We start from the raw sequence: 55,925 nt of genomic DNA, 5'->3' as shown, positions 1-55,925 counted from the left end.
GTCGTCAGCTCCTCGCGAATGGCCTCCAGGGCCACCTTCGCCTTGAACTCAGCCGAATAGCGTTTGCGTGTCGTCATACTGCTCGTCCTTCGTCAGGTGTTCGAGCTTAACGACTGGTCCGAAATTCTGGGACCACCTCTTCCTGCGCGTCTGCTTCGAGTGAAATCCAGAGAGACCGGGAAATCGGTTTTCGACAGTGCGCCCGGCACCTAATCTGGTTACGGCTAGCCATACGCCGTCTTCACCTGGGGCGACGACGCAGAATAAGAACGAAGAACAGACCGCCGACCACGCCGGTTACAATGCCGATGGGAAGATCGTCAGGCGCGATCAGCGTCCGGGAGGCTATATCGGCGAGCACAAGGAACGTGGCGCCCAGAAGCGCGCTCGCGGGCAGCACCAGCCGGTTGTCGCCGCCCAGAACCATCCGCACCAGATGCGGGGCCATCAGACCGACGAACCCGATCATACCCGACACGGAGACCAGCACGCCGGTGACAAACGCGCCCACGGTCATGTGCAGCAGCCGCGCCCGTCCCACGGCAACGCCCAGGGTTATCGCCGTCTCGTCGCCCATGGCGAGCGCGTTGAGTTCGCGCCGGCGCAGCATGAACCACCCGCCGCCGATGACCAGCGCCAGCGCCGGCGCCGGCAGTGTGCTCCAGTCCGCCGAGCCAAAACCGCCCAGGGCCCAGAACACCACATTGGCTGCTGCGCGCTGGTCTGCGAACAGGATCAGCAGGTTGGCGCAAGCGGTTCCCACAAACGACACGGCCACGCCCGCGAGGATAAGCCTGTCTGCGGTCGTGGAGCCGGTGACCCGCGAGATCGACAGAACGATCAGCGTCGCAGCCAGGGCGCCTCCAAAAGCAAACAAAGGCGTGGTCGCCGGTCCGAAAACGTCGCCTACGTGAAGGATCGCCAGGTTAGCGCCGAAAATGGCGCCCGCGGCGACACCCAGCAAATAGGGGTCCGCAAGCGGGTTGCGCGTAGCCGATTGCATCGCAGCGCCCACCATGCCGAGGCCGGCGCCCACAAGGGCCGCCAGAACGATGCGCGGCAGGCGCAGGTCCCACACAATGACTTCAAAGCCGGGTTTCCAGTAGGCCGCCATGTCCGACGGCGCGATGCGGCTCATGACGATGTCTGCGACCTCACGGAACGGGATGTGCGCCGCGCCAACTGCGAGCGATCCGGCCATGGCAGTGACAAGCACAAGGATCACAGTCAGCGTGGCGAGGATCACCTGCCAATCGTGCCGACGCGTCGATTGTTGCGCGTTCTCAGTCCCGGCCATGGAGAAACTCCGCAATTTTCTCGACCGCTTCCACGTTGCGTGGGCCAGGAGTGAGTTCGTTATAACCAAGCGCCAGCAGGCGGCCTTCACGCACCGCCCGAAGATCGCGCAGGCCAGGGCGTGAGGTCAGGTATTTCATCTTCCGCTGCACATCACCGTTGCCGAAATCCATCATGATGATGGCGTCCGGGTCCTGCTCGATGACCCGCTCCCAGCTGATGCGCGTCCAGTTTCCCGACGTGTCGTCCGCCATATTGCGCCCGCCAGCGGCTTCGATCAGCGCCGTGGGCATGGAATGGGCGCCGGCAGTGCCGGCCACGCGACCGGCGCTATCAAACAGAAAGACATTGAGCCGCTTTTTCCCGGCAACTTTCGCAGCCACAGCGTCAACCCGCTGGCGGTAGCCGGCGACCAGCGCTTCGGCGCGGCTCTCGACCCTGAAAATGCGTCCGAGATTCAGCAGGTCGCGGTAAAGATAATCGAGCGTCGGCTTTACGCGCCAGCCAATACGGATGCAGCTCTCGGTCAGCTCGTAGACGGGAATATTGAAGCGGGTGAGACGCTCCGGCGTGACCTCGCCGCCCACGCGCATGCCGTAGCTCCAGCCGGCGAAGTAGAAATCAGCGCCCTCGCTGAGCAGGGTTTCCCGATTGGGATACCCGCGCTGGATCTGGCGCAGGTCGGCGGCTTTGGGGAACAGATCCTGTGCTGAGGCGCGCACCCGGTCACGATGACCGATGTAGCCGAGCATGCGGTCGGTAAGGTCGAGCGCCAGCATCATCTCTGTGAGATTTGAATCATACGAGACGGCCCGTTCTGGCGGTTTGTCGACCGTCAGAATGCGATCACAACTGCGCACCTGGACCGGTTCCGCCAGGCTGAGGCTGGCTGTTCCCAGCAGCACAGCGAGCGCGCCGCCAGGCGCCGCCAGTCGACGGCCTGGTCCGCGCCTCATGGTCCGTCCTCCGGGAGGCGATACTCGAAGCGAAGCGACGATGCCCAGGGCGCAGCCTTCGCCTCCACGTCGAAGCTGCTGCGGATCAGTCCAGGCTGCAGCGTCTCCCGCACCGGGCCGAACGCCATCTGCCTGCCGTCGCGGAGGACCAAGACGTGGTCAGCCACATCCGCAGCCATGTCGAGGTCATGCAGAGTGGTCACAATGGTCATCTCAAGACCGCGCAGCAGCGCGATGGCCTCAAGCCGGTGGCGGATGTCGAGGTGATTGGTCGGCTCGTCGAGCACCAGCACGCCGGGCTGCTGGGCCAGCGCCCGGGCGATGAGCGCCCGCTGCTTTTCGCCGCCTGACAGGGTGGAGAAGGTGCGTCGGGCAAGATGCGCCACGTCCATGCGCGCCATGGCCACATCGACCGCCTTCGCCCCCGCCGCGCGACCGAGCAGGCCGAAGACGTGCGGGGTGCGGCCTGCGTCCACCATCTCGCGCACGGTGAAGGCGAAATCGCCGGGGCTTTCCTGCAGCACCGCCGCCACCATCCGGGCGACGCGACGGGCAGGCAGGGACCACACATCCGCGCCGTCGATCCGCACCGACCCGGCGATGGGCCGGTGCAGGCGATAGATGCACCGCAGCAGGGTCGATTTGCCGGCGCCATTGGGGCCGACGATGGCCAGCCGCGCTCCTGGCGCCAGCATGAGGCTGACGCCTGAAATGATTGGCCGGCGCCCCGGCGGGCCCCAGGCCAGATCGTCTATCTGCAGGCTAAGCGGCTGCGTCATGGTCAGAACGTCATGTGCAGCGAGAGTTCGGCCGTGCGCGGGGCGCCGTAGTACCATTGCAGATCGCCGCCAGCATAAGCGTATGTCTTGTCGAACAGGTTCTTCACCCGGAAATCGAGCGTGGCGAACTCTGTCGGCTTCCACTGCAGGCTGGCGTTGACCAGCGCATAGTCTGGCCGCGAATAAGCGTTACTCGCCGACGTGTAGGTCTTGCCGACGTACTGGACGCCGACCATGGCCTTCCACTGCTCGGCAAAACGCCAAGTCACCCATAGATTGGCCGTCGCCTCAGGCACAGATGCGGGCACGTTGCCCTTGCGGCTCACCGCGGCGCCGGCCACAGCTTCCATGAAGTCGTCGTAGCGGGCGTTAAGCAGCGCGCCATTGGCGTCGATGCGCCAGCCCTCACCGATTTCGAGGCCAATGGAGGCCTCTACGCCGCGTGACGATTGCTGGCCCACCTGCTGGGTCTGGCTGGGGTTGTTCGGATCACGTGACAGCAGGTCGTTCTTGACGATGTAGTAGCCGGCGAGCGTCCACTCAAGCCGCCCGTCCCACAGGCTCTGCTTGACGCCAATCTCGGCCTGCCTGCCGGTGGACAGCTTGTAGTTGGCAGAGGCCGGCGGCAGTGACAGGATTGACGTGACCGGATCAGCCGCCTCCGAATACTGGGCGTAGAAGGCAAGGTTCTTTATGGGTTCAAAGATGGCGCCGACGCGCCAGCCAACGGAATCCAGCGTGGCGCTTGCCTGGGCGCCGGTGCGCAGGTTGCGATAATCCACCTCGGGATTGTCATAGCGCAGGCCAGCCACGATCGAGAAGTGCTCGTTGATCTTTAGGCGGTTGTCCATGAACAGCGAATACTGGTTGGTGGTCGCCCGGTATTCACGATTGTAGACGCTGTTGGTACCCCACCAGCCGGGGTTGAAGTTGAACGGCGTCAGTGACAGATTGGGCGTGGGGCCGCTGTAGCCGTTGTTGTTCAGGCGGCTGAAGCGGAAATTGTTGGCGTCGACGCCGATAACCGTCTCATTGGCCATGCCGAAAATGTCGCTGCGGATGGTGGCGTCGACGCGTCCGCCAAACTGCTGCTGCTCCTGCTTGATGGCGATCCAGTTGCCGGTGGGGCGATCAATCAGGCCGGTGGTCGCATTCCAGCGGTAGCTTTCGGCATTGCGCCAGTAGCGGTCGCTACCGACGTAATAGCCCACGGCGCGCACGGTCACGGCGTCGCTGGCCTTCCGTTCGGCCCGCAGTTGGGTGATGCTGTCATTGAACCAGATATCGCTATTGCGAACGTTGTAGTTCTGGCCAATCCAGGCTTTTTCCATCACGCCTGCTGCCCGCAGCGGCGTGCCGAAGTAGCGGCTGGGCTCGCTGTAGCCGCTGTCGTGCGACAGGGTCACGGTCAGGTCATCCGTGGGACGCCAGGCCAGCGCGCCAGAGAACGCGAGGTTGCGATACTCGCCACGGTCCATCCAGCCGTCGCCGCGCGAACCCGCCACGTCGATACTATAGGCCAGGTTCTCGTTGATTGGCCCGGCTGAGCCAGCCGCCAGGCCGAGCATGCCGTCGGTCCCGCCCTGTATGCGCGCCTCATTGCGGCGCCGGTCGAACAGCGGCTTCTTCGGAATGACGTTGATGGCGCCGCCAATGGCGCCCTCGCCATAGAGCACCGAGGCGGGGCCGCGCAGCACGTTGATCTGCTCCACCGTCCAGGTGTCAAAGGGGTAGGTGATGGTGCCCTGGCCCGGATACAGCTTCACGCCGTCATAGAGCATGGTCACTGACGTAACCCCCGAGAAGCCGCGCGACGCATAGGACACGAAGCCGTTGCCAGGCGTCCCCGTATAGCTGAAACCAGCCGCGTTCTGGGTCACCGCTTCCGCCACGGTGTTCTGGCCGCGCTGACGGATTTCCTGGCCCGAAATGATATCGACGCTGGCAGGCGTCTCCAGCGGCGTCAGGCCGAGGCGGCTGCCGGCGGTGCTGCGCACGGTGAGATTGGGACCAGCGGCAGGCGCGCTATCGCCCTGCACCGAAATTGTCGGTAATTCGACTGGATTGTCTGCGGTCTGGGCGGTCACGTCATGGCTGGCGAGAACAGCCCCCAGAACAGTTGCAAGCGCTGCAGCGCTGCAAGCCCCAGCGTGCGCGCATGGTCTCCATCGACTGCGGCGACGAGGCAAGGAGAGGATAACAGGAAACATGGCGCGCGGCTCCAACACAACGATTTGCGTGTCACCGCGAACTCGCAACGTGTTCAGCCGCGGCGTGAAGCCCCGGTGATTCGCCTGCCATTGGTGCACCCCGCCCAATGCGTTCGCGTGCGACAACACGTGTGACGGCAGGTCTCCTGGCTCGCGGGTCATTGCTTCTCACCGCCTTCCCGGAGCCGCATGGCCAGTGGCGTAAGGGTGAGAAACTCGTCGCTTACAGTTGCGGGGGCAGCCGCCGAATAGGACCATATCGATCCGCACGGCGTTCCCTATTGTGCCCTAATGGGCACCGTCGGCTGCTGCCTTAGCGGTGAAAGCGGGATGACGCAAGTCCAGCTCATCACAAAGTCGCCGCACTGTTCGCAACTTGACTCCGGGCTTTGCCTGTCTCCGACACAGGTGAAATCGGCCCGCCCTCGCCATCACGGCCAACGAACACAGGACATTGCTGCTTTTTAAAAGGGCCTGTCGCAAACCGTGGCGGTGGCGGCAGAAATCCTTGCGCCGCCCCTGTTTTCAGGCTTCGTTAACTTTTTAAGTCCGAAGCAGGCCGCAAGGAGATCATTCTGCCGGCGGACTGTCCAGTCGCCGGCGAAGCCGAAGCCCTTGCGCAGCCACAGCAGCGCCTCGAAGCGGGCTTGTCGCAAACCGTGGCGGTAGTCGCAGAAATCCCTGCGCCGCCCCTGTTTTCATGCTTCGTTAACCTTTTGGAGTCCGAAGCAGAGCGGAATGAGATCATTCTGGCGACGGACAGTCCAGTCGTCGGCGAAGCCGAAGCCCTTGCACAATCACAGCAGCGCCTCAAAACCGGCGATCGTGCGCCGCGCCGTCGTGAAACTGCGCAGGCACCCCACCCTCGGCATCATCTGTTTGATCCGGAAGTGGTCGCTTTCGATCACCTGCTGCAGGTGCTTTGAGACGCGATGGGTGACACCAGGGGTAAGGATGTGGCCTGACCCCATAGGGTGGTCCGGTTTCAATCTTAGTTCATGATCGGCCTTGGGGCTATTGCCTGGGCAGATGACGGTGCTGCTCCGCTTGCTGTCGCAGGCCAGATGAACCGGCCGCGTTCCAGCCGCTTCGCATAGAGCGACATGCCGATCCCGTCGTGCCACAGGATCTTGCACAGTGCGCCGCCGCGGCCCCGGAAGACATACAGGTCGCCGCAATGGGGATCGCGCCGGAAATGCTCCTGCACCAGCAGCGCAAGGCCATTCATGCCCTTCCTCATGTCGGTGTGGCCAGAGCAGATCCACACCCGGGCGCCGGCGGGGATCATCGCAGCGCCTGCAGCACGGCGCTGACCAGCGCAGGCGGGGCTGAAAGGGGGATATCAATCCGCGCTGTGACAAGGGTGACGCTGATCACCGGGGCGCCTTCAGGCCCCGGGCTGCATTCATCGCCCGCCACAGCTTCCAGGCTTGAGCCCGCCGCCACCGGCGCAGACCCCTCATCCTCTGTCAGGACAACCGGCACGAACCTCCCCGCTGCCTGCCGGGCCTCGCGGCGCCACTTGTAGATCAGGCTGGTGGCCACACCGAACCGTCGCGCGACCTCCGCAATCACCGCGCTGGGCATGGTTGACGCCAGCACAATCTCTTCGCGCTCCGCCGCACTCCAGCGACGGCGACGTTCGGATCCGGAAATAACCGCCACTTGCATGAACCTGCGCTCTTGACTGCGTCCTTATGAGCACAGCTTCAGCACAAGGCACTGTCACGACAAGGCGGCCTTCGCCGGAGGCTCACGCTGGTTCCGGAACAGAAGTCGGCACAGGATCCCGTCGAATGGTATGCGCTGAAGCCCACCGGATCGGATCCGCTTGCCGTGCGAGCCAGCAGGAAGCTCCGGAGCGCGGGGCTGCTGGCCAACCTCGGGACGGCGATCCTGCGCATGCGCATGGATGCCGTGCCACTGTGGCGTGGTGACCACGCGCCCGTTTGCCAGCTGGTGGATGACTTCGCCCGGTACCTGTACCTGCCCCGGCTCGCGGGCCCGGAGGTCCTGATCCAGGCTATCCGCGATGGCGTGGCCTACATGACCTGGCAGACCGACACCTTCGCCTATGCCGAGGGCTTCGACGAGGCCAACAACCGGTACCGTGGGCTGCAGGCCGGCCGTGAGGTAACGCTCGACAGCGACAGTCCGGGCTTGCTCGTGAAGCCGGATATCGCGAACCGCCAGCTCGACGCCGAGTCCGTCAAGCAGGAAAGGGACAGCAACCCGCCCCGGCCGGACGAGCCAGTGCCGAGCAGCGACAAGGACGGTCCCACCCCTCCCCTACGGCTCCGCCGCCAGCGGCCCGCCGGTTCCACGGCTCGGTGGAGCTTGATCTGACCCGGGTGGGACGGGATGCTGGCCGCATCGCGGAGGAAGTGATCTCCCACCTGGCTGGCCTGCCCGGCGCACAAGTGACTGTCAGGCTGGAGATCGACGCGCAGATGCCAACCGGCGCCACAGAGCATGTGATCCGTACCGTGGCGGAGAACTGCCGCTCGCTGAAGTTCTATCCGAACAGCAGCTTTGAAAACGATTAATGTGCACCAGAAAGCCCGCTATCGCGAGATGTTTTCTTACAAACCTAAATAGCTGAACAGGTTCTGAAACGCTGCCGAAGGTACAGGACGCCACGCCATCAGCTCCCCAACCCCCAACGATGGTTATGTCGCCGATGCGGCCGCCGTGCTCCTCGACGAACATCTCCGACTGCACGAACATGCCGCCCGAGCTGCAGCAGGGGTCGTAGACGCGGTCTAGGGGGCCAGCATTTCCACCAGCACGCGCGGCAGCAGGCACGATTCATGGCGCAACCGCCGCTCCTGCCGAAAGGCAAGTTCGATCTGACCCTGCCGCCTTCGCCGGTTCAGGTCGCGATCCGCCAGGCGTGTGGTCTGACGTTCTGAACGCATGTGGCTTTGGGGTCACCGCTCGTCGCCCCGGAGCCTGGAGAGTGCTCTGCTTGGCGCCTTCCTTTCTCCAGCTCGGTGCCCCGTCCGTGCCGGGCGCAGTAATACGTGGAGTTGAAGCCGGCAAAAATCAGCGATTACCTCCTGCGCGAATCGGAACGCGGCGATTGCGTCGTCCCTGTTCGCGGCCGGCCGCGCCCAGCTGTCCGGCGCACGCTGCGGAGCAAGGTAGGTCCATTCAATCAGGGCTTCCACGCCACCGTATCCCAGCCAGTTTTCCTCTTTGTTGTGGTCAAGGCTGAAAGGCCAGTTCGGTACGGATGGCAGAGACCAGGCGATTGAAATAGCGTTTAAGCGCTATGCCAAAGATCCACCGGCGTGACGTTGACTTTCCCGTGAGCCTGTTGCGAAAATTCCTCGTCGTCTGCGGGGGGGGGGGGGGGGGAGGGGATTGCGGATGATTTCACGTACCTGCCTACTTGTTATTGTTGTGACGACGCTGGCCACTGCGCCAGCAATGGCCCGAGGCTGCAAGTCAATGAGCAGTTGCAAAGAGGCCGTGCAGGAGTGGTGCGCCGGATATCATCAGGCGGACCGTGATGGCGATGGCATCCCCTGTGAGAACGTTTGCAAATCCCGGAAGCAAGTCGAGGCGATCCAGAAGCAGATTGGCTGCGAGCGCTAGCGGAGCTTCTCCAGCGCCCGCCATTCCCATGGCGGCAGAAAGTCGTATCGCCACATACCAACGCCAGATGCGCGCGCGGCGTTTTCAGCGGCGACGTATTCTGTGCTGTAGCGCCGATAGGCGAGGGCATGACCGGCCTTTACCATCGTCTCGCCTATGTCCTGCTCCCCAACGCGGCAACGCGCCACTATGCGCTGATAGCGGTCTGTGCCGGTCTGTGTGCATGTGACTGTCCGCCGCCCGATCAGATCGGCCAGAAAGAACGCCGCCTGACGCCCACACGGCACGTCGCGCTTGCTGTCATCCTCGCAGACCTGGCTGCTTTCCGGCGCATCAATGCCATGCAGTCGGACCCGCCGGCCATGTATCTCTAACGTGTCCCCGTCAATGATCGTCGCCTGACCAGCCAGGTCTTGGGCGCTAACCGGAGCAACCGCAAGAGCCGCAACCATAGCAATCACTGCCCTGCTGATCATTTCCACTCCCACGCCTTCACGTAGGCATGTGAAGCGGTGGCGAGCCGCAGGTCAAGCGCCTCATGCATGGCCAGCAGATACTTCAGTGTGACCTGCTCCAGTCTAGCCAAGAGCACAGCGGCAGCTCAGCCCTTGCCGGACATCGACGATCCGCTTCAATGGGGTCCCCCGCGCATGCGGGGATAGGTAAGCGGCCCGCCGCACGCGATCTTGCCGTCATCGCCGGACATGAACTGGCCGAGCCCACCAGCCACAGAATCCAGCGTCACCTCGCCGAGGCGCATCTGGCGCCCGGAAAGACCCTCGGCGTCTTGGCTTCGAGGCCATGGGTCATGGCGGTCGGAGACAGTTGGCTGGCCCTAAAGGCCAACGTGCTGGTATTCAGCCAGACCAAGCGGAAAGAGTTATCCGGCGGCCTCCATCGACGTCGCGCTGATCCAGAACAGCTGCCGCGAGCTCTTCGCCGAGACCACAGAGTCGGTCCAGAAGCCTCAACTCGCCCGTCGTGAATTACAGCTCGAAGCCGCGATTGCCTGGCTCAACACGTCGGCGCTGCTGGATAAAACATGGTCTTCCCGGATCCAGCCATGATGCTCGCTGCCATCGGCAAGCTCGTCCACCATACACCATTTTCGATGCTGAATACCGAAAACTACGAAGACGCACCACGGTCGAGGCATAGCGAACCTGCGCGCCCTGCAGCATTCGCGACAACATACGCCACGCCGATATTGTCGCGGAGCGTCATGGTAGCGACCTGGCCCATCTATTTTGACAGGACCGGAATCTGTTTGCTGGCGAAACGTCTGGAAGACGAAACGTCTGCTGGACACTCTTTTACCCATCGCGTAGTCGGGCTGACCGCGGCGCAGCCGCCGGCGCTGGCCGAAGGACTGGACTGGCGGCGCGTTCAGGAGGGCCCGCCAGCCGCGGCTCACTGGACGACAGTCGCGACGCTGAGACCGTGAAGTTCGATGACGCCAACCCGTGTCTCTATGTCGCCGGGGTCATCACCCACATCGTCGCTGGCCATCCGCAAGCCAGGTCGGCCACCTGCTGTCCTGGCCTGCTCTACGGTCCAAATCAGGACCGTGGCCTGAGAACAGCGCTTACACTGGATCAGCCGACGCCGCCAACTCGGGCAGCCAACCTGGTCAACGCCTCTGGATGAGGGCGTTCAGCCACTTCTCCCCGCTCCTGCCTGGTCGCACGTCGCCGGTTATCCAAATATCGAGCATGCGTCCCGGCGCCTGCTCCACAACCGCACGGAGCCGCGCCTCATCCATGTAATTGAAGTACCGCTCCTCGACACGCCGCTCCGCGTCCCCATGCTTGAATGAACAATACAGACAGCCGCCAGCGTTCAGCGCTTGCAGCAACCTGCGGATCACCCCACCCAGTTCCGCCCTCCTGACGTGCAGCAGTGAGGCGCAAGCCCAGATCCCATCGTAGGTTCGCGGTGACCTGAACTCCTCAAACTCCATATGATATACGGGTACCCGGGCATGGCGGCGAGTGGCCTCCACCATTGCGAGGGACGCATCGAACGCCTCGACCTCATAGCCTGCCGCCCTGAACCACGCGGCGTCCCTGCCTGAACCCGAACCCGCATCCAGAATGGAGCCCCCGACGGGTATGTGCTCCAGAAAGCGGGCGTATAGCGCCGACATGTCGGCGCTGACTGTTTGCGCAATGAACGCATCCGCGTTCTCGTCGTAGTAGCCTGAGGATGTCAAAATACCCGCTCCGCCCGCATCCGGGGCTCCCACATGTGAATGAGCACCGCCACGGCCTCGCTGTGACGCGCCTGCAGAAACGCCCTCCGCTCCGGCTCCGAGACTCCGGTTTGGGCGATCAGCGTCTCACGAAGCGGATGATGACTTGATATCAGGAACTCGTTCCGGGTGTGCAACCGTTCCAGCAACACCAGGGACGGCGCGCGCGCGAACTTGCCTTCGCGCCCCCGATTGCACTCGCGGCAACTCAGAACAAGATTCCACACGCCGTTCACGCCAAACCCCGGGATGGTGCGGGCGACCACATGCGGCAGGAAATGGTCCACGTCCGCGCAACGCTCATCCGCCGGATCGATTGAGATAGCGCTGAAGCAATAGAAACATCTACCCTTCTGGTAACCGTTGAGAGCGCTCCGCGAAGATGTCACAGCTGTCCTGCGGTTTGCGCGCAATGCGGTGAACATCTGGAGTTCGGCGTCATGCTCAACGCTGACCAACTGGCGGGATACGCCAAGGTCCCACGCCGTCTCAACAAGCCGCCAGCGCCCCTCCACCTCCTGCTCCAGATCCCTGGCGTCGTGATCCGACTGAAGATGGTACATGTCGTCCGTGAGCCTGATCCCGCCGGACTCTTTGCGCTCATCAATGAAAAAACGCAGATCGACCGGCCGCTGGTTCACGACGTGGAAGGCGTCGATGACATTGTTGAAGCCAAGGCGCGTGGTGATGAGCACCAGATCGTCCTTTGACAGCATCCCCTGGTTGAATTCGCTGCAAGCCTTCAGAAAGCGGCTGCGGGGCGCGGTCGACTGCCTGGGCGCGTTCGCAAGATGCCGGCACAGATGGCGCGCAAATGGCTCGGCAAGTTCCTCGAGTTTCACCAGGTCGCTGCCCCGCTCCCGCAATTCCAGAAGACTCTGCGCCAGCGCGAACTTGTACGACGCCACGTTGCGACCGAAAAGGATGATGGAACGCCAGTAATTTTGCCTCGTCGGCTGATATTCAAGAAATGCGCCCACGAATCCCCCCAACAGTGAACACAATCCACGATGCCAAGTACACCATAATGGCATACTTGGAAATATATAACTAGGTCAATTACATTTTAGTTCATGCCGTGCCGACCAATAATCTCCCTTCATGATACAATAGAAACCAGACTCATGTACAGGCTGGCGTGACAGTTACATTTCGCTCGCCAGTTGCGGCAGCGTTCATCAGATCCTGCCTCAGGTTGGGAGCCCATATAATGATTTAAATTTGTTTCATGATTCGCCTTCCAGCCTGGTTTTGGGAGGCGCCTGGGATGAAAGGAGCGCCGTTCTGGCTCCCGGATGCGGCACGGGACGCGACTGAACCGTATCTTTCGCATGGGCGGGAGGCAAAGCCATGGATCGATGGTCGCCGCGTGATCTCCGGCATCCTGCCGCCTCCAGGACCGGTTGTCGCTGGCAGGATGCGCCCGCGGAATACGGTCCGCCCGCCCCGGTCTGCAACCGCTGTCACAGGCGGCGCGAGGGCGCATCTCGCGGCAGCTGTTCGGGCGGATGGCCGCCGCTGCCCCATCCCGCCCGAGCCTTGTAACCGGTGTTGCGCCCCCGGAGGCCGGCTCCGCGGCCTTCCGGGGAAATGGCGGAGCCCGCCGCCAGGAGCGAAAACTGCCGCCCGCTGCGATGTGCATTCGAGACGAACGAGCGCGAGGCCCGCGCCGTCATCGCCGCCTGGATGGCCGACCGCAACACCGACAGGCCACACACGGCCTCGGGCTGCCAGACGCCGGCAAAGTCAAAGCGGTCCCGGTCTCTCCGCCTCTCCAAGGCCAGCCCAATGGCTCAGATCGCGTCACACGGGACAATACCGGCCGAGGCGCTACGTTTGGCTGGGTGAAGCTTCCAGAGCCGGGCGTCGCCCAGACCTGCGCGGGGCGTCCCGGCCCTGCAATGAGGCGTCCTGTCGATCGTGAACTGCCGTCAGCGCAGTCCCCTGATGTCCTGGACCAGGCCGCCGGGCGGGTTGGCGGATTGCACGCTATCGTCCGACCCGCCGCGCCCGCCATACTTCCGGGGCTTCAGCCTTGCGGCGATCCACTTGCGGGCGTCGATCTGCAACCGGGAGCGCTGTACGTGTTCGCCATTCAGCCTGTAGCCGGCTGCGAAACCATCCGTGTCGTGGATTTCCAACCAGTCGCCGGTCGCGTCGTCGGCGATGTCGAGGATCTCTTCTGCAAGCGCATCCGCCGCCTCCGCCTTGGCCTTCACGTACTGCTGCGAAAAATCAGGCCGTTCCCGCAGCCACTTGTAGACCGTGCTCATGGAGGGCATCGCCTCGTCACGGCACATGGTTCGCATGGACTTGCCAGTAGCCAGTTCGGCGCAGATCTGGTCCGCGAGCAATTGCGTAAAAATGGTTGGTCGCCCCGGTCTGGCCGCACCGTTATATTTTGCCGTCATTACCCAAACCTCAGCGATATGATGATGGTGCGCGAATTACATGCACGTCATCTGGATAATTACATCATAGCGAGAAGTGCGCCAGCTGGCCAGGGGGCAGCCGATCGGGACCCCAGCCTTCGGGATTGGGATGTGACCTGGAGAGCCCGGTCGCGCAGCTTGCCAGCTGAGGTGGGGCGTGCCCCTGGAAGCACGCTGACGTTGCAGCCGGGGCTCAATACCCCCGTCAACCTGTTCCCTCGGGGGCGCGCTCCCAGTCCGGAACCATCATCACCAACTGGAAGCGTATTCAATCTGGGGCAGATTCAGGCCGCAGGATGACACGGTGATCTTGAAGATCGCGCTATGTACTGGCAGCACGGGGCCTGCGCGTATGACGGATCAAGGGCTGGCGGCAAGCGCGCCGCCAGCCCTTGCATTCTGGAACGTCGCTACAGTCGCGACAGCTGCTACATCCTGTTGCTACCCCCGCACAACGATCCAGGCAGCGGCAGTACGGTGACCTTCAACTTCCACCTTGGTTGAGACCTTGCGCAACCAGCCATGTTTCTCGAGTACGCCGATCGCCGCGTTCATGGTCTTGCTGTCCCGCAAGCCATTCGGCCCCCTTTGCACCAGCAGCCGGAGGCTGACATGTTCATAAGGATGAGCAAGTAGCCACTGGCGCAACCGTTCGGCACGATCCAGTTCCGGATCAGCCTGCCCTTGGCCGAAGAGGCGGAGAGCCTCGGCGGCGTAGTACTCGGCGAGCACCATTGCCCTGGCGAACGTTTCAGCCGGGATCTCCGCGGCTTCGATATCCTCGACCAGCGCCAGCACGGCGGCGATGCGCAGTGCGTGCTCCGCCAGCTTGCTACCAAAACCTTTGACCGGCTCGAGTGGCTGGCGTGGACCAAGCCGTCGTTCGACGCTATTGGCGTAATCATTCCACGCGGGCAGCGCGCCAGCCGCAAGCGGGATCGTTCGGGGCTCAAGGTCATTGCGCGCCTTGAGCGCCAGAGGCAACCTCCGCCGCAACAAGGTCAGGATACGGGCGTCATACTGCTCCAGGGTCAGATATGCTTCCGGCGAAGGTTGCCGTTGCATTCGGGTTCCGGCGGTCGAAGCGGGAGCACTGACAAGCAGCCGGCTGAGAAATCCCTGATCACGCATGACTGGATCGCCCAACAGCAAGCTGGCGGCCGCCGGCTGCACCAGGAGGTGCAGAGAAACGCGCTTGCCATAAATGGTGCTGGACCCGTCCAGAACCCGCACTCGCTTGACCGGGGTCCCATCCCACAGTCCGGAAAATCCGGCTGCCGTGCGCAGGCGGTTGTCCGCAGACATGCCGTGCCCGCCGATAAACGCCCCGCCTTCGTCAGAGAATACGCCCATTGTGGGCTGCCCCCCAGCCAGCAGCTTGGCGAGACCTTCGAACGTCGGCTCGCCGCACATCAGCATCGGCATAAGCGGCGGCTGGGGCTCATCCCCAATCTGCTCCAGCCTTTTGCTGACCTCCTCGTCGTTCGTTCGGCTATTCATCAGACGTTTGCGCTGAATATCCCAAGCCGCCTTGGATTTCAGGTATTCCTTCATCTCCTCCGCATGGGCGTGATGCAGCTCTTTCTCCCGGATCCTGACGGCGCGGAGAGCATGGTGATCAACCGACGACTTGCGCTCGCCGCTTTCGCCGATCGTGATCATGAAGAGGCTGGAAGGCTTGGTCTGACGGGTGGCAGGGATCTCGATATCGGCGTGCCCCTGAACGGCCAGGCTGGCGGTAGCCAAAACACCTTGCGCCGCCATGGCGGGTGGGCACTGGACGATTTCGACGATGGCCATCGCGGGAGGCGCAAGAACCTGCCCAAGCGCGTCCATCGGGAATTCCGTCGGATCTTCCACAGGACTGAAGAGCAGCTGAGGCGGCTCGCTCTGATCCCGGATGGCGTCTCCGGCGCTGCGGCAGCTGGCGGACGTGGCTTCGGCAGCGCGTTTGAAACCCGTTCCAAAACCGCTTGCGAACGTGGCCTCGAATGCGTCCATGCCATCGCCCTGGATCAGGCCATTCACATGGCAAGCCCCAATGAACGCCGCGTGGGCCTCCTGGCGCTGGATCAGGCCCTTACCGGCAAGCTTCCCCATGGCGAGCGCTTTCGCATTGAGAGTGTCGTTACGTTTTCCGGTTGGCGTAGCGGAGAGCTCCGCGACTGCCTCTTTGAGGCTCTGCCGGGGCCAGCCGGGTTCGCCGGCGGCTGCGTTGCCGCCAGCCATGCTCCGCCGCTCCTCGTGCCTGTACTGCTCGATCGCACGCAAGATTGACGAAGGCACCTCCGGCAGGCTCCCGCTCCGGACCACGTCAGCGAGCGAAGGAGCCCCAGGCGCCGGGAGCCAGCCACGTCCGTCAGGCAGCATGCTGCCGGGCGCGATGATAAATCCGCCATCGCCCCGCACGTCCACGCCGGGCGCAACCACGCTGGCAGAGTTGCGGAGCGGGGCAGCGTCAGACGCCCGGCAGTAGATATGGATCCCATCATTCAGGGTTCTGGTAACGGGGTGCCCCGCTGCCCACGGTTCGCTGCCCACAAGGGTCAATAGCGCGTGGACGCCGTCTGGGGCGTCAGGGCGGTCACGGCGATCGCCATCCAGCACCGTGATTTTACTCATGCCGCAATGGATGCCGATGAGTGCGTCAGGCCAGCGACGCCACCATTCACGGAGCTTAGCTGCATCGCGGGTGGCGAGGGCCGCCCATCTCACCAGCGGCTTCTTGTTGGGCCCGCACGGAAAGACAAAGAGCCCGGCAGCAGCCAGTTCAATCGCTGCGTGCATGTTGGTTGGCGCAGCATTGGAGATGTTGACGCTCATCTCAGCGCTCCATCTTCTGGAGGAGCGCTTCTGCAGCATCGACAGGAATCAGACGACGCTTGCCGATCTTGACGCTCGGGAGGGCGCCGTTCGCCATCATTCGATACACCGTAGAGCGCGAGAGACCGTAGGCTTCGCAAAACTCGGGGATCGACAGCGCGCGGCGTACCGGGGCGTGCCAGGAGGCATTAGAAATACCCATACAGGAGATCTCCTTCCATGTGAGACTGGAGATCTCCTGTATGGTTGGCTTTTTACAGCTGGAAATACGCCATCTCTGCGCACTTAAAGAGCGCAATGCAGCATTTTCTGCGCTCTTTAAGTGCGCGGAATCTTCTTGATACGGCGCGCGATCACGTCGACGCTTACGGGCTCATAACCTTCCGCCGAGAGTCGTCGGTTTACGGCCTCCCGTATTGCCGTGGCCTCCTTATAGGAGCGCTTACAGGCCGTGCTCTCCATCTCGGCATGGATTGCTGCCATCAATGCCTGTTCTCGTCCCGAGTGCCGCGCGGCTTTGGAAGCGCGCATCTTTTCGGCCCGGATTTCCATAAGTTTTGCCCGGAAATCAGGATCGAACGCCTGTAGTGTGCTGACAAACTCTGCTGTTGGCCGTTTTGTTGTGGGTTGCAGCAAGACATCAATTATGGATTTACCCTCCCCCGGCCGAGGAGGCGGTAGAGCGGGCGCCTTAAATGTTCCTATGCTGTGAGCAGAATAGATGGCACCTGCAAATGCTAGCATAGCACGCTCTATGTCGCCTGGATTTTTAGTATACTTGAGAAAGATATCAACGCTTTCACGCAGAATGCTAATTTTATCATCATGCATTTTACGATCGGCCTGAGTCAGATCGGTGAGATCCGGCCAACTCTCGATATCTTTCAACACGTTATTGAGCAACGCCCGTGCGTCAGACATTCTGGTTCCCCCCTTGGCATATCCGTAGCCTGAAGCTCCGGATTTTTCAGTTTGTAGCGATTGTCGCGGATGTCGCGATCATTGCAAGAGGCGTTCTTGAGGTTGCCAATGTTCGCACCAAATTTAGGGGCGCTCACACCATTTCGCCCACACCTCCATAAGTTCCCGCCGCTTCTCGAGGGCAGACCCACGCCGGTAGGCGCGTTCAACAGCGTTGCCGGTCTGGTGCGCAAGCGCCGCCTCGCAAACTTCCCGCGGAAATGGCGTGCAATCGCCGGCCCAGTCGCGGAAACTGCTCCGGAAGCCGTGCACGGTGAACCGCCCGCCAACGAGCCGGCGCATCACGGCTGTCAGAGACATGTCGCTCAGGGGACGTCCCCTGTTCTGGCCTGGGAAAACAAAGGCGTCCCCGGTGTCCCCAGGCGGCTGAAGCTGGCGGACCAGCTGCAGGATCCCGAGGGCGCGCCCCGTCAGCGGAACCTGATGCTGCACGCCTGCCTTCATGCGGGAGGCAGGAATGGTCCACAGCCGGGCTTCCAGGTCGATCTCGCGCCATGTCGCGCCACGCGCCTCACCCGACCTGGCGGCCGTCAGGATCAGGAACTCCAGCGCCAGCGCGCCCATTCCTCTCACCAGTCGCAAACGCTGGACAAACGCCGGCACATCAGCATACGGCATGGCCGCGAAATGTCTTGCAGCCGCAATCTTTGGCGGCCTGGGCAGCAGATGCCTGAGGCCAGAGAGCAGCGCGGGGTTTTCACCCGACCTGTGCCGGTCAGCGGTAGCGGCGGCCAGAATCGTTTCGATACGCCCCCGCAGCCTGCTCATCGTCTCATGCTTCTCCAGCCAGTATGGCTGGAGGATTGCCACAATGTCCTCGCGGGTGATGTCCGCCAGTGGCCTGTCACGTATCGCCTTGCAGTAACCTCCGTCGATCCACGCGCCTCCGTCATCCTTGCGGATGCTCAGTGTGCTGCGCCACTGATCGATATGCCTGGCGTTGCGCCACGAAGGGCTGTGCCGGTCGACATAGGCAGCGGCGTATTCGCCAAAGCTGGGGCCCGATGGAGGTGCGGCCCTGGTTTTCTCCTGACCGGCCCTGATTGGGTTGATCCCTTGCTCAACCAAAGCCCGGGCCTGACGCCGCTTCTCCCTTGCCTCGGCCAGCGAAACGTCAGCTGCTGAACCCAGGCCAAGCTCTTTTTGCTTGCCCTCGAACCGGAACATGAAAACCCATCGCCGTCTGGATCCATCCGGGCTGATGGAAAGATAGAGCCCGCCGCCATCACTGTGACGGCCCGGCGTTTTCAGCGTCGCGACGGTGCGTGCGGTGAGTTTGTTTAGGGCCCGCGCCATGCCTGTCCTCCGGTCCTAGTTTCGGCCCCAGCGCCGAACATGCTTTCTGGCGGGACAATGGTAGACAGGCCGGGACGCAGAGGGAATGCAACCCCTTGCGCTGCAAGGGTTCCGGAGACGTTCAGGAACAGTCGGAAACGGGGCGGGAAGGTATTATGGCGGAGGGAGCGGGATTCGAACCCGCGATACCGTTGCCGGTATACACACTTTCCAGGCGTGCGCCTTCGACCACTCGGCCACCCCTCCGCGCCAGGCCATGCCTGACACTGAAACCGGCGTCGCCGCCCTCCAGGCCAACCAGCGCCTGCGCTGGAACGCCATCCGGGACAGAGCCGGCTTCTGGCCGCGATGTATAATCAATGCGCCGGAGAGCGCAAGAGGTCCGGAGCGTCGCAGCCGCCGCTGTCCACGCCCGGTTCGCCCCCGTGCTCCGCAATCACGTGGTCCTGTCGCCGCCCCGCAGGCGGCGGCGCCCTGCTCCCGTCCGCGGCTGCCCCCGCGCACGCCTCTGGAGACCGCCGCCGGTCCGCAGGCGAGCGCGCGGGCCGCGAGGAGCCCGGCCGCCGCCCCGTCACGCCCCCCGTCACGCCGCCCCGTCGCCGCGCTGCGCGCTGGCGCCGTGACCTCCCCGGACGGGCGGAACCGCCGCCTCGCGCGCGCAGCCGCTCAGGCTCCTCCGGCGGCTGGCGGGGCGCCGGCGGCCGTCTCCGTTCCGTCCGCAGACGCCTGGGCGGTTGCGGAGGCGGGCTCCGCGGGCGTCGCGCGCGCCGGGGCCGCGGCCGGGGACGCGTCGGAACGCGGCGCGTCCGCCGCCAGCGCGCCCGCTGCGGCGACGCCGGCCGCCGGCCCCACATGCGGAACCGTCGCCAGAACCGGTTTGGGCACGGCCACGATCCCGTTCTCGCGGAACGCCTGCTGCACTTCAAGATACACCCGCTTGCGGACGCCGAACTGCCGTCCCGCCCGCGCCATGAACTTGCCGCGCACCAGCAGCGTGCCGTCCTCGACCGCGGCGATGCCCTGGCTCTTGAACGGCTGCAGCAGGTCGCCGGCGAATTCCGGATCCGCCGCCAGTTTCGCGCCGATCTGCTTGAAGATCTTCCGCACCTTCTCCACGTCGGTGTCGAACGCCACCCGGAACACCAGCTTCTCGATCACCCAGTCGCGGCTGTAGTTCTGGATCTTTCCGATCTGCCCGTAGGGAATCGTCGCCACCGCGCCGCGCGGATGCCGCAGGCTCACCGAGCGGATGGAGATGCGCTCCACCGTACCCTTGGCGCCCGACGTCTCGATGTACTCGCCCATGCGGAAGGCGTCGTCGATCAGGAAGAACAGGCCGGAGACGATGTCTTTCACCAGCGTCTGCGAACCGAAGCTGATGGCGAGGCCGAACACGCTGAGGCCGGTGATGACGGGCCACACGTTCATGCCCAGCAGCAGCATCGCCGCGAGCGCCGCCACCAGCAGGATCAGCGTGCGCGCCGTTCCGGCCAGCAGCGGGAACAGCGTCTCCAGCCGCGACTGCGGCCGGTGAACCACGCCCTCCTCCTGGGCGGCGTGGGCGTCATGGGGCGCGCCGCCGCGGGGCTTGCGCTGCGCCAGCCGCTCGAAGGCCACGTCGGTCAGGTTCCACGCCCAGGCGGCCGCCAGCGCCGTCAGCGCCAGCCAGACGGCGCGCGCCTCCGCCTCGGAGGCGTCCACGCCCAGGGCCGCCAGCGCCGGAAACGCCCACTGCCAGCCAAGCGCCAGCAGCGTCACCATGATGAAGGCCGGGCGGCTGGTGCGGCAGGCGGCGGCGCGCGGAATGGTCTTGCAGCGCTGCTCCCGCGCCCGCGCCCAGGCGGCCAGCGTCGAATCAACATGCGGCGCCAGCAGCAGGAGCAGCAGCGTCAGCATCATCGGCAGGCCGGGCAGCGGATGGCGCAGGGTGATGCTGACCTGGAACGCGACCAGCGTGCCGAGCACGGCGAAAATCGCCAGCGCCGGCCAGGCGGCGGCGAAGCGCAGCCGCGCGGCCGTCCGCGGCGGCGGCCCGGCCACCGCCGCCGTCACCGCGCGGCCATAACCGGCGTAGGCGCCGACGAACATGGCGGTGGCGGGCAGGCTGACGCACACCGTGGAGAACAGGTCCTGCAGGCCGCTGCCCGCGCCCAGCCCCCGCAGGGTGGACAGCGCCGCCAGCCCGCCGATGGCCCAGATGAAGGACGCGCTCACCAGCAGCCGGAACATCCGCAGCTGCCGGCGCGTGCGCGGCGGCGCCCAGCCGCCGGAAAGAATGGCGTGCAACGCGTTGCGGCAGGCCAGCGCGACGATCGCCGTGCAGCCCCACAGGATCACCAGGCGGCGCAGCTCGCCGCCATGGGTGACCAGCCGGCTTCCCGCCACCACCAGCGCGCCGGCGAGACATATGGCGAGCAGGCCGCGCAGCGCCGGCCCCAGCGGCAGCCGGCGGTGAGCCACGAAGCGCCGGCCCAGCGCCAGCAGCACGCCGCCGGCGACGGCCGCCACAGCGGCGTAGAAAATGATCAGGCCGGGATCGCGCCCCTCCGCCTGGATCCGCGCCACGAACTCGGCCCACTCGCGGTCCGCCCCGGCGATGGCGGCGAGGCGCTGCTGCACGCCGGCGTGCAGGGCGGCGGCCAGCTGGTTGAGCCACTCGGTGAAGGCGCCGAGTTCGTTTTCGATATCGCCGGAAACACTGTCGCCCGCCACCTCTGGTCGCCTCCTGCACGGCTGGGATCGCGTCCCGGGCCCGCGGACGGCCGCGGCCAGGCCGGACCCGCCCGCAGCTGCAGACGCCGGGCCGGCCGCAGCCCCCGCCCCGGCTCCGCGCCCGGCCGGGGCTGCGTTGCTCGCGCGATTGTTGCGACAAACCATCCGCTCCGTCCAGCGGACGCCGCCATGCGCGCCCGTATTGCGCCGCTCCAGCCATTTTGCGACAAGCCTTGCGGGCGCAACTCCGGAGCGGACGGCCGCGCGGCCACGCCTGACCGGACAGTTTCAGGGGGCGGAAGCGGCCTGCGACGCGCTGCGCCGCGCGCACGGCCGCGACAGGAAAAACGGAGAGGTCATGACGGGCGCGACAGGCGACCGGGCTGCGGAAGCGCTGCGCAACCTGCTGGCGTTCAACACGCACTGGCCGTGGCTCGACACGGCGATTTTCCTCACCGGCCTCGCGCTGGTGGCGCTGGTGGTCAACCTGGCCATCCGCGGCCTGCTGCTGCGCGGCTTCGAGAGGCTGCTGGCGCGCACCGCCTGGGGGCGCGATCCGGAGCTGCGGCGGCCCGGCGTGGCGGAGAAGCTGGCCATGGCGGCGCCAGCCATGGTCATCGCCGCCGGCGCCGGACTCACGCCGCACGTTCCGGAAGCCTTCGTCACCATCATGCGCAACGTCGCCAACGCGGTGATCATTCTCGCCGTGGCGATGGCCGGGGCGGCGGCGCTGAACGTGGCGGACGTGCTGTACCACCGCCGGCCGGAAGCGCGGCTGAAGCCGCTCAAGGGCTATTTCCAGATCGCCAAGATCGCCATTTACGTGGTGGCGGCGCTGCTGATGGTCGCCGCCATTCTTGACCGCTCGCCGGTGATCCTGCTCTCCGGTCTCGGCGCCATGGCGGCGGTGCTGATCCTCGTCTTTCAGGACACGCTGCTGTCGCTGGTGGCGGGCATCCAGATCTCCTCCACCGACATGGTGCGGGTGGGCGACTGGATCGAGGTGCCGGGCGAAGGCGCCGACGGCGACGTGATCGAAATCGCCCTGCACACGGTCAAGGTGCAGAACTTTGACCGCACCATCACCACCGTACCGATCCGCAAGCTGGTGTCCGGCGCGTTCCGCAACTACCGCGGCATGCGGGAATCGGGCGCGCGGCGCATCAAGCGCGCCGTCAACATCGACCAGACCAGCATCCGCTTTCTTGAGGAGGCGGACGTGACGCGGCTGTCGCGGCTGCGGCTGCTGGGCGACTATCTGGAGCGCAAGCAGTCGGACATCGCCCGCTGGAACGCGCAGCTGGGCGACGTGGCGCAGCTGCCGGCCAACCGGCGGCGCATGACCAACATCGGCGCCTTCCGCGCCTATGTGGAGGCCTATCTGCGCGCCAGCCCGCGGGTGCGCCAGGATCTCTCCCTGATGGCGCGCCAGCTGCCGCCGGGGCCGGAAGGCCTGCCGCTGGAGGTGTACTGTTTCGCCGACACGGTCGTCTGGCCGGAATATGAGGCGATCCAGGCGGACATTTTCGACCACCTGCTGGCCATCCTGCCCGAGTTCGACCTGCGGGTGTACCAGAAGCCGTCCGGCGCGGACGTGCAGGCGCTGGCGGGCGCGCGGCTGGCGGGCTGAGGCCTCAGCCGGGCGCGGCCTCACGCCGGCGGAACAGGAACATGATCAGGAAGCCGCCGGCCAGCCCCGCCGCCGCCGCGGGGCAGGCGAGCGCGCGCTCCGCCGCCGCGCCGGCCCACGGGCCGCCATGGCCGCCGGCGAAGGCGGCGAAAGCGGCGGCGGCGCCCGGAGCGACGCCGTTGAGGGCGTCGGCCAGCGTGCAGAACGTCCACGCGCCGTTGGCGAGATAGCGGGTCATGTCGAGAACCAGGGCGATGAAACCGCCCACCGCCGCCAGAAACCCCAGAAAACGCATCATCGCCCGCATGTTCGCCCGCTCCGCGCCCGGATTCGCGCCCGCCCGGCCGTCGCCGGCGCGGCGCCCCGCGCGCCAGGTTAAAGGATGGCGTTTCGCGCCGTCCGTCGCTACACCCTGCCCCATATCACGGTAAACGGCGCCGCCGCAGGCGCCGCACGGGAAACGGCGCGCGATGGACTGGTCTCCGCAGCAGGTTGAGGCGCTCAACGCGGTGGCGCGATGGCTGAAGCGCGGCTCGCCGCAGGTGTTCCGCCTGTTCGGCTACGCCGGCACCGGCAAGACGACGCTGGCGCGCCACATCGCCGAGGGCGTGGACGGGGACGTGCTGTTCGGCGCCTTCACCGGCAAGGCGGCGCTGGTGATGCGCGCCCGGGGCTGCACGGACGCCACCACCATCCACAGCATGATCTACCGCGCCCGCGGCGTCGACGAGGAGGCGCCCACCTTCGTCATCAATCCCAACGCCGCGGCGGCCAGGGCCAGCCTGATCATCATCGACGAATGCTCGATGGTGGACGGGGATCTGGGGCGTGACCTTGAGTCCTTCGGCGTTCCCATCCTCGTGCTCGGCGATCCGGCGCAGCTGCCGCCGGTGAAGGGCGGCGGCCATTTCACCGCCGGCGAACCCGACGTGATGCTGACCGAGGTGCACCGCCAGGCCCAGGACGACCCGATCGTGCGCCTGTCCATGATCGCGCGCGAGGGCGGGCGCATCGCCCCCGGCGACTATGGCGAAACCCGCGTCATCACCCGCCGGGAGGTCAATGCGGAGATGATTCTGGCCGCCGACCAGGTGCTGGTGGGGCTCAACCGCACGCGGCGGCTGTACAACCGGCGCATCCGCGAGCTGCTGGGCTACCGCGACCCGCTGCCGGCGGCGGGCGAGAAGCTGGTGTGCCTGCGCAACGACCGCAGCAAGGGGCTGCTGAACGGCGCCGTGTTCCGGGTGCGGGCCAACCGCGGCGTCAGCAAGGGCCAGGTGCGGCTCACCGTGGTTCCGGACGAGGACGTGGGCGGCCGCGCGGCGCGGGTGAGCGTGCTGCAGGCGTTTTTCGAAGGCGGCGACGAACCGCCGCCGTGGGACGTGCGTCGCCGCTCGGACGAGTTTGACTACGGCTACGCCCTCACCGTGCACAAGGCGCAGGGCTCGCAGTGGGACCATGTGGTGCTGTTCGACGAAAGCCGCGCCTTCCGCGAACACTGGAGCCGCTGGCTGTACACCGGCATCACCCGCGCGGCGAAAAAGCTGACACTGGTGGTGTAAGTCGCCCCGCCCCTGCCCGCCTTTTCCACAGCCTCCTTCCGGCCGCCCGTCCGGACGCGCCCACGCCTGCGCCCGGGCCGCCAGAAATTTTCCACACGAATACTTTTATATCGCCGAAGCATACAAAATACCCTGACAATTGTATTCTTATTTTTACTTTTTCATGCGCCGCGATTGTGGCATATTACTGTCGTACTTCTGATCGCCTTTAAGGAGGCGCTGCGCCATCTCCGCCGGCGCGCCGCCTCGCCCGCCGGCCCGCCCATGCCGGCGATGGCCGGCCGGGACACGGCCAGCATGTTCACGGAGGCAGCAAGCGGGGACGGGTCATGCGAGCAGTCTGCAACAGCCGGAGAAGGGTTCCGCCGCTGCGCGCGGCGTCATTCATTGCGACGGCCCTCGGCGCGACCGCGGCGGCGCAGGCCGCCGACCTGCCGGCGGGCAAGGCGGCGCCGGCAGAATACGTCCGGGTCTGCGCGACCCATGGCGCGGGCTTTTTCTACATTCCGGGCACGGACACCTGCATCCGCGTCGGCGGGCGGGTCTCCTTCGCCTACGAATTCGCGCAATACCGCAATCTTGCGGCGGACCGCTCCAACTTCATCAGCGCCGGCCGCATCCAGGCCGACGCCCGCACGGCCACGGCGTGGGGCACGCTGCGCGCCTTCGTGCGGTTCGACATCGCCAGCCGCACCGGCCAGCAGCACGGCGCCTCCGGCACCCTGCGCAATCACGGGCCGCTGGGCTTCAACGCCACCGGCGTCGACACCTACAACCGCGCCTACAAATATGTGGAGGCCGACAAGGCGTTCATCCAGTTCGCCGGGCTGACGGCGGGGCGCGCCTCATCCTTCTACGATTTCTACATGACGGACATCGAGCTGACGAATTTCTCGATCACCTCGAACGCGCCGTTCACCAACCTGCTCGCCTACACCGTGCGCTTCGGCGGCGGCTTCAGCGCCACCGTGTCGATGGAAGATCCCACCTTCCGGCGCAATCCGCTGTTCTTCGGCGCCGTGGGCGCCAATGGCGTCATCGCGCCCTTCGTCGGGCTGAGCGGCGGCGTCGCCAGCGCCGGGCTTTGCGCCAACGGCACGGCGACGGGCTGCGTGTTCGGCGCGCCGGTCCTGACCTTCGACAGCAACGGCCGCGTCGTCGGCTACGCCTATGTGGACGTGGCGCAGCGGCTCAACGCGCCGGACGTGGTCGCCAACCTGCGCGTAGACCAGGGCTGGGGCTCGGCGCAGCTGTCGGTGGCGGCGCATCAGGTGGCGGTCGGCAATTTCACCGGCGGCGCTCCCAATGGCGGCTGGGCCCGCCGGCCGGCGGCGCGGTGGGGATACGCCGTCCAGGGCGGCGCGAAGCTCAACCTGCCGTTTCTTGCACCGGGCGACGCGCTGTGGCTGCAGGCCGCCTGGGCCAGAGGCGCCATGTCCTACACCGGGCTCCCGGCGCCCATCGGCCATGACAGCGCGCTGCAGGCGGGCATCGGCGGCGGCGGACGCTTCAACGCCTGGAAACTGGACGGATATGTGGAGCCTGACGCCGGCTCCATCCGCCTCACCACCTCCTGGTCGGCGGCGGTCGCCTTCCTGCATTACTGGACGCCGCAGCTGCGCTCCGGCTTCGTCGCCACCTACGGGCAGCCGCAGTACCCCTCCGGCGCGCGCAGGAGCGGCGTTTATGGCTTTGTGTCCCCCGGCGGGGCGTACAGCGCCGCCTTCCGGGATTTCCGCGAGTTCGTCGGCCTCGCCAACCTGGTGTGGTCGCCGGTTCGGAACCTCGACATCGGCGTCGAGGCGCTCTACCAGCGCATCGAGACGCGCGGCCGGGTGCTGGACAACAATCGCGGCGGGGCGCTGACCGGGCGCACCACCGGACATGACGACAACTGGCTGACGCGCTTCCGCATCGACCGCACCTTCTGAGCGCGGCCAGCCGCGGTCCCGGCGTGCGGGGAGCGGAACGGGCGCGGCGCCGCCGTTGGCGCGGCGCCTCACCGCCACAGGGCGAGACGGTTCACGTAACCCACGCGCCAGCCGCCGGGCAGCAGCTCCAGCAGCGTGACGGACAGCGGATCGATCACCAGGCTGAGAGCCGCGTTGAGGTCGAGGCCGAAGGCGGTGGCCACGGCGGCGCGGATGGCGCCGGAATGGGTCACCGCCACATGGTCGCCTGGCGGCAGGCCGGCGAGGAAGGCGGCCACCCGCTTCTGCTGGCTGGCGAAACTCTCGCCGCCCGGCGGCGCGTTATGGGCGGCGTCACGCCAGAAGGCGGCGTAGGCCTCGCCCAGCTCCACGGCGAGATCGGCGTGGCGCCGGCCAGTCCAGGCGCCGAAGTCCTGTTCGGAAATGCGCGGATCAGGCGTGGCCGCAAGGCCGAGCGCGGCCGCGGTCTGGCGGGTGCGCAGCGCCGGGCTGCACCAGGCCGTGGCCGCCGGCGCAGCCCGCAGCAGCGCCGCGCGCGTGGCCGCGGCCAGCGCCGCGTCCGAAACGTCCGCCGGCGCGCCGGACCCGTGAATGACGCCCGCCGGCCCCATCACCGGCGCGTGCCGCACCAGGAAGATTCGCCGCTCCATGGCCGCCGGTCCGGTCATGACGCGGCCGCGAGCGGATCCGCCGCCGCCAGCATGGCGAACAGCAGCAGCAGCACGATGACCGTGAGCTGCTCCGCGAAACCGAGCGCGTCGCCGGTATAGCCGCCGATATGGCGGAGGCAGAACCACCGCGCCGCCAGCGCCGTCAGCGCCGTGGCGGCGAAGGCGGGAAGCAGCCACGGACGCGGCAGCGCCAGGGCGGCGATCGCGGCGGCAAGCGCCAGCGCCGTCAGCGCCACATGCAGCGGCGGCCGGCCGGCGGCGCCGGCGAGGCCCTCGCGGCGGGCCAGCGGCGTCCAGCGGCTGAGCGCCGCCATGGGGCCGCGGCCGAGCGCGCCGCAGGCGGCGAGCGCCGCAACCGCCAGCGGCCCCGGCAGCGCGGCGAGACAGGCGGACTTCACCAGCAGGCCGCCGGCCACCGCCAGGGCGCCGAAGGCGCCGACGCGGCTGTCTTTCATGATCTCCAGCCGGCGCTCGCGGGTGTAGCCTCCCATGCTGTCGGCCACGTCGGCCATGCCGTCTTCATGCAGGGCGCCGGTGAGCGCGGCGCTGGCCAGAAAAACGATGGCGGCGGCGGCGAGCGGCGGCGCGCCGGCCGTAACCAGCAGCCAGTACAGTCCGCCGAGCACGGCGCCGATCACCGCGCCGACCAGCGGAACCACCCGCAGGCAGCGGGCGACGCCGCCCGCGCCGGCCTCAACATGGCCGACAGGCAGGCGGGTCATGAAAGCGACGGCAAGTCTCAGGTCGTGCAGGACATCGCGCAGCAGCGACGGCATCGGACGGCTCCAGGAGCAGGGGCGCGCGCGGCGCCGGAGCATCCGCATACCCTGCCGGCGGCCGCCACGCCAGACGCGCCGCGCGCCATGCCTCCCGTCTGGCGCCCCGCCCCCGGAATCTGGCCCCGGTGCGTCAGCCCCGGGGCTCCGCGCCCGCGGCGGCGAGATGCACCAGCGGCGTGAAGCCGCCGAAGATCATCCGCGCGCCGTCAAACGGCATGGGATTCTTCTGCGGATCCATGCGCGGGTCGGCGTTGGCCGGATCCATCAGCTTCTGCATGGCGGCGTCGCGCGTCGCCCTGTCCGGCCACTCGATCCACGAAAACACCACCGTCTCGTCCGGACGGGCGGCGACGGCGCGGCGGAAGTCGGTCTGCCGGCCTTCCGGCACGTCGTCGCCCCAGCATTCCGTCACGCGCAGGGCGCCCATTTCGATGAACACGGCGTCGGCGAGGGCGGCGTGCTCGCGGAACTTCTCGCGGTTGGCGGTGGGAACGGCGATGACAAACCCGTCGATATAGGACATGGGAGCCTCCTCCTGCCTGCGTTTCCCCGGCGGCGTCCGGTTCCGGCGGAACGTCCGCGCCGCCGGCGAGGAGAGCACGGCCGGCGCGCCGGCGGAACCCGTTCCGTTCCCGACGCGGCGTGAAAAAGCCCGCCCGGCGGCGCCGGGCGGGCTGCGGTCAGGTCCGGGCCGCGTCAGGCGGCTTCGGACTCCACGAAACCCTTCCAGCCGGTGGCCATGTAGTCGATGAACTTCGGCCCCAGCCCCTCGGCGGCGAGATGGGCGCGGGAGACCGGCAGCGGCAGCGCGGCGAAGCCGGGATCGGCGATGACCCGGCGCGGGAAGTCGTGATGGATGATGGCCCCGCGGCCGACCAGCACGAAGTCGGCGCCGGCGTCGAGACAGGCCTGGACCGTGGCGCCGTTCATGATCTTGCCGGCCACGCCCAGCCGCGTGTTCCCGCGCGGCAGCCCGGTGAACAGGTCGATGAGGCGCCGGCCGGCCCAGGCCCTGTCCTCCGGCTCCTTGAAGACGCTCCACAGCGACATGTCGAGATAGTCGATCTTGCCGGAGGTCATCAGCTGGCTGGCGAGGACGCGGGCCTCGCCGAGGTCGATGCCGTAGCGCTCCGGCGACAGGCGCACGCCTAGCTGGAACGAGGGCTTCGTGGCGGCGCGCACGCCGTCAATGATCTCCCACAGCAGGCGCGCGCGGTCCTCCAGCGCGCCGCCGTAACCGTCCTCGCGGGTATTGGCCACGTCAAGGAAGTGGCACAGCAGGTAGCCGTGGGCGCCGTGCAGCTCCACGCCGTCGAAGCCGGCCTTCTCGGCGCGCACGGCGGCGGCGATGAAATCGTCGCGCAGGCGGCGCACCTCGTCGGTGGTGAGGGCGCGGGCGCCGGTTTCGGCGACGGCCACCGGGGCCACCGGCTCGCCGCCCAGCTCGCGCACGGCGCGCTGGCCGGAATGCTGCAGCTGCACCGACGACAGGCTGCCGGCGGCGCGGACGCCGTCGGCGAGACGGGTCAGGCCGGGCAGGTGATCGTCGCTGAAAATGCCCAGCTGGCCGGGGAAGCCCTGGCCGGAGCGCTGCACGTGGGCGGCGCAGGTCATGGTGAGGGCGAAGCCGCCCCCGGCGCGACGCACCAGCCAGTTGTACTCGTCGTCGTGCAGCGTGCCGTCCGGATTGCTCTGCATGTTGGTCAGCGGCGCCAGCATGAACCGGTTCTTCATGGCCGGGCCGCGCGGCAGGGCCACGGCGTCGCCCGGTTTCTTCTGGCTGGCTTCATTGGCGGCTGTCATCCGGAATCCTCTCCCTGCTCAGTCAGCGTCGTGATCGGCTGACGGAAAAAATCTGGCGCCGTCGCCGGGCGCTGGCAAATGCGGCGCATCCGCCGCGACGACGGCGCCGCGGCGCTCAGGCGGCCTCGACGAAGCCCGGCCAGCCCTTTTCGAGATAGTTCATGAAACGCGGCCCGACCGCGCCGGCCTCCAGATGGGCGCGCGGCACCGGCCGAGGCAGGGAGGCGAAGGCGGGATCGGCGATGGCCCGCCGCGGGAAGTCGTGATGGATGATGGCCCCGCGGCCGACCAGCACGAAGTCGGCGCCGGCGTCGATGCAGGCCTGGGCGGTGGCTGCGTCCATGATCTTGCCGGCCACGCCCAGCGGCGTGTTTCCGCGCGGCAGCCCGGTGAACAGGTCGATGAGGCGCCAGCCGGCCCAGGCCCTGTCCTCCGGCTCCTTGAAGACGCTCCACAGCGACATGTCGAGATAGTCGATCCGGCCGGAGGTCATCAGCGCGCTGGCGGCGGCGCGGGCGTCCTCGATGGTGATGCCGTAGCGCTCCGGCGACAGGCGCACGCCCAGCTGGAAATCGCTGCGGGTGGAGGCGCGAATGCCGTCGATGATGTCGTTGAGGAAGCGCATGCGGTCTTCCAGCGCGCCGCCGTAGCCGTCGTCGCGGTTGTTGGCGGAATCGAGGAACTGGCACAGCAGGTAGCCGTGGGCCGAATGCAGCTCCACGCCATGGAAGCCGGCCTTCTCCGCCCGGACGGCGGCGGCGACGAAGGCGTCGCGCAGGCGGCGGATCTCGCCGGTGGTGAGGGCGCGGGCCCCGCTTTCCGGCACGGCCACCGGGCCGACGGGTTCGCCGCCCAGCTTCGGCACGGACCGGTGGCCGGAATGGCCGATCTGCAGCGACGACAGGCAGCCTTCCCTGCGGATGCCTTCCGCAAGCCGGGCGAGGCCGGGAATCATCCCGTCGCAGTGAACGCCGAGCTGGCCGGGGGCGCCCTTGCCGCAGGCGGTGACGTAAGCGGCGCAGGTCATGACGAGGCCGTAGCCGCCGCGGGCGCGCATGGTCAGCCAGTTGTATTCGTCCTCGCCCAGCGAGCCGTCCGGATTGCTCTGCATGTTGGTGAGCGGGGCGAGCATGAAGCGGTTGTTCATGGCCGGCCCGCGCGGCATGGCGACCGCGTCGGTGAAGCTTCTGCTGTGCTGCGTGCGCGCGGCGGCGGCCGCGGGAGCGTCTGACATGCGCTGTCCTCCCGTGTGACGTGAGCGTTGATGTTGTGGCGACGCCGCGCGCCTGCGGCGCGGACCGGCATGCCCGCGCAATGTGGGCGAATGCGCGCGCCGGCGCCAGCGCGCCGCCATGGCGGCGACGTCTGTTTCCGTGAACGCCGCGCACCATACGACGGCCCGCGCCGCCCCAGCCCTGCGCCACGCGCCGCCGCCCCATGCGCCTGCGTCCGGCTGCCCGGAGGAACGGCGGAGCCAGCCGCCCGCTGCGGTCACCGGAACGCCGGAGGGAGCGAAGGGACCGGCGCGTCAGCCGGATGTCCGGGCCCGCGCCGGGAAAGACAGGCCGGACGGACCCTGCGGCGGGGCGGCGCCGTGGCAGGGAGCTGACAGACCGAAAGGCGTCGCCCGGACCGCCCGGAGCGGCGGCCGCGCAGCGGGCGCGCGGCCCCTCCTCCGCAGCGCGGCGTCCGCGCGCCGCGCCGGCGGCCGCGGGCAGACAGGCGCGCGCAGGCCCCTGGCCGGCCGGGACCCGACCGGAGAAACGGGAAACGGAACAGAGGGAAAGAAAGAGAAGGAAAAGAAAGGATGGTAGCGAGGGAGGGACTCGAACCCCCGACACGCGGATTATGATTCCGCTGCTCTAACCAACTGAGCTACCCCGCCGCACCGGGCCGCCGCGGCCCGCCGCCGTCCGTAGACTGCGGCGGATATAGGAGGCCGGCGCCGGAGCTGTCAAGAACGCCGCGCGAGTTATCCTCACGCCCGCGCCGGGACCGCCCCGCGCCATGTGGACAGCCGTCGCGACGGGCTGGCCGGAGGCTGGCCGGCAGCCCCCGCCGCCCGTTCCCGGCGCGCCGCCGCGGCGCGGCGGCTCAGTTGCGGTCGGCGCCCGCCTTGCGCAGACGCACCAGGGTGAAGAAGCCGAACGGCTTCAGCGGCCGCACCTCGGCGATGGTGAAGTCGCCGCGGCGTTTCGCCCAGGCGGCGAGACGCGACACGCGGAAGGCCGAGCTCCAGCCGATACGGCTCACCAGCGGCGCGACCGCCTCCTCAAGGCGGGCGCGCGGGCCGCTGTCGGCGCCGAAATGATTGACGAGGATGATCTCGCCGCCCGGACGCAGCACCCGGGCGAACTCGTCCAGCGCCCCCTCCGGATCCGGCACCAGCGTGATCATCATCTGCGCGCTGACGGCGTCGAAGCTTTCGTCGCGAAAACCGAGCCGGCAGCCGTCCATCACCAGCACGCCGGTCACATGCCGCAGCGGGCCGGCCAGCACCTTGCGGCGCGCCTGGCGCAGCATGTGTTCGGAAAGGTCGGTGGCGATCACCCGGCAGTGCGGCGGATATTCCTGCAGCGCCATGCCGGTGCCGGCGCCCACCTCCAGTATGTCGCGGCCGCAGGCCACGCCCGCCGCCACGGCGGCCTTGCGGCCCGGCCCGGTTAGCCGGCGATAGGTCAGGTCATACACCGGCGCCCAGCGCGCGTAGGCCTTTTTCATCACCGACGGGTCGGGCTGGCTGAAGCCGTGCCGCGGCGCGTCGTCATTCCTGCCTGAGGTCAGACCCATCCGTGTCCCCGCTGCTGACATGAAAGAACCCGGCGGCGCGCGGCGCCGGCCGGGAAGTTTGCCTGCGTCCGCCGGGAAAACAAGAGCCGGCCCGCGCCCGCTCCCTCATCCGGCTGCGGAGGCGATCTCCGGCGCCAGCCGCGGCGCGCGGCTGATGACGCCGCCGCCCAGAACCCGGGCGCCGGCGCCGGGGCCGTCATAGATGACGCAGGCCTGGCCCGGCGCCACCCCCTGCTCGGCCTCGGCCAGCTCCACCTCGGCCACGCCGCCGACGTTGTACAGCACCGCCGGCGCCGGCGGACGGGTGGAGCGCACCCGCACCGCCACCTCCAGCCCGTCCGGCGGCAGGTCGGCGAAAGCGCCGTCGCCGATCCAGGAAATGTCGCGCAGACGGATGCGCCGGGTGAGCAGCGCCTCGCGCGGGCCGACGATGACCCGCGCCCGCGCCGCGTCCAGCGCCACCACGTAAAGCGGCTCGCCGCCGGAAAGGCCAAGCCCGCGCCGCTGGCCGACGGTGAAGCGGATGATGCCGTCGTGCCGCCCCAGCACCCGGCCGTCGATGTGAACGATGTCGCCGGGGGTGGAGGCCTCCGGCCGCAGGCGGCGGATCAGGTCGGCGTAGCCGCCTTCGGGCACGAAGCAGATGTCCTGGCTGTCGCTCTTGTCGGCCACGGCGAGGCCGTAACGGCGGGCCAGCTCGCGGGTCTCGCTCTTGCGCAGGCCGCCCAGGGGAAAGCGCAGCATGTCGAGCTGCTCCTGGGTGGTGGCGTAGAGGAAATAGGTCTGGTCCTTGTCCGGATCGGCGGCGCGGAACATGCCGCGGCGCCCGTCCGGCAGCAGGCGGCTGGAGACGTAATGGCCGGTGGCCAGCACATGGGCGCCGATGTCGCGGGCGGTGCGCATCAGGTCGGCGAACTTCACCGTGCGGTTGCAGTCCACGCAGGGGATCGGCGTCTCGCCGGCCAGATAGCTGTCGGCGAAGCGGTCGATGACCGCCTCGCGGAAGCGGTCTTCATAGTCCAGCACGTAATGGGGAATGCCGAGGCGGTCGGCGACGCGGCGCGCGTCATGGATGTCCTGGCCGGCGCAGCAGGCGCCGCGGCGGCGCACCGCGGCGCCGTGGTCATAGAGCTGCAGGGTGATGCCGGTGACGTCGTAGCCCTGCTCCTTGAGCATGGCCGCGACCACGGACGAATCCACGCCGCCGGACATGGCGACGACCACGCGCGTGCCGGAGGGCGGCAACGGCAGGTCCAGACTGTTCAGCGGCGTAGCAGACATGTTTTCTTCCTGCCCTGGTCATCGCGACGCCATGAGCCGGAGCGCCCAGCGGCCCATGCCCGCGGCCCATGCCCGGAGACCCGCGCCCCCTGGCGGGCGGCGTGCGCCCGGCGGACCGTTCCGGCGCAACAGATACCCCCAGGCGGCGCGAAAAGCCACCTGCGCGCGCGCCCCTATACGTCGTCGCGGCCGCGCGCGTCATTGACGTGGGTCAGGCGCGCCGCGGGCCCGGGAATGACCGTCAGGTTGACGCCCGCGCGCCCGGGAGGCGCCGCCGTCCCGCAAGGGAACAGGCGCCGGGCCCTGGCGGACGCAGAACGCTGCGCGCGACGCCCGGCGTAAACCTGCCGTTCACCATCAGCGGAAGGCCGGAAAACCTCTGTTTTCCTTTAGCTAATTCTTAAATGGGACGATGCAAGGATACGCTTGTCGGCATGGATCATGAGTGTATGAGCGTACCATGAACGAAACCCACCGCCCGAGGGTCAAATATGTGATCGGGCCAGACGGCAGTCCGCTCACCATCGCGGACCTGCCGCCTCCGGACACCAGACGCTGGGTCATTCGCCGCAAGGCGGAAGTGGTGGCCGCCGTGCGCGGCGGTCTCCTCAGCCTGGAAGAAGCCTGCAGCCGTTACACGCTGACCGTGGAAGAGTTTCTCAGCTGGCAGATGTCCATCGACCAGCATGGCCTTCCGGGACTGCGCACCACGCGTCTCCAGCTCTACAGGCAGTGAGGCGCCGTCCCCGTGAGACCCCAGGGTCTTGCGGGGACAGCGCGCCGCGGCCGCTCGGGCGCTCCGGCGCCGGACGCCGCCGCGACCATGCGGCCGCCCCCTCCCGGGCGGCCTCTTTTATGCCTTGCGCAGGGCGCGTTCAGCGGAGCTTGCGCAGCCAGAGGCTGGTTTCCGGCGCGCCCTCCGGCAGCGGAAAGGCGCCCACCGCCGCCTGCACCTCCGCCGCCATATGGCGCGTCGCCCAGCGGCTGGCGAACGCCAGCTCATAGCCGCCGCCCTGCAGCAGCGCCCCCACCAGCAGCTGCTCGTTATAGCCGCGCCAGCTCCAGCTTTCCGGATAGGGTTCCGGCAGGAAAACGTCGTGGACGTGCACGTACACGCCCGGCTGCAGCCGCGGCAGCACGTCGAGAAACAGCGCGTCCACGTCGCTGCCCGGCATGGCGATGTGGCTGGAGTCGATGAACAGCACGTCGCCGGGCTCCAGCTGCGCGAACAGGGCGCGGTCCACGTCCTCCGCCAGGGCGGCGAGATGACGCGCCCCGGTCCGGCCGAGGCCGGCGCGCGGGGCCGGGTCGATGGCGAGGATGCGGGCGGGATCGGCGCCCATGTCGGCCAGCGCACGGGCCATGAAGCGGGTGGAGTGGCCGGAGCCGCATTCGATGATCCGCGCCGGCTGCAGGCGGCGGATCATGGCGTAGGCGGCGGCGGCGTCGAGCCGCGGGAACCACTCCTGGCCCCAGCGCAGGTCCGGTCCGGAGGGCGGAATGGCGCGCAGCGCGCCGCGCAGGCGCGTGATCTCCTGCAGCAGCGCCTGCATGCGCGGCCGCGCCTCCCCGAACACCGGCTCCAGGGCGGGATAGGCCGGGCGCCGTCCCGGCCGGGCATGACGGTAGGGAATGAACCAGCCGCCGCCGTCGCGACCGGCCAGCGCCTTCAGGCCAAGGCGCAGGCGCCGCAGGCGCTGGTCCGCCTGCGGCCCGAGCGGGGCCAGCAGCTGCGCCGCGACCTGGCGTTTCCAGCGCGCGATGATGCGCCGGCTCTCGCGCGCGCCGCGTTCCGGATCGAAGCCCGGCCAGGGCGCGCCGTCGCCCGCCTCACCGGGACTCATGCGTCCCTCCGTCCCGCGCCGCATCCTCCCGGCCCGCCTCCGCCAGCCGTCCGTGCAGCGCCTTCGACAGGCGCGAGCGCTCGAACAGCGCCACGACGATGATGGAGAAGGCGAAGGGGATCAGCAGGTAGAGCAGGCGGAACACCAGCAGCGCCGCCACCACGTCGGCCTTGGGCACGCCGGGGGTGGCCATCAGGAACACCGCCTCCAGCACGCCGATGCCGCCCGGGGCGTTGGAGACCAGCGCCGCGCAGAACGACGCCAGGAACACCCCCAGCACGATGAAGAAGCCGGGATTATGGGCGTCCGGCAGGACGAAATAGATGATGCCGGCCGCGCCGACCAGCTCCAGCGGCGCGGCGAACAGCTGGCGGATGACGATGGGCATCCGCGGATAGACCAGCGAGAAGGAGCCGATGCGCAGCGGCCGGAACTCCTTCCACGAGCCGTAGACATAGAGCGCGACCAGCAGCAGCAGGCCGACGCCGGCGCCGAAGGCCCAGGAGCGCGGCACGTCGAACAGGCGCTGCACGATCTCCGGCTCGCCCACCAGCACCAGGCCGCCCAGCAGCACCGCGCCGAAGCCGAAGGTGAAAGAGCACAGCGCCACCAGCACGCCCACCTCGGCGAGGCTGAGCCCCATGGCGCCATATGCCCGCAACCGCACCATGGCCCCGGAGAACACCGAGGCGCCGATGTTGTGCGACAGCGCGTAAGTGGTGAAGGAGACCAGCGAAATCACCGGCCACGGCAGATGCCTGCCCAGATGCAACAGGGCGATGCGGTCGTACCAGGCGAGCGCGCCGTAGGCGACGACGGTGGCGGCGATGGCGCCGGCCCAGTTTTTCGCCGGAATGGCGCCGAGCGCCGCCGAAACCTCCTGAAGCGAGAGGCCCGACAGCTCGCGATACAGCAGCCAGGCGGAAAAGATGACCGCGCAAAGGCCGATGACCGGCCAGATGTAATCGGTATATTTTTTCATGATCATCCGGCCCATGCGCAGGTTTCAGGCGGAGCGCGCCGCAGGTTTGCCCTGTCTGCGCAGCCGTCGCAAGCCGGATTTTCGACACGTGCGGAGGCCCCTGCAGCCCGGGGGCACATGACCACGGCGAGATGGCGCAAACAGGGCGGCGCAATCCGGGAGCGCCGGCGGGGCGCCGGCGCGGGCCCCGCCCCGGGGCCAGCCCCCCTCCTGCGCGCGGCTGGCCCGGACGCGACGCCGCGCATGGCGACGGCGCCGGGGTTCAGGACAGGCGGCGGCTCAGGCGCCGGCGCGCGAGGCGCGGGCGGGCGGGCGCCACTCCTCGGCGACGCGCTCACGGTCGCCCAGCGACTCCACGGCTTTCAGCTCCTCGAGCGCCGCCTCCAGCTCGGCGCGCGCCACGTCGAGCTGGTCCCTGAGGCCGGCGGCGGAGCGCAGCAGGTTGTCGCGCCGCGTGCGGGCGGCGGCGGCGTAGGTGGAATAGGCGAAATGGGCCGGGTCGGCGATGCCGGTCCGCGCCTCCTCCAGCGCGATTTCCCGCTCGAGCTCGGCGGCCATGCGCTCGAACTCCGCCGTCATCATCTCGATCTGCTGGACGCGACGGCGCTTGCCGTCGGCCTGGAAGCGCTTCAGCCGCAGCAGGGTATCCCGCGATTTCATGAGCGTTCGTGGCTCCCGTCGAAGGCCGGCGGGCCCGCGGCCCGGGCCGGGCGCGCCCGCGGCGGACCGGTCCCGGGCCAGCGGCTGCACATCGCGCCGCCGGCGTCATGTCTGCGGCCACATTGCGCCGTGAAGGTTGAACCTTCCTTACCGTCCGGCCGGCGGCTGTCCACATGGCGCCCCACGTCCGCCGCCGGCCGGCAACCATTCGTTTACCGGCATGGGGCGAGGTTACCGGCGCCCGGCGGCGAATTTCCGTAAGGAAATCTGACCCCCGGACCGGCGACGACGGGCATTTCTCCGCCGCTGCCGGTAACAGTGTCACAGGTTGAATTGTGTTTGTGTTCCAAACCCATGGGCATAATCGCGGATCGCCCGGGCGCGCGCCTTGCCAGGCAGAATCAGATTTTGTTAACCGTTAACAGCTAGCGTTTCGAATCGGATGATCAGGACGGCCCACGCCACAGGCGGGAGCGGTCAGCGGGCGGTCATGCCTGAACTCGAGACGACGTTGGGGAGCCGAGATGCGCGTTCTGCTCATTGAAGACGACAGCGCGACTGCGCAGAGCATTGAGCTGATGCTCAAGTCCGAGAGCTTCAATGTCTATGTCACCGATCTCGGTGAAGAAGGCGTCGACCTCGGCAAGCTGTACGACTACGACATCATCCTGCTGGATCTCAACCTGCCGGACATGTCGGGCTACGAGGTGCTGCGCGCGCTGCGCGTCGCCAAGGTGAAAACCCCCATCCTCATCCTGTCGGGCCTCGCCGGCACCGAGGACAAGGTGCGCGGCCTCGGCTTCGGCGCCGATGACTATCTGACCAAGCCCTTCCACAAGGACGAGCTCATCGCCCGCATCCACGCCATCGTCCGCCGCTCCAAGGGCCACGCCCAGTCCGTGATCACCACCGGCGACCTGGTGGTGAACCTGGACACCAAGACCGTGGAGGTGAACGGCCAGCGCGTGCATCTGACCGGCAAGGAGTACCAGATGCTGGAGCTGCTGAGCCTGCGCAAGGGCACCACGCTCACCAAGGAGATGTTCCTCAACCATCTCTACGGCGGCATGGACGAGCCGGAGCTCAAGATCATCGACGTGTTCATCTGCAAGCTGCGCAAGAAGCTGGCCAACGCCTCCTACGGCAAGAACTATATCGAGACGGTGTGGGGGCGCGGCTACGTGCTGCGCGAGCCGCAGGGCGACGAGCGGATCTCCGCCTGACGCGCGCCGCCAGCGGCGCGCGGCGCATGCAAAAACGCGGGAGGCCGCCGGCCTCCCGCGTTTTTTCTGTTCCGGAACAGGCGACGGGCCGGCGCCGTGCGCGAGGCGGCGCGGAAGCGGCCCAGGCGCGGTTTACGCGGGGGCCGCGGCGAGCGTCACCGTCTCGCCGTCCTGGCTGAAGCGCACGGCCATGCCGGCGGCGCGGGCCACGAGGCCGGCGTAATAGGGCTGGATGGCGTGGGCGTCGATGACGCCGTCCGGCGCCTCGCCGGCGATGAGCGCCTCGACCTTCGCCGGAATGCGGGCGTTGCGGCCCGTGGCCCGCACGGTGAAGGCGGCGCCGTCGTCGCTGATGGCGACGGCGACGTCGCCGCCGCGCGGAATCGCCGTGGCGGCGATGAGCAGCAGGTTGAGCAGCAGCTTGACCCGGTTCTTGGGCAGCAGCAGGCGCGGGCCGCTCCAGGCGAGGCGGGTGCGGTCGTCGGAGAAGAAGCTGCGCGCCACCTGTTCGGCGTCGCCGGTGTCGATCTCCGCCCCGGCCGAGCCGGCGGCGCCGAAGGCGATGCGGCAGTACTGCAGCCGCGCCGACGCCTGGCGGGCGCTCCTGGCGATCAGCTGCTGCGCGAACTCGCGCATGGCCGGGTCCTTTTCGTCCTCCAGCACCTCGAGGCCGTTGACGATGGCGCCCACGGGGCTGATGACGTCGTGACAGACGCGGCTGCACAGAAGGGCGGCGAGGTCAAGCGCATCAAGGCTCACAGCGGTCATGTCGTTCTCCCGGCGCAGGGACGCGGCCTGCCCTTGCGCATGCATCATCACCAGCCGGCGCGACGCCCGCGCGCCCGGACATGCGTCCGGACGCCGTCCTGCGCGAGGCCGGACATGACGGCGCAGGACGGCGCGGCGCCCGGCTCCCAGGCGGCGCCGAATGTGTTACATGGCGCGGCGACAGTGGCAATCCGGCGGGGAGGAACAGCTATGACGTCAACAGGCCCGCGTGATGGCGCCGGCGCGCCGACGCCAGATGACGCGCTGGCCCGCCGCCTCGCGGACATCGCCCTCGCCGCCGGGCGCCTCGTGCGCGAGATGACCGCCCGCGGCGTCGTCGCCAGCCGCAAGGCCGACGGCAGCGCCTGCACCGACGCCGACGTCGCCGCCGAACGGCTGATCTTCTCCCGTCTCGCCGAAGCGTTCCCCGACATTCCGCGCATCGGCGAGGAGACCGCCCCCGGCTTCGCCGGTCCGCCGCCGGAGCGGTTCTTTCTCGTCGATCCCATTGACGGCACTGGCGAATTCGTCGACGGCGGCGACGGCTATACGGTGAACGTCGCCCTGGTCGCCCATGGCGTTCCGGTGGCGGGAGCCATCGTCGCCCCGGCCCGCAACCGGGCGTGGCTGGGGAGCGCCGGGGGCGCGGCCACGGCGGAGGACGTGTTCGGCAAGGCGCCGCAGGCGCTGGCCTGGCGGCCTGTCCGCACGCGCGCCGCGCCCGCCGGCGGCCTCACCGCCCTGGCCAGCTCCCGCCACGGCGACCCGGACACCGAGGCGTGGCTGGCGCGGCGCAACGTCAGCCGGCGCGTCAACGCCTCGTCGTCGCTGAAATTCTGCCTCATCGCCGAGGGAGCGGCGGACGTTTACCCGCGCTTCGGCCGCACCATGGCGTGGGACACGGCGGCCGGCCACGCCATCCTGCAGGCGGCCGGCGGCGTGGTGCTGACGCCCGGGGGCGCGCCGCTGCGCTATGACAACAGCCGCGGCGACTTCAGCAACGGGCCGTTCATCGCCTGGGGCGATCCGCGCGCCGCCGGCGCCGTCTGAGCCGGCGTTTTCTCCGGGGACAGCCGCCGGGGCGTCCGCATCCGCGACTGGCGCGGCGGCAACGATTTTTACGTAATTGGCGCCGCACACTGGCCAGAACGGAGATGTTCCGGCTGCGGACCGGCGGCGCGCCGCCGTTCCGGGGTCATGCGCGTCACCCCTGCGGAAGCGCCCCGCCGCGCGGCGGCCGGCGCGCCCGCGCGGAGCGCGCCCTGCCGAACCGGAGGCTGATTTCATGAAAACGATCCTGAAAGCCCTGCTGCTCGTCGCCGCGGCGCTCCTGACCATCCCCATGGTCACGGCGGACCCGGCCGCGGCGCAGAACCGGCCGATCCGGCAGCATGAAACCTTCCGCGCCGAAGAAATCATCGCCGCCGGTCACGGTTTCTTCGGCGAGCTCTCCAAGGGGCTCGCGCTGGCGGTGCAGGAGGCGTTCCGCCGCTGGGGCGCGCCGAACGGCTACATCCTCGGCCAGGAGGGCTCGGGCGCCTTCATCGGCGGCCTGCGCTACGGCGAGGGCGTGCTGTACACGCGCAACGCCGGCCAGATGAAGGTGTTCTGGCAGGGCCCGTCGGTGGGGTTCGACTGGGGCGGCGACGGCGCCCGCACCATGATGCTGGTGTACAACATGCCGACGGTGCAGAGCATTTTCACCCGCTTCCTCGGGCTGAACGGCTCGGCCTATTTCATCGGCGGCTTCGGCGTCTCGGCGGCGGTGGCGGACAACATGGTGGTGGTGCCGATCCGCGCCGGCGTGGGCGCGCGCCTTGGCGTCAACATCGGCTACCTGAAGTTCACGCCCAATCCGACCTGGAACCCGTTCTGACGGCTGCGGCCGCAGCCGCCGTCCCGGCGCGCGAACACCCTGACGCGCCGGCGCGCATTACCTTGCGAGAGGTGATGACGTCAGGCCACGCCGGCAATTTTACCGCAAACGCGCGCCGCGAATGTTGTGGCGCGCCCGCCGCGACATGACCTATACATGAACGCGACCCCGGCCGGCCGGGCCGCGCCGGGCCATCGCGCAGGGAACGCCAGGCCAACCTTCCGCAGGGCGGCGGCTTTACGCAGGACGCGGGCCGGCCGCCGCCGCGCCTTCCGGAAGCCGCCCGCAGCCGCAGCGCGCCGCCTCCCTCCGCATGCCGGCCGCGCCGGACGGCGCGCCCCGGACTGCGACATGACGCGACAGGACACGGCGCCGGAACCTGGCGACGCCTGCTGGCGGAACCTGGCGACGAGAGACATGGCGACGAGAGACATGGCGACAGGCCGGTTCCCCCGGCCGCAGGAGGGTGCCGGTGGTCGAACAGGCAATGTTCTTCGCCCTGGGGTTTCTGACCGCGGGCTTCATCGCCATCCTGCTCGCGCCGGCGCTGAACCAGCGCGCCGAACGGCTGGCCGAGCGGCGCATGCGGGCGCTGTTCCCGGTGTCGCTGGAGGAGGTGGCGGCGGAGCGCGACCATCTGCGCGCCGAGTTCGCGGTGAGCGCCCGCAACATGGAGCGGCGCCAGCAGCAGCTGCTGGAGGAAAAGGCCGCCGCCCTCAGCGAGGCTGGCAAGCAGCTCTCCTTCGTCAACGCCCTGAAGCGCCAGCTTGAGGAGACGCGGGAAAAGCTCCAGCGGCTGCAGGCCGAACACGCCGACCTGCAGACGACGCTGGAGACGACGCAGTCCGCGCTGGCGGCCATGACCGCCGACCGCGACCGCACCATGGAGGAGCTGAAGAAACAGGATGGCCGCCGCGCCGCGGCCGAGCAGGCGCTGGCTCTGGCCCGCGGCCGCATGGACGAACAGCGGCTGGCGATCGTCGAACTGGAGGAGCGCCTCGCCGCCATGGAGCAGGCGAAAGCCGAGGCCGCCGCCCGCAATGACGCCCTCGTCGCCCGGCTGGAGGCGGAGCGCGCCGCGGCGCGCACCCTGGAGGCCGCCGTGGCCGAGCACCGCGCCAACGCCACGCGCATGAGCGACCGCATCGCCGCGCTGGAGAAGCGCAACGAGCAGCTGCTGGAGACCCGCCGCGAAGCGGACCGGCTGGCCGCGGAGCTGCGCGCGGCGCGCGAACGCCTCGGCCGCGTCCAGGAGGAGAACGGCCAGCTGCGGCTGCGGCTGGCGGCGCTGCAGGCGGCGCAGCCGGCGGAGGCCGCCGGCGCGGAGCCGCAGCCCCAGCGCGCCAGAGCGGAGCGCGCCAGATCCGGCGCCGCCCGCGCCCGCCGCAAGACGGGCGACGACCCGTCCCGGCGCATCGACGCCCTGGCGCAGCGGCTGCTGGAGCCGGACGCCGCCGACACGGCGGAGCTCGCCAGCCTGCGCCGCGAGATCGTCGACCTGGCCGACGCCCTGCTCTCCGCCCCGCCTGCGGCCGGACCGGACGGCGCCGACGCCCCGGAGCAGCAGGCGCCGAAACCCCGCCGGGCGCGCCGGGCCCGCGGCGCCTGACCCCGGGGCGCCGGGCGCCCGGCCGCCCATGGTTCAGGACGTCACGGTCTCCACGATCTCGTGACGCAGCTGCAGCCTGTCCAGCTGCTGCACCAGCTCCCCCAGCCGCGCCGGATCGGCGCCGGAGACGCGCAACGTCGCCAGCACGCCGTGCCTTGGATGCGGCGTCACCTCCACCTCCACCGGGACGCCCGCGCCCAGCGCCGCCCTGGCCATGCGGCCGAGAGTGGCTTCCGCCGCGATCTGGCGCAGCTGCGGCTTGAAGATCTTGCCCACGGCGGTGAGCGGCATCTGCGGCAGGACGTAGATCTCCGCCGGAACCGCCGCCCGCTCCGGAATCAGGCCGCGCACGAATTCGCGGATCTCCTCCGGGTCGGCGTCCGCCCCCTGTTTCAGCTGCACGAAGCCCACCGGCATTTCGCCGGCGTAGACGTCCGGACGGCCCACGGCCGCCGCCGCCTCAACCGCCGGATGGGCGTGCAGCGCCTCCTCGATCACCACCGGATCGATGTTGTGCCCGGAGCGGATGATGATGTCCTTGGCGCGGCCGGTGAGCCAGATGTAGCCGTCCGCGTCCATGCGGCCGAGGTCGCCGGTGTCGAGCCAGCGGCCGCCGGCGCTCCAGTGCGGCCGCGTCTCGTTCTCCATGGGCTCCACCCAGGCCCTGGCGTCCTGGTCGGGATCGACATAGCCGCCGAACACCTGCGGGCCGCGCACCAGCACCACCCCGATCTCGTCCGGCTCGCAGACGCGCTTCACCCGCCCGTCGGCGATCTCGGCCACGATCACCTCGTTGAACGGAAGGCGCACGCCGATGGAGCCGTAGCGGCATTCGCCGGCGCCGGGGTTCATGGTGGCGAAGCCGTGGGTCTCGGTCATGCCCCAGCCCTCCACCATGGGCACGCCGAGCAGCCGGCTGGCGGCGCGCGCCACCTCCGGGGCGATGCCGGAGCCGCCGCTCTGGATGAGACGCAGCGAGCTGACGTCATGCCCGTCCAGCGGCACGTTGAGCGCCGCGCCCCAGCTGGTGGGCACCATGCCGAGGCCGGTGGCGCGGAATCGCGCCACATGCGCCCAGATGTTCTGCACCACCAGCGGATTGCGGTAGCCGGCGGCGGTCATGATGACGATGGTCGCGCCCCGGGTCAGGGGCATCAGGCCGGCGCAGGTGGCGCCGCCCACGTGGAAGGGCGGCAGGCCGTTGAGCAGCACCTGGCCGGGCCCCTCCCCCGGCATCACGGCGACGGCGTTGGTCCAGCTCTGGGTCAGCAGCCCGCGCTGGGTGTGGCGCGCCAGCCTGGGCGCGCTGGTGGTGCCGCCGGTGTGGAACAGCGAGGCCACGTCGTCCGGAGCGGGATCGTGCGCGAACGCCAGCCGCCTGCCGTCATGGCGGGCGAGTTCGGTCTCGAAGTGCAGCGCGTCGGTTCCCGGCCGCGCCGGCGGGCCGCCCACGCGCATCACCGTCACCGGCCAGCCAATCTCATGCCGCACCTGCTCGACGCGTTCCCACACCCCCGGCGTCACCTCCGGATCGGGTCCGATGAGCACACGGCAGCGGGCGCTGCGCAGCAGCGACACCAGATGCTCCTTCTCCAGCAGGAAGTTGACGGGGTTGGCGACGCCCGCCGCCTGGGCCCCGAACATGGCGACGAACGTCTCGGGCCACACCGGCATCAGCAGCGACACCGCGTCGCCGGGGCCGACGCCGAGGGCGCGGAACATGTTGGCCGCCTGGATGAGCTGGCGGCCGAACTCGGCGTAGGTGACGTCCCGCGTCTCCTCATCCGGCCGCCCCTCGCGCAGCAGGCGGAAGGCGAGCCGGTCCGCATTGCGCCGGCAGGCGTTCTGCAACCGCTCGAACACGCTTTTCTCGGGCACGTGAACTGACAGCGGCGTCCGCTCCAGTTCTTCGATCTCGGCCAGATTCCGGAACACGCCGACCTCCCTGTCACGCGAACCGCCTGAAACAGATTCTGTTATCTGTTATTTTTCTGCAGCAAGGGGAGCAGAGGCCAGCGGCGAAATCAAGCGGCCGGCGGTTTTTCCTGCGGCTTTCGCCGCGGAGGGCTCCGGCCGGTTTTCCGGCGCGGCGGCGGACGTGCTATGGTGGCGCCCGACAGCGCCCCCGCCCTGCGCGGCGCCCGGCGGGGAGCGCATTCGCCGACGCCGCCGCGCACGTCCCAGCGTTCAGGATCCGGAATGTCACGCGCCATCGCCCTGACCCGCCGCCCCGCCGTGAAGGCGGAGCGCGTCGTCGCCACCGTCACCCTCGACCATCGCGCCCGCGCCCTGGGCGGCGCCGCGGCGCGTCTCACCGCCGACAACGGCCTTGAGGTGGAGATCGCCCTGCCGGCGCCGGTCGTCGCCGGCGACGGCGACGCCCTGAAACTGGAGGACGGCGGCCTCGTGCTGGTGCGCGCCGCCCCCGAGCGCGTGCTGGAGGTGCGCGCCGAAAATCCGGCGCGGCTGCTGCGCGCCGCGCTGCTGGCCGGCGGCGCCCACGCCGGGGCCGAGGCCGCCGCCGACGCCCTCTACCTGCAGGCTGACGACGCCCTGGCCGAAGCCATCCGCGGCCTCGGCTGCGCCGTCACGCCGGTGGAGCGGCCGTTCAGCCCGGAGCGGCTGGCCGTGCACGACTGCTGCGGCCACCATCATCACCATCATGATCACGGCCATCATCACCCCGGCCACGGACATGATCACGGGCATGGCTGCGGGTGCGACCACCATCATCATGGCCATGGACATGAGCACGGGCGTCACGATCATGATCACGGCGGCCATGACCACAGCCACGCGCATGCGCACGGGCATGGCCATGACGACGCCCACGCGGCGCGTCACGGCCATGATCACGGCTGCGGTTGCGGCTGCGACCACCACGGACATGGCCACAGCCACGACCACAAGTGACTGGCCGGCCGTGATTTCCGGCGGGCGCGGCGCGACCGCCGCCGCCCGCCGCGCCAGCGCCGGGCCGCCGGTCCGGCGCCTGCATTAGCCATGCGCCATACGCATGGCTACGTAACGTCACGACGCCATACCGCAGGGGCGGACGGTGCGTTTTGCTCTTGATGGGCCCTGCGTCACTGGCATGATAGCGCGACAGCCGCGCCTGCCGCCTGCAGGCGCCGCAAAACCAGCGCCGCGCGTCGCCACGACGGAACGGACGGCCGGATCAGGGAGCAGACGACCGTGATGCAAGAGAGGGTCCTGAACGGTCCCCGCCCGGGGAGCCGCCTGTCATCTCGCAGCAGACAGCCAGGGCCGGAACGGCCGGCGCGCGGCGCCGCCGTCGCGTCCGCGCGCCGCCTCTGATCCCGCTCCCCGCCACAGCCCGCCGGACGCGCCTTTCCGCGCCGCCCGCCCCGCCGCCCGCCCTGCGCCGGGCCGGGGGACGGAGCGTCGCCGCGCCCGCCGCTTCTTGACGGAACCGACATGATATCCCGCCTGCTCATCGCCAACCGGGGCGAAATCGCCATCCGCATCGCCCGCGCCGCCAGCGAACTCGGCCTGCACAGCGTCGCCGTCTACGCCGAAGACGAGGCCAGCGCCCTGCACGTGCGCAAGGCCGACGAGGCCGCGCCGCTGCCCGGCCGCGGCGCCCGCGCCTATCTCGACATCGACGCGGTGATCGCCGCGGCGAAGGCCGCCGGTTGCGACGCGCTGCACCCCGGCTACGGCTTTCTCTCGGAGAACGTCGGCCTCGCCCGCGCCTGCGCGGAGAACGGCATCGTCTTCGTCGGCCCTTCGCCGGAGGCGCTGGGCCTGTTCGGCGACAAGACCGCGGCGCGCGAACTGGCGCAGAAGGTGGGCGTGCCGGTGATCCCGGGCACCACCGGGCCGACCACCCTGGAGGAGGCGTTCGCCTTCTTCGACTCGCTGGGCGAAGGCGCGGCGGTGATGCTCAAGGCGGTGGCCGGCGGCGGCGGCCGCGGCATGCGCCCGGTGACCGCACGCGCGGAGCTGGCGGAGGCGTACGCCCGCTGCCAGTCCGAGGCGAAGGCGGCCTTCGGCGACGGCGCCGTCTATGTCGAGCGGCTGATGCGCAACGCCCGTCACATCGAGGTGCAGGTCATCGGCGACCGCGCCGGCAACATCTCGCATCTTTATGAGCGCGAGTGCACCATCCAGCGCCGCAACCAGAAGGTCATCGAGATCGCGCCGAGCCCGGCGCTGACGCCGGCGCTGCGCGAACGCATCACCCTCGCCGCCCGCGAGCTGGCCATGGCGGCGAAATACGACAGCCTCGGCACCTTCGAGTTCCTGGTGGACGCGACGCCTGGCGCGGGCGAGCCGTTCTTCGCCTTCATCGAGGCCAATCCGCGCCTGCAGGTGGAGCACACGGTCACCGAGGAGGTTCTGGGCGTCGACCTGGTGCAGGCGCAGCTGCGCGTGGCCGGCGGCGAAACCCTGGCCGACATCGGCCTGCTGCAGGGACAGGTTCCGGCGCCGCGCGGCCACGCCATCCAGCTGCGCGTCAACATGGAGACCATTGACGCGAAGGGGAACGTCAGGCCCCAGGGCGGCGTCATCAGCGTGTTCGAGCCGCCTTCGGGCCCCGGCGTGCGCGTCGACACCTTCGGCTACGCCGGCTACCGCACCAGCCCGGCCTATGACTCGCTGCTGGCCAAGCTCATCGTGCACAGCGCCGCGCCGGACTACGCCGCCGCCGTCGCCAAGGCCTACCGCGCCGCCTGCGAGTTCCGCATCGAGGGCGTGGGCACCAACCTGCCGTTCCTGAAGGCGCTGCTGCAGCACCCGCGGGTGCGGGCCAATGACGTCACCACCCGCTTCCTGGAGGAGCACGTGGCCGAGCTGGCGGCCGGAGCCGCGGCGGAGCGCCACCGCGACCTGTTCTTCTCCGCCGCCGCGGAAGGCGCCGCCGCCGGCGCGGAGAAGGAGGCGGCGAAGGCCCCGGAGGGCGCCGAGCCGACCCCGGCCCCGATGCAGGGCACCATCGTCAGCATCGACGTTGCTGTGGGCGACGTGGTGCGCGCCGGCCAGCAGGTGGCGGTGCTGGAGGCGATGAAGATGGAGCACCTGATCAGCGCCGCCACCGGCGGCGTGGTGCGCGCCATCGTCGCAGAAGCCGGCCAGACGCTGCTGGCGGGCGAGCCGGTGCTGTTCATCGAGCCCCGGGACGTGGGCGCCGCCGAGGACGGCGGCGAGGAGGAGATCGACCTCGACTACATCCGGCCGGACCTCGCCCATGTGCTGGAGCGCCAGGCCATGCTGCTGGACGAGAACCGTCCGGAAGCGGTGGCGCGCCGGCGCAAGACCAACCAGCGCACCGCCCGCGAGAACATCGCCCAGCTGGTGGACGAAGGCACGTTCATGGAGTACGGCGGCCTCGCCATCGCCGCCCAGTCGCGCCGGCGCAGCCTCGACGACCTGATCCGCAACACCCCCGCGGACGGCCTCATCGTCGGCACCGCCACCATCAACGGAAAATATTTCGGCCAGGACGCCGCCCGCGCCATGGTGGTGGCCTATGACTACACCGTGCTGGCCGGCACCCAGGGCAAGCGCAACCACAAGAAGCTCGACCGCGCCCTGCATCTGGCGCAGCAGTGGCGGCTGCCGCTGGTGCTTTACGCCGAAGGCGGCGGCGGCCGCCCGGGCGACACCGACAGCGGCGGCCTCACCGGCCTCGACACCACCAGCTTCGTGGAGTTCGCGCGGCTGTCGGGCAAGGCGCCGGTGGTGGGCGTAGTCTCCGGCTACTGCTTCGCCGGCAACGCCGCCCTGCTCGGCTGCTGCGACGTGATCATCGCCACGAAAAACGCCTCCATCGGCATGGGCGGCCCGGCGATGATCGAGGGCGGCGGCCTCGGCGTGTACCACCCCTCGGAGGTCGGCCCGGTTTCGGTGCAGGTTCCCAACGGCGTCATCGACGTGCTGGTGGAGGACGAGATCGAGGCCACCGAGGTGGCGAAGAAATATCTCTCCTATTTCCAGGGCGAGATCAGCGAGTGGGAGGCGGAGGACCAGCGCCTGCTGCGCCGTGTGATCCCGGAGAACCGCCTGCGCGCCTATGACGTGCGCGAGGTCATCCGCCTGCTCGCCGACAGGGGCTCGGTGCTGGAGCTGCGGCCGGAGTTCGGCGTCGGCATCATCACGGCGCTGGTGCGCATCGAGGGCAGGCCCTTCGGCCTGATGGCCAACAACCCGCGCCATCTGGGCGGCGCCATCGACGCCCCGGCCGGCGACAAGGCGGCGCGCTTCATCCAGCTGTGCGACGCCTTCGACCTGCCGATCATCTCGCTGTGCGACACGCCCGGCTTCATGGTCGGTCCGGAGGCGGAGAAAACCGGCGTCGTGCGGCACGTGTCGCGCATGTTCCTGGCCGGCGCCAACGCCACCGTGCCGGTGTTCACCGTGGTGCTGCGCAAGGGCTATGGCCTCGGCGCCCAGGGCATGGCGGCCGGCGGCTTCCAGGCCCCGTTCTTCACCATTTCCTGGCCCACGGGCGAGTTCGGCGGCATGGGTCTCGAGGGCTACGTGCGCCTCGGCTACCGCAAGGAGCTGGAGGCCATCGCCGACCCTGCCGAGCGTGAGGAGACCTACCGGCGGATGGTCGCCCAGAAATACGAGGAGGGCAAAGCCACCCGCATCGCCTCGGTGCTGGAGATCGACAACGTCATCGATCCGGCCGAGACGCGCAAATGGATCCTGCGCGGCCTCGCCTCGGTTCCGCCGCGCAAGGTTCCGGCCGGCGGCAAGCGGCCCTACATCGACGCGTTCTGAGGCGGCGCGTCCCGGTCCGGCGCGGCCGCCCCGCGCCCTGCGGCAGGCTCCCCATGCGGGAGCCTGTTTGCGTCTGCGCTGCGGGTTCGACGAAAGTATGGCGACATGTTTCGAGGAAGTCCGGCAGATCTGCATGGATCCGCGCAGGTTCACCTTTGGTTAGGCTCCGGTGCGTTACAAGAATCTCCCGAATATTCTGAGGAGAATGACCATGACCGGCATGCGCCTGCGCGAAGCCATGCTCGCGGCCGGACTGATGGCGATCGTGGCGGCGACGGTGTCGCTCCAGCTTTCCCTCGCCGGGCGGATGAAAACCGGCCCGGCGCCGGCCCCGCACGTGGCGGCGGAGAAACGCTGACGCCCCCCGGCGGCGCGGCGACGCGGTTGACTGGCGCGACCTTCTGCCCCATGCGACTGGAGCTGGAGCGGCGGCGCCGGCGGGCGCGTCATCATCGGGAGGCCGGCGCATGGCGGGTCGGAACGACGGCACGGGCGACATGGCGGACGCGGCGACGCACGCCGCCGGCGCCAACGTGCTGGTGGACCTGGTGGCGGTTATCGTGGCGGTGAACCGCGACGAGCCGCAGGCGCTCACCGTCGACGGCGGCGCGCGGCTGCCGGCCGGCCCGTTCGGCGGCGGGGCGCGCTCGCTGCAGGCGGGCCTGCGCGAATGGGTGGAGAAACAGACCCGCCACCCGCTCGGCTACATCGAGCAGCTTTACACCTTCGCCGACCGCGACCGCCAGGGGGCCGACGGCCAGCGGGTGATGTCGATCAGCTATCTGGCGCTCACCCGCCGGCTCACCGACGAGCCGCCGGCGATGGGCGTGTGGCTCAGCTGGTACGAATGCTTCCCCTGGGAGGACTGGCGCGGCGGCCAGCCGGCGGTGCTGCGCGATTTCATCGAGCCGGCGCTGCGCGAATGGGCCGCCGCCGCCCCCGGCGCCGCCGCGCGCGAGCAGCGCCTGCGCCGCGCGGCCGTCACCTTTGGCCTCGACGGCGCGCCCTGGCACGACGACATGGTGCTGCAGCGCTACGAGCTGCTGCACGAGGCGCAGCTCACCCCCGAATCCCGCCGCAGCCTGCCGGCGGAGGTCCGGGACGCGCGCCCGGTGGTTCCCGGCCGGCCGATGGCCGGCGACCACAGGCGCATTCTCGCCACCGGCGTCGCCCGCCTGCGCGGCAAGATCCGCTACCGGCCGGTGGTGTTCGAGCTGATGCCCGAGACCTTCACCCTGCTCGACCTGCAGAAGGCGGTGGAGGCTCTCGCCGGCCGCACCGCCCACAAGCAGAATTTCCGCCGCCTGGTGGAGCAGCAGCAACTGGTTGAGGAAACAAGCGAAATGTCCACCACCCGGCCCGGACGCCCCGCCCGGCTGTTCCGCTTCCGCGAGGAGGTGCTGTGGGAGCGCGCCGTGGCCGGCACCAAGCCGGCGGGTTGACAAACCTTATACTCAGTTTAAGCATATGTCCAAATTATACTCATTTGGAGCATATGCCATGCCCGTGTCCGCCCCCGCCGCGGCCGCCGCGCGCCCCGATCCGGCCGCGATCTACGAGCGCGTGCGCCGCGTGATTCCGCCCATGGAATGGGCCAGCTTCGCCGACGACGTGGCGGCGATCCACGAGCTGAAACGCCAGAAAAACGCGGTGATCCTCGCCCACAATTACCAGACGCCGGAGATCTTCCACGGCGTGGCCGACATTGTCGGTGATTCGCTGGCGCTGGCGCGGGAGGCGACGCGGGTGGACGCTGACGTCATCGTGCTGGCCGGCGTGCACTTCATGGCCGAGACGGCCAAGATCCTGAACCCGGACAAGACCGTGCTCATCCCCGACCCCGCCGCCGGCTGCTCGCTGGCCGAGAGCATCACGCCCGCGGACGTGCGGCTGGTCCGCGAGCGCCATCCGGGCCTGCCGGTCATCACCTACGTGAACACCTCGGCGGCGGTGAAGGCGGAGTCCGACATCTGCTGCACCTCCGGCAACGCGAAGAAAATCGTGGAGTCCTTCGGCCTGCCGGAGGTGGTGATGGTCCCGGACGAATATCTCGCCCGCAACGTCGCCGCCGAAACCAGCGTGAAGATCATCGCCTGGAAGGGTCACTGCGAGGTGCACGAGCGCTTCACCCCGGACGACATCGCCGAAATGCGCCGCGCCTGGCCGGGCGTGGTGGTGCTGGCCCATCCCGAGTGCCCGCCGGAAGTGGTGGCGGCGGCGGATTTCTCCGGCTCCACGGCGCGCATGTCAGAGTTCGTCGGCGCGCAGCGGCCGCAGCGCGTGGTGCTGCTCACCGAATGCTCCATGAGCGACAATGTGGCGGTGAATCACCCGGAAGTGGAGTTCGTGCGCCCGTGCAACCTGTGCCCGCACATGAAGCGCATCACCCTCGCCAACATCCGCCGCTGCCTGGAGCTGGGCGAGCATGAGGTGACCGTGCCGGCGGACGTGCTGGAGCGGGCGCGCGTTCCTGTCGAGCGCATGCTGGCGGTGTGAGATGCGCCCGGCGCTCGCCCCGCTCGCCGGCCTGCCGGCGATCATCGGCTCCGGCGTCGCCGGCCTGGCGGCGGCCCTCGCCCTCGCCCCGGCGCCGTGCGTGCTGGTCACTGCCGGCGCCCTTGGGGAGATCTCCTCCAGCGCGCTCGCCCAGGGCGGCCTCGCCGCCGCCCTCGGCCCTGACGACGACGTCGCCCTGCATCTGGCCGACACCCTGGCCGCCGGCGACGGGCTGTGCGACGGGGAGGCGGCGGCGTCCATCATCGCGGCCGCGCCGGGGGCGGTGCGGCGGCTGGCGGCGCTGGGCGCGCGCTTCGACCGCGCGCCGGACGGCTCACTCGCCCTCGGCCTGGAGGCGGCCCACAGCCGGCGCCGCATCGCCCACGCCCGCGGCGACGCCACCGGCGCCGAAGTGGTGCGCGCCCTCGTCGCCGCGGTGCGCGCCGCCGGCCATGTCACGGTGCTGGAGGGCACGCGCGCCCGCCGCATCCTCACCCGCGACGGCGCGGTGACCGGCGTGGTCCTGGAGCGGGACGGACGCCTCGCCACGCTGCCTGCCGGCGCCGTGGCGCTCGCCACGGGCGGCGCCGGCGGGCTCTATCCCAACGCCACCTGCCCGCTGGCCAGCGCCGGCGGCGGCCTCGCCATGGCGGCGCGGGCCGGGGCGCGGCTGGCGGACATGGAGTTCATGCAGTTTCACCCCACGGCGCTGGCGCTGGCGCCGGAGCGGGCGGCGGCGCATGCGGCCCCGGCCCCGCTGGTGAGCGAGGCGGTGCGCGGCGAGGGCGCGGTTCTGGTCAATGACCTGGGCGAGCGCTTCATGGCCGGCGTTCCCGGACAGGAACTGGCGCCGCGCGACGTGGTCGCCCGCGCCATCTGGCGGCAGATCGCCGCCGGCCGGCGGGTGTTTCTGGATGCGAGGGAGCGGCCGGGAGCCGGCTTTGCCCGGCGCTTTCCCGGCATCGCCGCCATCTGCGCCCGCCACGGGCTGGATCCGGCGCGGGACCTGCTGCCGGTGGCCCCGGCGGCGCACTACCACATGGGCGGCGTCGCCGTGGACGCGGACGGGCGCGCCAGCGTCGCCGGCCTGTGGGCCTGCGGCGAAGTGGCCTGCACCGGGCTGCACGGCGCCAACCGGCTGGCCAGCAATTCGCTCGTCGACGCGCTGGTCTGCGGCGCCCGCGCCGGCGCCGCCATCCGCGACGCGGGGGCGCAGCCGCGCGGGCCGCGGCTGGCGCTCGCGGAGGAGACGCCGGCGCCCCCCGCCGCGGACGCCCCGGCGCTGGCGCGCGTGCGCCAGATCATGAGCCGCGACGTGGGGCTGGAGCGCGACGCCGCCGGTCTCTCCCGCGCCGTCACGGCGCTGGCGCCGCTGGCGGCCTGGTCGCCGCAGCGCGACGCCAGCCCCGCCGCGCCGCCGCCCGCGCCGGAGCAGGAGGCGGCCCTCGCCGGCCTGCTCATCGCCCATGCGGCGCTGGCGCGCGCCGAAAGCCGCGGCGCCCATTTCCGCCGCGACTGTCCCGGACGCGCGCCCGCCAGCCGCCGGCAGTTTCTCGACCCGGCGACAGCCCTTGCGCCTTACGCCGCGCCGCCGCGCGCCGCGGCGCATCCGGCCTGACCCCTTTCATCCACCGGAACCATGCCCATGACTGAAACCCCTGCCCTCGCCCCGCTGCCGCGCGTGATGCTGGAGCCTCTCGTGCGCGCCGCCCTGCTGGAGGATCTCGGCCGCGCCGGCGACGTCACCAGCGACGCCATCGCCCCCGCCGGCCACATGGCGCGGCTGCAGCTCACCGCCCGCGACGCCGGCGTGCTGGCCGGGCTGGATCTGGCGGTTCTGGCGTTCCAGCTCATTGACCCCTCCATCCGCGTGGAGGCGCGGCTGCAGGACGGGGCGCCGCTGGAGCCGGGCGCGGTGATCGCCACGATCGAGGGGCCGGCGCGCGGAATCCTCACGGCGGAGCGCACGGCGCTCAACTTCCTTGGTCATCTCAGCGGCGTCGCCAGCGCCACCGCCAGCGTCGTGCGCGCCATCGCCGCCACCGGCGCCCATGCGCGGGTGGCGTGCACGCGCAAGACCACGCCAGGCCTGCGCGCCGTGGAGAAATACGCCGTGCGCGCCGGCGGCGGCTCCAACCACCGCTTCGGCCTCGATGACGCGGCGCTGGTCAAGGACAATCACATCGCCATCGCTGGCGGCGTCGGCGCCGCCATCAGCCGGGTGCGCGCCCATGTGGGCCACATGGTGAAGGTGGAGGTTGAGGTCGACACGCTCGCGCAGCTGCGCGAGGCGCTGGAGCACCGGGTGGACGCGGTGCTGCTCGACAACATGACCCCCGAGCAGCTGCGCGAGGCGGTGGCCATGGTGAACGGGCGGGCGGTCACCGAGGCCTCCGGCCGCGTGACGGCCGAAACGGCGCCGGCCATCGCCATGACCGGCGTCGACCTCATCTCCATCGGCTGGCTCACCCACAGCGCGCCGGTGCTGGACATCGGCCTCGACTGGCGCGGCTGAGGCGCGGCGCCGCGTCCCGCATTGCCAGCCGCGGGGCGATGGCGTCATATGTCGGCGAACGCGGCCCTGCAGGGCCCGGAACAGCAGCAACGGTCAGGGTCGGGCCCGCCGCCAGGCGCGCCGGCGCGCCCCGGCCCGCCGGGAGGGACCCCACCCATGGCCAGCGACAGGCTCAGGGCGCTCATCGACCATTTCCGCACGCGGCCGCTGAACCTCGCGGACGGCGAGCATGTGAACCGGCCGAAATACGACCGCTTCGCCGGGCTGTTCGCGCCCGCGGCCGGCGTCGCCATCGGGGCGGCGGAGCTGGGCGGCGTGCCTGCCGAGCGGCATGTGGCCGGAGACGGCCCCTGCGTGCTCTACCTGCACGGCGGCGGCTACACCCTCGGCTCGCCGGTCTCGCACCGGCATCTGGTCTCCAGGCTGGCGGCGGAGCTGGGCGGCGAGGTCTGGGCGATTCACTACCGGCTGGCGCCCGAGGCGCCCTTCCCCGCCGCCGTGGAGGACGCGGCCGCGGCCTGGGAGGCGCTGACCCGCGGGCGGCCGGAGGGCTCCGTGGCCATCATGGGCGATTCCGCCGGCGGCGGCCTCGCCTTCGCCACGGCCATCGTCGCCCGCGACCGCGGTCTCGCCGCCCCCTCCGCCCTGGCGGCGGCCAGCCCGTGGGTGGACATGACCGCCAGCAGCAGCAGCTATGAGTTTCTGGCCGGAGTGGACCCGATCATCCAGCGCGCCGACATCGTCTGGCACGCCCGGCGTTACCTCGGCGACGCCGATCCGCTCAACGGCCTCGCCTCGCCGCTGTTCGCCCGGCTGGACGGCCTGCCGCCGACGCTGATCCAGGTCGGCGACCGCGAGGTGCTGTTCGGCGACGCGGTGCGCATGCACCAGCGCCTCATCGCCGCCGGCGTCGACAGCGAGCTGGCGGTGTGGAAGGAGATGTTCCACGTCTGGCATTTTTACTGGCCGCAGCTGGAAGAAGGCGCGGCGGCCATCGTCCATGCGGCGGACTTCATACGCCGGCGGCGCGACGGCTGAGCGCGGCGGCGTCCGTCTCCCGGGCGGCGGCGGCGCACGCCTGCGCCAGCCACGGCTGCATGGCGGCCGCGAGGAACTCCACCACCGGCGGGGCCACGGCGTTGCCGAACTGGCGGTAGGCCTGGGTGTCCGACACCGGGATGATCCAGCGCCGGTCGCCGCGCTCGAAGCCCATCAGCCGGGCGCATTCCAGCGGCGTGAGCCGGCGCGGGCGGCCGCCCGGCTGGGCGATGAGGATTTCCGAACCGTCCTTGTAATAGCGGGCGGACAGGGTGCGGGCGACGTCGCCGGGACCGAACAGGCCGTAGCCGAAGCCGTTGCCCCGCGCCGCGTGCCGGGCGCGGTAGGCCTGCAGATACGCCCACAGCTTCGGCGACAGGG

The 55,925-nt window shown here is 69.2% G+C and carries 49 protein-coding genes, 2 tRNA genes, 4 pseudogenes and 1 riboswitch (2 of these 56 running past the window's edge); of the genes and pseudogenes, 21 read left to right on the top strand and 34 right to left on the bottom strand.

Annotated elements, in window-relative coordinates; translation table 11 throughout:
• The 8 genes and pseudogenes from ACFFJB_RS02830 to tnpA form a co-directional block, all read right to left on the bottom strand.
• Window positions 1-77 (bottom strand): annotated as a pseudogene (locus ACFFJB_RS02830) (hypothetical protein) (its annotated part extends 22 nt beyond the left edge of the window); the annotation flags it as partial.
• A gap of 164 nt (window positions 78-241) precedes the next feature.
• Window positions 242-1,297, bottom strand: a complete 1,056-nt coding sequence (locus tag ACFFJB_RS02825) for a FecCD family ABC transporter permease (RefSeq protein WP_376829321.1) — start codon at window positions 1,295-1,297, stop codon at window positions 242-244.
• Window positions 1,284-2,201, bottom strand: a complete 918-nt coding sequence (locus ACFFJB_RS02820) for an ABC transporter substrate-binding protein (protein ID WP_376829319.1) — start codon at window positions 2,199-2,201, stop codon at window positions 1,284-1,286. Before ACFFJB_RS02820 ends, ACFFJB_RS02825 begins: the two co-directional genes overlap by 14 nt.
• A 47-nt stretch (window positions 2,202-2,248) precedes the next feature.
• Window positions 2,249-3,031 carry an ABC transporter ATP-binding protein gene (locus tag ACFFJB_RS02815; RefSeq protein ID WP_376829318.1) on the bottom strand — a complete coding sequence of 261 codons (783 nt, stop codon included), beginning with the start codon at window positions 3,029-3,031 and terminating at the stop codon, window positions 2,249-2,251.
• A gap of 2 nt (window positions 3,032-3,033) precedes the next feature.
• The gene (locus ACFFJB_RS02810) at window positions 3,034-5,403 is read right to left on the bottom strand and encodes a TonB-dependent receptor (protein ID WP_376829316.1); all 2,370 of its coding nucleotides are present in this window, start codon (window positions 5,401-5,403) and stop codon (window positions 3,034-3,036) included.
• Window positions 5,361-5,559: riboswitch (cobalamin riboswitch) on the bottom strand. Its footprint overlaps the gene before it by 43 nt.
• A 380-nt stretch (window positions 5,560-5,939) precedes the next feature.
• Window positions 5,940-6,179, bottom strand: a pseudogene (locus ACFFJB_RS02805) (DDE-type integrase/transposase/recombinase); the annotation flags it as partial.
• A 53-nt stretch (window positions 6,180-6,232) separates the two neighbouring features.
• Window positions 6,233-6,529 carry an IS66 family insertion sequence element accessory protein TnpB gene (gene tnpB / locus ACFFJB_RS02800; protein WP_376829314.1) on the bottom strand — a complete coding sequence of 99 codons (297 nt, stop codon included), beginning with the start codon at window positions 6,527-6,529 and terminating at the stop codon, window positions 6,233-6,235.
• Window positions 6,526-6,912, bottom strand: coding sequence for an IS66-like element accessory protein TnpA (gene tnpA / locus ACFFJB_RS02795; RefSeq protein ID WP_376828579.1), 387 nt, complete (start codon window positions 6,910-6,912; stop codon window positions 6,526-6,528). Before tnpA ends, tnpB (ACFFJB_RS02800) begins: the two co-directional genes overlap by 4 nt.
• Before the next feature lie 165 nt (window positions 6,913-7,077).
• Here tnpA and ACFFJB_RS02790 point away from each other — a divergent pair, with 165 nt between their 5' ends.
• The gene (locus ACFFJB_RS02790) at window positions 7,078-7,587 is read left to right on the top strand and encodes a hypothetical protein (protein WP_376829312.1); all 510 of its coding nucleotides are present in this window, start codon (window positions 7,078-7,080) and stop codon (window positions 7,585-7,587) included.
• Complete coding sequence (locus tag ACFFJB_RS02785) at window positions 7,572-7,787, top strand: hypothetical protein (protein WP_376832726.1); 216 nt, start codon at window positions 7,572-7,574, stop codon at window positions 7,785-7,787. The genes ACFFJB_RS02790 and ACFFJB_RS02785 overlap by 16 nt, the downstream gene beginning before the upstream one ends.
• A 124-nt stretch (window positions 7,788-7,911) precedes the next feature.
• On the opposite strand, the pseudogene ACFFJB_RS14985 reads toward ACFFJB_RS02785, so the two are convergent.
• Window positions 7,912-8,046: pseudogene (locus ACFFJB_RS14985) on the bottom strand (N-6 DNA methylase); the annotation flags it as partial.
• On the opposite strand from ACFFJB_RS14985, the pseudogene ACFFJB_RS02775 reads away from it, so the two are divergent.
• Window positions 8,043-8,153, top strand: a pseudogene (locus tag ACFFJB_RS02775) (phytanoyl-CoA dioxygenase); the annotation flags it as partial. The pseudogenes ACFFJB_RS14985 and ACFFJB_RS02775 sit on opposite strands and share 4 nt — an antisense overlap.
• A 460-nt stretch (window positions 8,154-8,613) precedes the next feature.
• The gene (locus ACFFJB_RS02770; protein WP_376829310.1) at window positions 8,614-8,841 is read left to right on the top strand and encodes an excalibur calcium-binding domain-containing protein; all 228 of its coding nucleotides are present in this window, start codon (window positions 8,614-8,616) and stop codon (window positions 8,839-8,841) included.
• On the opposite strand, the gene ACFFJB_RS02765 is transcribed toward ACFFJB_RS02770, so the two are convergent.
• Window positions 8,838-9,317 carry a thermonuclease family protein gene (locus ACFFJB_RS02765; RefSeq protein WP_376829308.1) on the bottom strand — a complete coding sequence of 160 codons (480 nt, stop codon included), beginning with the start codon at window positions 9,315-9,317 and terminating at the stop codon, window positions 8,838-8,840. The two genes, ACFFJB_RS02770 and ACFFJB_RS02765, sit on opposite strands and share 4 nt — an antisense overlap.
• A 566-nt stretch (window positions 9,318-9,883) precedes the next feature.
• Here ACFFJB_RS02765 and tnpB (ACFFJB_RS02760) point away from each other — a divergent pair.
• Complete coding sequence (gene tnpB, locus ACFFJB_RS02760) at window positions 9,884-10,285, top strand: IS66 family insertion sequence element accessory protein TnpB (protein ID WP_376829306.1); 402 nt, start codon at window positions 9,884-9,886, stop codon at window positions 10,283-10,285.
• Window positions 10,286-10,471: 186 nt separating this feature from the next.
• Here the strand turns inward: tnpB (ACFFJB_RS02760) and ACFFJB_RS02755 are convergent, their stop codons facing one another.
• The 9 genes from ACFFJB_RS02755 to ACFFJB_RS02715 all read right to left on the bottom strand — a co-directional run bounded on the left by ACFFJB_RS02755 (window position 10,472) and on the right by ACFFJB_RS02715 (window position 21,336).
• Window positions 10,472-11,053, bottom strand: coding sequence for a class I SAM-dependent methyltransferase (locus ACFFJB_RS02755; protein WP_376829305.1), 582 nt, complete (start codon window positions 11,051-11,053; stop codon window positions 10,472-10,474).
• Entirely contained in the window at window positions 11,050-12,072 is a 1,023-nt protein-coding gene (locus ACFFJB_RS02750) for an HNH endonuclease family protein (RefSeq protein WP_376829304.1), read from the bottom strand. Before ACFFJB_RS02750 ends, ACFFJB_RS02755 begins: the two co-directional genes overlap by 4 nt.
• Window positions 12,073-13,023: 951 nt before the next feature.
• The gene (locus ACFFJB_RS02745; RefSeq protein ID WP_376829302.1) at window positions 13,024-13,503 is read right to left on the bottom strand and encodes a terminase small subunit-like protein; all 480 of its coding nucleotides are present in this window, start codon (window positions 13,501-13,503) and stop codon (window positions 13,024-13,026) included.
• A 462-nt stretch (window positions 13,504-13,965) separates the two neighbouring features.
• Entirely contained in the window at window positions 13,966-16,347 is a 2,382-nt protein-coding gene (locus ACFFJB_RS02740) for a DUF3987 domain-containing protein (RefSeq protein WP_376829300.1), read from the bottom strand.
• 1 nt (window position 16,348) lies between these two features.
• Window positions 16,349-16,549, bottom strand: coding sequence for a helix-turn-helix domain-containing protein (locus ACFFJB_RS02735; RefSeq protein ID WP_376829298.1), 201 nt, complete (start codon window positions 16,547-16,549; stop codon window positions 16,349-16,351).
• Between the two features lie 116 nt (window positions 16,550-16,665).
• The gene (locus tag ACFFJB_RS02730; protein WP_376829296.1) at window positions 16,666-17,268 is read right to left on the bottom strand and encodes a hypothetical protein; all 603 of its coding nucleotides are present in this window, start codon (window positions 17,266-17,268) and stop codon (window positions 16,666-16,668) included.
• 123 nt (window positions 17,269-17,391) lie between these two features.
• Window positions 17,392-18,624 carry a tyrosine-type recombinase/integrase gene (locus ACFFJB_RS02725; protein ID WP_376829294.1) on the bottom strand — a complete coding sequence of 411 codons (1,233 nt, stop codon included), beginning with the start codon at window positions 18,622-18,624 and terminating at the stop codon, window positions 17,392-17,394.
• Between the two features lie 156 nt (window positions 18,625-18,780).
• A tRNA-Ser gene (locus ACFFJB_RS02720) sits at window positions 18,781-18,870 on the bottom strand.
• A 420-nt stretch (window positions 18,871-19,290) separates the two neighbouring features.
• A complete protein-coding gene (locus ACFFJB_RS02715) occupies window positions 19,291-21,336 on the bottom strand; it encodes a mechanosensitive ion channel family protein (RefSeq protein ID WP_376829293.1) in 2,046 nt (681 codons plus the stop codon).
• A 403-nt stretch (window positions 21,337-21,739) separates the two neighbouring features.
• On the opposite strand from ACFFJB_RS02715, the gene ACFFJB_RS02710 reads away from it, so the two are divergent.
• Window positions 21,740-22,966 (top strand): mechanosensitive ion channel family protein, encoded by a 1,227-nt coding sequence (locus ACFFJB_RS02710; protein ID WP_376832491.1) that lies wholly within the window; start codon window positions 21,740-21,742, stop codon window positions 22,964-22,966.
• 4 nt (window positions 22,967-22,970) lie between these two features.
• On the opposite strand, the gene ACFFJB_RS02705 is transcribed toward ACFFJB_RS02710, so the two are convergent.
• Window positions 22,971-23,273 (bottom strand): hypothetical protein, encoded by a 303-nt coding sequence (locus ACFFJB_RS02705; protein ID WP_376829291.1) that lies wholly within the window; start codon window positions 23,271-23,273, stop codon window positions 22,971-22,973.
• A 163-nt stretch (window positions 23,274-23,436) separates the two neighbouring features.
• On the opposite strand from ACFFJB_RS02705, the gene ACFFJB_RS02700 reads away from it, so the two are divergent.
• Both ACFFJB_RS02700 and ACFFJB_RS02695 read left to right on the top strand, forming a co-directional pair.
• A complete protein-coding gene (locus tag ACFFJB_RS02700; protein WP_376829289.1) occupies window positions 23,437-24,528 on the top strand; it encodes an ATP-dependent DNA helicase in 1,092 nt (363 codons plus the stop codon).
• A gap of 329 nt (window positions 24,529-24,857) precedes the next feature.
• Window positions 24,858-26,459, top strand: a complete 1,602-nt coding sequence (locus ACFFJB_RS02695) for a porin (protein ID WP_376829288.1) — start codon at window positions 24,858-24,860, stop codon at window positions 26,457-26,459.
• 68 nt (window positions 26,460-26,527) lie between these two features.
• On the opposite strand, the gene ACFFJB_RS02690 is transcribed toward ACFFJB_RS02695, so the two are convergent.
• The 8 genes from ACFFJB_RS02690 to mnmA form a co-directional block, all read right to left on the bottom strand.
• The gene (locus ACFFJB_RS02690; protein WP_376829286.1) at window positions 26,528-27,109 is read right to left on the bottom strand and encodes a histidine phosphatase family protein; all 582 of its coding nucleotides are present in this window, start codon (window positions 27,107-27,109) and stop codon (window positions 26,528-26,530) included.
• A 14-nt stretch (window positions 27,110-27,123) separates the two neighbouring features.
• Complete coding sequence (locus ACFFJB_RS02685) at window positions 27,124-27,906, bottom strand: adenosylcobinamide-GDP ribazoletransferase (protein ID WP_376829284.1); 783 nt, start codon at window positions 27,904-27,906, stop codon at window positions 27,124-27,126.
• 133 nt (window positions 27,907-28,039) lie between these two features.
• On the bottom strand, window positions 28,040-28,432 hold the full coding sequence (locus ACFFJB_RS02680) for a DUF1428 domain-containing protein (protein WP_376829282.1): 393 nt from the start codon (window positions 28,430-28,432) through the stop codon (window positions 28,040-28,042).
• A gap of 173 nt (window positions 28,433-28,605) precedes the next feature.
• Window positions 28,606-29,712 (bottom strand): NADH:flavin oxidoreductase, encoded by a 1,107-nt coding sequence (locus ACFFJB_RS02675; RefSeq protein ID WP_376829280.1) that lies wholly within the window; start codon window positions 29,710-29,712, stop codon window positions 28,606-28,608.
• Between the two features lie 115 nt (window positions 29,713-29,827).
• On the bottom strand, window positions 29,828-30,946 hold the full coding sequence (locus ACFFJB_RS02670) for an NADH:flavin oxidoreductase (RefSeq protein ID WP_376829278.1): 1,119 nt from the start codon (window positions 30,944-30,946) through the stop codon (window positions 29,828-29,830).
• A 574-nt stretch (window positions 30,947-31,520) separates the two neighbouring features.
• A tRNA-Met gene (locus ACFFJB_RS02665) sits at window positions 31,521-31,597 on the bottom strand.
• Window positions 31,598-31,806: 209 nt separating this feature from the next.
• The gene (locus tag ACFFJB_RS02660) at window positions 31,807-32,502 is read right to left on the bottom strand and encodes a class I SAM-dependent methyltransferase (RefSeq protein WP_376829276.1); all 696 of its coding nucleotides are present in this window, start codon (window positions 32,500-32,502) and stop codon (window positions 31,807-31,809) included.
• A gap of 105 nt (window positions 32,503-32,607) precedes the next feature.
• On the bottom strand, window positions 32,608-33,768 hold the full coding sequence (gene mnmA / locus ACFFJB_RS02655; RefSeq protein WP_376832489.1) for a tRNA 2-thiouridine(34) synthase MnmA: 1,161 nt from the start codon (window positions 33,766-33,768) through the stop codon (window positions 32,608-32,610).
• Window positions 33,769-34,243: 475 nt separating this feature from the next.
• Here mnmA and sciP point away from each other — a divergent pair, with 475 nt between their 5' ends.
• Entirely contained in the window at window positions 34,244-34,519 is a 276-nt protein-coding gene (gene sciP, locus ACFFJB_RS02650) for a CtrA inhibitor SciP (protein WP_376829274.1), read from the top strand.
• A gap of 139 nt (window positions 34,520-34,658) precedes the next feature.
• Here the strand turns inward: sciP and ACFFJB_RS02645 are convergent, their stop codons facing one another.
• The 3 genes from ACFFJB_RS02645 to ACFFJB_RS02635 all read right to left on the bottom strand — a co-directional run bounded on the left by ACFFJB_RS02645 (window position 34,659) and on the right by ACFFJB_RS02635 (window position 37,269).
• Complete coding sequence (locus ACFFJB_RS02645) at window positions 34,659-35,627, bottom strand: class I SAM-dependent methyltransferase (RefSeq protein ID WP_376829272.1); 969 nt, start codon at window positions 35,625-35,627, stop codon at window positions 34,659-34,661.
• Window positions 35,614-36,609, bottom strand: coding sequence for a lysylphosphatidylglycerol synthase transmembrane domain-containing protein (locus ACFFJB_RS02640; protein WP_376829271.1), 996 nt, complete (start codon window positions 36,607-36,609; stop codon window positions 35,614-35,616). Before ACFFJB_RS02640 ends, ACFFJB_RS02645 begins: the two co-directional genes overlap by 14 nt.
• Before the next feature lie 279 nt (window positions 36,610-36,888).
• The gene (locus ACFFJB_RS02635; RefSeq protein ID WP_376829270.1) at window positions 36,889-37,269 is read right to left on the bottom strand and encodes a flagellar export protein FliJ; all 381 of its coding nucleotides are present in this window, start codon (window positions 37,267-37,269) and stop codon (window positions 36,889-36,891) included.
• A gap of 524 nt (window positions 37,270-37,793) precedes the next feature.
• Between ACFFJB_RS02635 and ctrA the strand changes: the two genes are divergently transcribed.
• Window positions 37,794-38,492 (top strand): response regulator transcription factor CtrA, encoded by a 699-nt coding sequence (gene ctrA / locus ACFFJB_RS02630; protein WP_376829268.1) that lies wholly within the window; start codon window positions 37,794-37,796, stop codon window positions 38,490-38,492.
• Window positions 38,493-38,624: 132 nt separating this feature from the next.
• On the opposite strand, the gene chpT is transcribed toward ctrA, so the two are convergent.
• Complete coding sequence (chpT, locus tag ACFFJB_RS02625) at window positions 38,625-39,260, bottom strand: histidine phosphotransferase ChpT (protein WP_376829266.1); 636 nt, start codon at window positions 39,258-39,260, stop codon at window positions 38,625-38,627.
• A 210-nt stretch (window positions 39,261-39,470) separates the two neighbouring features.
• Here chpT and cysQ point away from each other — a divergent pair, with 210 nt between their 5' ends.
• The 3 genes from cysQ to ACFFJB_RS02610 all read left to right on the top strand — a co-directional run bounded on the left by cysQ (window position 39,471) and on the right by ACFFJB_RS02610 (window position 42,745).
• Window positions 39,471-40,310, top strand: coding sequence for a 3'(2'),5'-bisphosphate nucleotidase CysQ (gene cysQ / locus ACFFJB_RS02620; protein WP_376829264.1), 840 nt, complete (start codon window positions 39,471-39,473; stop codon window positions 40,308-40,310).
• A 235-nt stretch (window positions 40,311-40,545) separates the two neighbouring features.
• Window positions 40,546-41,136 (top strand): DUF1134 domain-containing protein, encoded by a 591-nt coding sequence (locus tag ACFFJB_RS02615; protein ID WP_376829262.1) that lies wholly within the window; start codon window positions 40,546-40,548, stop codon window positions 41,134-41,136.
• A 472-nt stretch (window positions 41,137-41,608) separates the two neighbouring features.
• Entirely contained in the window at window positions 41,609-42,745 is a 1,137-nt protein-coding gene (locus ACFFJB_RS02610) for a coiled-coil domain-containing protein (protein WP_376829260.1), read from the top strand.
• 33 nt (window positions 42,746-42,778) lie between these two features.
• On the opposite strand, the gene ACFFJB_RS02605 is transcribed toward ACFFJB_RS02610, so the two are convergent.
• Window positions 42,779-44,680: an acyl-CoA synthetase gene (locus ACFFJB_RS02605; protein WP_376829258.1), complete on the bottom strand. Its 1,902-nt coding sequence runs from the start codon at window positions 44,678-44,680 to the stop codon at window positions 42,779-42,781.
• A 264-nt stretch (window positions 44,681-44,944) separates the two neighbouring features.
• Here ACFFJB_RS02605 and ACFFJB_RS02600 point away from each other — a divergent pair, with 264 nt between their 5' ends.
• From ACFFJB_RS02600 to ACFFJB_RS02565, 8 genes are all read left to right on the top strand, one after another.
• A complete protein-coding gene (locus ACFFJB_RS02600; protein ID WP_376829257.1) occupies window positions 44,945-45,658 on the top strand; it encodes an urease accessory protein UreE in 714 nt (237 codons plus the stop codon).
• Window positions 45,659-46,183: 525 nt separating this feature from the next.
• Window positions 46,184-49,495 (top strand): carboxyl transferase domain-containing protein, encoded by a 3,312-nt coding sequence (locus tag ACFFJB_RS02595; RefSeq protein WP_376829255.1) that lies wholly within the window; start codon window positions 46,184-46,186, stop codon window positions 49,493-49,495.
• A 211-nt stretch (window positions 49,496-49,706) separates the two neighbouring features.
• Window positions 49,707-49,853: a hypothetical protein gene (locus ACFFJB_RS02590; protein WP_376829253.1), complete on the top strand. Its 147-nt coding sequence runs from the start codon at window positions 49,707-49,709 to the stop codon at window positions 49,851-49,853.
• Window positions 49,854-49,992: 139 nt separating this feature from the next.
• On the top strand, window positions 49,993-50,937 hold the full coding sequence (locus ACFFJB_RS02585; protein ID WP_376832487.1) for an NUDIX hydrolase: 945 nt from the start codon (window positions 49,993-49,995) through the stop codon (window positions 50,935-50,937).
• A 58-nt stretch (window positions 50,938-50,995) separates the two neighbouring features.
• Window positions 50,996-51,991 carry a quinolinate synthase NadA gene (gene nadA / locus ACFFJB_RS02580; RefSeq protein WP_376829251.1) on the top strand — a complete coding sequence of 332 codons (996 nt, stop codon included), beginning with the start codon at window positions 50,996-50,998 and terminating at the stop codon, window positions 51,989-51,991.
• A 1-nt stretch (window position 51,992) separates the two neighbouring features.
• Window positions 51,993-53,609, top strand: a complete 1,617-nt coding sequence (locus ACFFJB_RS02575; protein WP_376829249.1) for an L-aspartate oxidase — start codon at window positions 51,993-51,995, stop codon at window positions 53,607-53,609.
• A gap of 27 nt (window positions 53,610-53,636) precedes the next feature.
• Window positions 53,637-54,506, top strand: coding sequence for a carboxylating nicotinate-nucleotide diphosphorylase (nadC, locus tag ACFFJB_RS02570; RefSeq protein ID WP_376829247.1), 870 nt, complete (start codon window positions 53,637-53,639; stop codon window positions 54,504-54,506).
• Window positions 54,507-54,662: 156 nt separating this feature from the next.
• Complete coding sequence (locus ACFFJB_RS02565) at window positions 54,663-55,544, top strand: alpha/beta hydrolase (protein ID WP_376829245.1); 882 nt, start codon at window positions 54,663-54,665, stop codon at window positions 55,542-55,544.
• Here the strand turns inward: ACFFJB_RS02565 and dcm are convergent.
• Window positions 55,519-55,925: the final stretch of a DNA (cytosine-5-)-methyltransferase gene (gene dcm / locus ACFFJB_RS02560; protein ID WP_376829243.1), read on the bottom strand. Its footprint extends 697 nt past the window's final position; only the last 407 of its 1,104 coding nucleotides appear in the window; the start codon falls outside the window, past its right edge — the gene reads right to left on this strand; its stop codon occupies window positions 55,519-55,521. The two genes, ACFFJB_RS02565 and dcm, sit on opposite strands and share 26 nt — an antisense overlap.

Origin of the sequence: Camelimonas abortus, assembly GCF_042432745.1 — a bacterium.
GTDB classification, from domain to species: domain Bacteria; phylum Pseudomonadota; class Alphaproteobacteria; order Rhizobiales; family Beijerinckiaceae; genus Camelimonas; species Camelimonas abortus.
The sequence above is the reverse complement of the archived record's forward strand: the minus strand, read 5'-3'. Positions and strand labels throughout refer to the sequence as shown.

Excerpts from the sequence above, each read along its gene's own strand:
- ACFFJB_RS02825 (WP_376829321.1), bottom strand. The coding sequence starts at position 1,297 with ATGGCCGGGACTGAGAACGCGCAACAATCGACGCGTCGGCACGATTGG.
- ACFFJB_RS02815 (WP_376829318.1), bottom strand. The coding sequence starts at position 3,031 with ATGACGCAGCCGCTTAGCCTGCAGATAGACGATCTGGCCTGGGGCCCG.
- ACFFJB_RS02810 (WP_376829316.1), bottom strand. The coding sequence starts at position 5,403 with ATGACCCGCGAGCCAGGAGACCTGCCGTCACACGTGTTGTCGCACGCG.
- tnpB (WP_376829314.1), bottom strand. The coding sequence starts at position 6,529 with ATGATCCCCGCCGGCGCCCGGGTGTGGATCTGCTCTGGCCACACCGAC.
- tnpA (WP_376828579.1), bottom strand. The coding sequence starts at position 6,912 with ATGCAAGTGGCGGTTATTTCCGGATCCGAACGTCGCCGTCGCTGGAGT.
- ACFFJB_RS02770 (WP_376829310.1), top strand. The coding sequence starts at position 8,614 with ATGATTTCACGTACCTGCCTACTTGTTATTGTTGTGACGACGCTGGCC.
- ACFFJB_RS02765 (WP_376829308.1), bottom strand. The coding sequence starts at position 9,317 with ATGATCAGCAGGGCAGTGATTGCTATGGTTGCGGCTCTTGCGGTTGCT.
- tnpB (WP_376829306.1), top strand. The coding sequence starts at position 9,884 with ATGGTCTTCCCGGATCCAGCCATGATGCTCGCTGCCATCGGCAAGCTC.
- ACFFJB_RS02745 (WP_376829302.1), bottom strand. The coding sequence starts at position 13,503 with ATGACGGCAAAATATAACGGTGCGGCCAGACCGGGGCGACCAACCATT.
- ACFFJB_RS02740 (WP_376829300.1), bottom strand. The coding sequence starts at position 16,347 with ATGAGCGTCAACATCTCCAATGCTGCGCCAACCAACATGCACGCAGCG.
- ACFFJB_RS02735 (WP_376829298.1), bottom strand. The coding sequence starts at position 16,549 with ATGGGTATTTCTAATGCCTCCTGGCACGCCCCGGTACGCCGCGCGCTG.
- ACFFJB_RS02730 (WP_376829296.1), bottom strand. The coding sequence starts at position 17,268 with ATGTCTGACGCACGGGCGTTGCTCAATAACGTGTTGAAAGATATCGAG.
- ACFFJB_RS02725 (WP_376829294.1), bottom strand. The coding sequence starts at position 18,624 with ATGGCGCGGGCCCTAAACAAACTCACCGCACGCACCGTCGCGACGCTG.
- ACFFJB_RS02705 (WP_376829291.1), bottom strand. The coding sequence starts at position 23,273 with ATGCGGGCGATGATGCGTTTTCTGGGGTTTCTGGCGGCGGTGGGCGGT.
- ACFFJB_RS02700 (WP_376829289.1), top strand. The coding sequence starts at position 23,437 with ATGGACTGGTCTCCGCAGCAGGTTGAGGCGCTCAACGCGGTGGCGCGA.
- ACFFJB_RS02695 (WP_376829288.1), top strand. The coding sequence starts at position 24,858 with ATGCGAGCAGTCTGCAACAGCCGGAGAAGGGTTCCGCCGCTGCGCGCG.
- ACFFJB_RS02690 (WP_376829286.1), bottom strand. The coding sequence starts at position 27,109 with ATGGAGCGGCGAATCTTCCTGGTGCGGCACGCGCCGGTGATGGGGCCG.
- ACFFJB_RS02685 (WP_376829284.1), bottom strand. The coding sequence starts at position 27,906 with ATGCCGTCGCTGCTGCGCGATGTCCTGCACGACCTGAGACTTGCCGTC.
- ACFFJB_RS02680 (WP_376829282.1), bottom strand. The coding sequence starts at position 28,432 with ATGTCCTATATCGACGGGTTTGTCATCGCCGTTCCCACCGCCAACCGC.
- ACFFJB_RS02675 (WP_376829280.1), bottom strand. The coding sequence starts at position 29,712 with ATGACAGCCGCCAATGAAGCCAGCCAGAAGAAACCGGGCGACGCCGTG.
- ACFFJB_RS02670 (WP_376829278.1), bottom strand. The coding sequence starts at position 30,946 with ATGTCAGACGCTCCCGCGGCCGCCGCCGCGCGCACGCAGCACAGCAGA.
- ACFFJB_RS02660 (WP_376829276.1), bottom strand. The coding sequence starts at position 32,502 with ATGGGTCTGACCTCAGGCAGGAATGACGACGCGCCGCGGCACGGCTTC.
- sciP (WP_376829274.1), top strand. The coding sequence starts at position 34,244 with ATGAACGAAACCCACCGCCCGAGGGTCAAATATGTGATCGGGCCAGAC.
- ACFFJB_RS02645 (WP_376829272.1), bottom strand. The coding sequence starts at position 35,627 with ATGAGTCCCGGTGAGGCGGGCGACGGCGCGCCCTGGCCGGGCTTCGAT.
- ACFFJB_RS02640 (WP_376829271.1), bottom strand. The coding sequence starts at position 36,609 with ATGAAAAAATATACCGATTACATCTGGCCGGTCATCGGCCTTTGCGCG.
- ACFFJB_RS02635 (WP_376829270.1), bottom strand. The coding sequence starts at position 37,269 with ATGAAATCGCGGGATACCCTGCTGCGGCTGAAGCGCTTCCAGGCCGAC.
- ctrA (WP_376829268.1), top strand. The coding sequence starts at position 37,794 with ATGCGCGTTCTGCTCATTGAAGACGACAGCGCGACTGCGCAGAGCATT.
- chpT (WP_376829266.1), bottom strand. The coding sequence starts at position 39,260 with ATGACCGCTGTGAGCCTTGATGCGCTTGACCTCGCCGCCCTTCTGTGC.
- cysQ (WP_376829264.1), top strand. The coding sequence starts at position 39,471 with ATGACGTCAACAGGCCCGCGTGATGGCGCCGGCGCGCCGACGCCAGAT.
- ACFFJB_RS02615 (WP_376829262.1), top strand. The coding sequence starts at position 40,546 with ATGAAAACGATCCTGAAAGCCCTGCTGCTCGTCGCCGCGGCGCTCCTG.
- ACFFJB_RS02600 (WP_376829257.1), top strand. The coding sequence starts at position 44,945 with ATGTCACGCGCCATCGCCCTGACCCGCCGCCCCGCCGTGAAGGCGGAG.
- ACFFJB_RS02595 (WP_376829255.1), top strand. The coding sequence starts at position 46,184 with ATGATATCCCGCCTGCTCATCGCCAACCGGGGCGAAATCGCCATCCGC.
- ACFFJB_RS02590 (WP_376829253.1), top strand. The coding sequence starts at position 49,707 with ATGACCGGCATGCGCCTGCGCGAAGCCATGCTCGCGGCCGGACTGATG.
- ACFFJB_RS02585 (WP_376832487.1), top strand. The coding sequence starts at position 49,993 with ATGGCGGACGCGGCGACGCACGCCGCCGGCGCCAACGTGCTGGTGGAC.
- nadA (WP_376829251.1), top strand. The coding sequence starts at position 50,996 with ATGCCCGTGTCCGCCCCCGCCGCGGCCGCCGCGCGCCCCGATCCGGCC.
- ACFFJB_RS02575 (WP_376829249.1), top strand. The coding sequence starts at position 51,993 with ATGCGCCCGGCGCTCGCCCCGCTCGCCGGCCTGCCGGCGATCATCGGC.
- nadC (WP_376829247.1), top strand. The coding sequence starts at position 53,637 with ATGACTGAAACCCCTGCCCTCGCCCCGCTGCCGCGCGTGATGCTGGAG.
- ACFFJB_RS02565 (WP_376829245.1), top strand. The coding sequence starts at position 54,663 with ATGGCCAGCGACAGGCTCAGGGCGCTCATCGACCATTTCCGCACGCGG.